The following is a 55,818-nucleotide window of genomic DNA, read 5'->3' on the forward strand; positions in this document are numbered from 1 at the left end:
GGAGCCGCGATCGCCTTCGGTGGTGCGGTCTTCGCGAGCGGACGCCTCGGGCGGTGGCAACTGGACCGACGGCGCTACGACCAGTGGGGCCGCGAGTGGGACCGGCTCGGATCGACGTGGGGCCGCAGGCGTACCTGACCCGGCACACGTTCGAGTCGAGGGCATGGGCTCACCACGCGGACCGGGACGGGGCCTGCTGGTGCGACCCACGCCGTGGCAACCGCGCATGGGCCCGTGCCAAGTCCCGTCGGGGCACGGCGGCCGGGACCGGGCGGACCCGGCCGCGGGGCCGGGTGGCCCATGGCGATCGGCCCGTCTCCGGCGCACGCTGGATCTGGGTAGGCCCCGCTCCAGGAAGAGGCGGCACGATGAATGCTTCCCCCACCACCGACACGGTGCGGGCACTGCCCGCCGAGTACTTGGAACGGCTGATGCGCATCGCCCGGGAGGTGTCGTTCCCCCAGGGCACGCGTCTGTTCAAGGAGGGCGGCCGCGCCGACCGGTTCTGGATCATCCGCTCCGGCACCGTCACTCTCGACCTCCACGTGCCGGGCCGCCGGGCGGTCGTCCTGGAGACGCTCACGCACAATCAACTCGTCGGCTGGTCCTGGCTGTTCACGCCGCATCTCTGGCATCTGGGCGGCGTGGCGACGAGTCCGGTGCGCGCCTACGAGTTCGACGCCGCAGCCGTACGCACCATGTGCCAGAAGGATCCCGCTCTCGGTGCCCCGGTGGCCCTGTGGGTGGGCTCAGTCGTCACCCACCGGCTTCAGACGATGCGTAACCGGCTGCTGGACCTGTACGGGCCTTACGGCAGCGGAGATTCTTCCCTCTGAGCGCCGGAGCCCCGACAGGAAAGGGACCAAGGAGGCGTAGCTGATGGAGCAGTGGAGCGTCAGCGCGGTTCCGGTCCTGCGGGGCGAGGACCGGGTGATCGGGGTCGTGTCCGAGGCAGACCTGCTGTACGGCGAAACACGTCGTGACGGCGGCGACCACCGGGCCGGGGCCCGGCCGGACCGGCTTCCCCGACGCGACCTGGCGAGGGGGCGGGCGGGGCGAGGGTGTGGTCGACGTGGAATTCGAGCTCACCGGACCGGACGGGAATTCCGGAGCGTGACCGTCGTCCACCCGAGCATGTTCGGTCTGCCCTGATGCGCCCGGGCTGCGGAGAGATAATGATCGTCGTCAGGGGCAGCCCGTGGTCCGTCGGGAACGAGGGGTCGTCATGGCCGAGGCACGTACCTTCACGGAGCGGAACCCGATCCGCGTCTTCCTCCTGGACGACCACGAGGTCGTCCGGCGCGGCCTGTCCGACCTCCTGGACGCGGAACCGGACATCCGCGTCGTCGGGGACGCGGAGAACGTCGAGCACGCGCTGGCCCGTGGGCCGGCCCTGCGTCCGGACGTCGCCGTCCTCGACGTCCGGCTGCCCGACGGTGACGGCATCAGCGTGTGCCGGGAACTGCGCAACCAGATGCCCGAGCTGGCGTGCCTGATGCTGACGTCGTTCGACGACGAGGAAGCTCTCCTCGACGCGATCATGGCCGGTGCGTCGGGCTATGTGCTCAAGCAGATCAAGGGCTCCGACCTGGTCTCCGCGGTGCGTACGGTCGCCTCGGGGCAGTCGATGCTCGATCCCGCGACGACCGCCCGGCTGATGCGGTCCCTGCGCGGCGGCCCCGAAGCCGCGCCGGAGCTGGCCCCGGAACTGGCTGCCCTGTCGCCGCGCGAGCGGGAGATCCTCGCGCTCATCGGGGACGGGCTGACCAACCGCGAGATCGGCAAGCGGCTCTACCTCTCGGAGAAGACGGTCAAGAACCACATCTCGCGGCTGCTGGCCAAGCTCGGTGTCCACCGCCGTGTCCAGGCCGCGGTCCTCGCCGCGCAACTGGAACAGCACGAGGGCACCGGTCACCCGACATCATGAGGCCCGCCGGGTCGGTTCACTGATGTGACGGGTACCCGCCACATCAGCCGGGTGCCCCCGCCCTGCGTCCGCTCGCCGATGCTGAAGGTGCCGCCGAGGGCGACCGCACGCTCCTCCATGTTGCGCAGGCCGCTGCGTGTGACGCCGTCCGGCACTCCGCGGCCGTCGTCACTCACCTCGAGCCTCAACTCGCCGCCACCGCAGCTCAGTCGGACGTCCACGGCCCGCGCTCCGGCGTGCCGTGCCGCGTTGCTCAGTGCTTCCCCGAGCACCGCGACGACATGGTCCGCGATGTCGCCCGGGACGTCCGTCTCGACCAGTCCCTCGACCCGCAGCGCCGGCAGGAACCCGAACGAGGCCGCCGACGCGTTCACCAGGTCCGAGACCCGGCCCCGCAGCCCCACGGCCTCCGGCCTGACCTCGCCGTGCATTCGCAGGCCGAAGATGGTGGAACGAATGATCTTGATGGTGTCGTCGAGGTCGTCGACGGTCCGTGCGAGCCGCTCGCTGCCCTCGGGGTGCTCCATGAACCGCTGGGTGCTCTGCAGCGTCATGCCGGCCGCGAAGAGCCGCTGAATGGCCAGATCATGCAGATCGCGCGCGATACGGTCGCGCTCCCTCAGGAGCACGATCTGTTCCGCGTCCCACCTCCGCTCCGCCAGCTCGAGGGCCAGCGCGGCCTGGTCGGCGAAGCCGAGCAGCGGTCCGGTGTCCACTTCGCCGAACGGCGTCCCGCCCGGCACCCGCCCCAGGATCAGCACACCGCGCGCTTTCCCGCCCGCGCCGAGCGGCACGGCGGCCACCGGGCCGAGGCCCGCCCACTGCGCCTGCCCGCCGCCCGTGCGCGCATCGTGCGCGATGTCGGCGGAGACCACGGGTTCGGCCGAGCTCAGCGTCGCGCCGACGAAGCCGTCCTCGGAGCACATCACCAGGCCGTTGCGCCGCTCGGCGTCCAGGCCCACGGCGAGGACGGGCCGCAGCGCCTCGTCGCCCGGCACGCGCTCCGCGATCATCCCGACGTCCGCGGACACGATCTTGCGTGCCTCGTCCGCGATCAGCTCGAGCACCTCGGCACTCGGCGCTCCCGTCAACAGCATGCTCGTGACCTTGCCGCTCGCGCGCTGCCAGCGCTCACGGAGCCTGGTCTCCTCGTACAGCCGCGCGTTCTCGATCGCGACACCGGCCGCCACCGCCAGCGTGGACAGCACCGCCTCGTCCTCCGCGTCGAACTCCTTGTCGCTGCGCTTCTCGGTGAGGTACAGGTTCCCGAACACCTCCTCGCGCACCCGGATCGGGACACCGAGGAAGGAACGCATCGGCGGATGGTTGGCGGGGAAGCCGTACGAATGGGGATGCTCGGAGAGTTCCGGAAGCCGCAGCGGTTCAGGGTGCCGGATCAGCTCGCCGAGGATCCCGTGGCCGCTGGGCAGCGCCCCGATCGCCGAGCGCCGCTCGTCGTCGATGCCGACCGTGAGGAACTCGGACAGCTTCCGGTCTTCACCGATCACGCCCAGCGCCCCGTACTCCGCGTCAACCAAGGTCACGGCGGCCTCGACGATGCTCCGCAGCACCTGCGCCAGATCGAGTCCCCGCCCCACCGACAGGACCGCCTCCAGGAGCCCGTGCAGCCGGTTCTGCGTGCCGCGTGCCGCGTCGATACGCACCTGCAGCTCGCCCAGCAGGTCGTCGAGCCGAAGCCTGGGCAGATACTGCTCGGCGCCCCCACGCCCTTCCCCGCTCATCGTTTCCTCCGGCCGGCTCACGCAGACGGGCAGCTAGGACCAGTCTGCCTCTTCTTCGCAGCGATGTCCGAGGGGCTCGGCGGCGCGTCCGAAGGCACGGAAGGGGAGCATCCCGGCCGAAGGGGCTCGGCGTTCACCGACGAGGGGGCAGACACGTGCGCTCCGTCACCCGACGGCACCCCGGGCACCCACGCGATTCTCAGGCCCGCCCCGCCACGGACACGGTGCGGTCGGCCAGGGCGATGCCGATCGGGTGACGGATCGCGAGGATCGCGAAGCCCTGCCGGTGGATCAGGCGGCGCCGGTGTCCGCGAGCCGCATCGTGAACCAGAGCGCGGGGTCGTCCGGCAGCGTGTACCGCTCGACCTCCACGAAACCGTGCTGCTCCGCGAACCGCACGCCCTCCGTGTTCGACGCGAGGACGACCGTCTCGACGACGGCCGCGCCGAGCTCGCGCGCCCGCTCCAGGCCGTGCCGGTAGAGCAGTTCACCCAAGCCCTGGCGGCGGTGGCCGGGAAGCACCCGGGCGATCACCGTGGCGGTGGCGGTCTCGTTCGCCGGCGGGCGGACCGTCGTGCAGCCCACCAGGGTGTCGCCGAGGTAGGCGACCTCCAGGTGGTTGCGCCCCACACGCTCCCGCACGTCGTCGAGGGACAGCGGATCGGCCGGGATGATCAGGTTGTGGACGTGCCGCCAGTCCTCGACGAGGGCCTCGCCCCGCACGTTCTCGATACGCAGATCAGTCACCGGAGCAGGAAATCGTGAGCGTCGTCGCACGTCAACTGCATATCGGCGCCCAGGTATCGGTGGTGCCGGAACTCCTCACGGACCCGCCGGCTCGACGGGAAGGTCGGTCCCCCCGGCGTGGTCCGGCCGTTCGGCGAGCGACTGCTCAGCCCAGATGATCTTCCCTTCGAGGGTGTAGCGCGCCCCCCAGCGCTCGGAGAACTGGGAGACGAGGAAGAGGCCGCGCCCGCCCTCGTCGGTGGTGCGCGGGTGGCGCAGATGCGGGGCGCTGGCGCCCGCGTCGGAGACCTCGCAGATCAGCGCCCGCTCCACGATCAGACGCAGCCGGATCGGCCCGGACGCGTACCGGATCGCGTTGGTCACGAGCTCGCTGACGACGAGTTCCGTGGTGAACGCGAGCTCGTCGAGTCCCCACTCGGCCAGTTGCCGGGTCACCATCTTGCGCGCGTCGGCGACCACCGCCGGGTCGCTCTCCACGTCCCAGGAAGCGACCTGCCCGGCACCGAGACGGCGCGTGCGGGCCATCAGCAGGGCCACGTCGTCGTACGGCCGTGCCGGGACGAGGGCGTCGACGACGGCCACGCAGCGGTTCTCCAGCGACGGGTCGGCCCGTTCCAGGGCCTCGCGCAGGCGCTCCCTGCCCTCTTCGAGGTCGGGTTCGCGGCCCGGTTCGCGCCGGCCGACGGCGAGCAGCCCGTCCGTGTGCAGCGCGAGCACACTGCCCTCGGCGAGGGGGAACTCGGTTGCCTCGAAGGGCAGGCCGCCCGTGCCGAGCGCGGGCCCGACCGGGATCTCGGGGAACGAGACCGCGCCGTCCGGGGCGACAAGCGCGGGTGCGGGATGTGCGGCGCTCGCCACCGCGCAACGGCCGCTCACCGGGTCGTACACCACGTACTGACAACTGGCGCCCACGGCCTGGACAGCGCTGCGGGCGCCCTCCTCGCGAGCGCCCCTGCTGACCAGGTCGTCGAGGTGGGCGAGGACCTCCTCCGGCGGCAGGTCCAGATCGGCGAGCGTCTGCACCGCGGTGCGCAGCCGCCCCATCGCGGCGGCGCCGTCGATGCCGTGCCCGGGGACGTCGCCCACCACGAGGGCCACCCGGGCCCCCGACAGCGGGATGACGTCGAACCAGTCCCCGCCGAGGCCGGTCAGCGCGTCCGCGGGCCGGTAGCAGGCGGTGACGTCCACCGCGTCCTGCTCCGGCAGATGGCTCGGCAGCAGACTCCGCTGGAGCACCAGGGCGGCGTCCCGTTCGCGCGTGTAGCGGCGGGCGTTGTCCACACAGATCGCGGCCCGGGACACGAACTCCTCCGCGAGCGCCAGATCGTCGGTGCCGAACGGGTCCGGGCGGTCCCGCCGGAAGAAGCTGGTGACCCCCATCGTGATGCCGCGCGAGCGGATCGGCACGATCATCATCGAGTGCACCCCGAGCTCCGCGAACGAAGGCGCAACGCGCCCCTGCCCCGCGGCCGCCCAGTCCTTCGCCCGCGGATCCATCCGCTCCTCGTGCCACGACTCGCCGCTGCACAGGACGCGGACCGGCGGCGACCCCGCCGGGTAGCGGGCCGTGTCCCCTATGCCGATGACGGTCTCGGGAACACCGTCCCGCACCGACCGGTGCCCCGCGCGCCGCAGCAGGACCGTGTCCGGACCGCCCGGCGCACCCGCCGCCGGCTCGGTCCCTTCCAGGACCGACTCCAGCAGATCCACCACCACGAAGTCCGCGAGCCCCGGAACCGCGACGTCGGCCAGCTCCTGCGCGGTCTGTACGACGTCCAGGCTGCGGCCGATGTGCTCACCGGCCCGGTCCAGCAGGGCGAGCCGCCGCCGCACCAGGTAGCGCTCGGTGATGTCCATCGCCGTGTAGTACACGCCCAGCGGGTGCCCGTTGTCGTCGCTGAGCCGCATGAACGACATGGCGTGGGCGCACTCGCGATGCGGCGCCGAGCGGACCCGGCCCACATGCTCGTAGCCCACGATCGACTCCCCCGTCTCCAGGACCTGGCGCATCTTCGCCTCGAGGCGCTCGGCGTCGAGCCCCGGCTGGATGTCCGCCAGCCTGCGCCCGACACGCTCGCGGGCGGGCCCGCCGCCGAACTGCTCAAGGGCGGCGTTCGACCACACGTACCTCAGGTCCGTGTCCACGATGGCGATGCCCAGCGGGGAGCGCGAGGCCATCTGCTCCAGGACGGAACGGCTCATGTCCCACCCCGGCGCGCCGTCCATCCCCGAGACGAGCACGATCCAGCGCGTGGGCCCCGGGCTGCGCTGCGCCTCCACGACGCGCACCATCACCGAGACCGGGTGCCCGTCGCGGTGCCTCGCGCCCAGGATCCCGGACCAGCCGCCGCTCGTCCGGCAGCGCTCGGCGAGCTCGGGGACGCGGGCCGCGTCCGCGGGCAGCAGCAGTGTGGCGGCCTCCCGGCCGACCACGTCGGCGGCCTCGTACCCGAGCAGCCGCCCGCCCTCGTCGGACCAGCCGGTCACCACCCCGTGTGCGTCGAGCAGCATCGGCGCGGCGTCCGCCACGTCGAAGCCCTGCCGGCCGGTATCGCTCTGCTCGCTCGTCCCCACGGCGACCCGCTCCGTCCTGAGGGTGGCCTCTCCCTCCCATCCATTCTTCACCTTGTGTGACGAGGACGGCGCCTGTTCGCCACTCGTGTGCCGCGTCCGGACGCGTTGTCACCCCGTGGTCCGCCCCGTCTCCCGGAGGGAAAACCCGAGGCGCCCGCCGGCGTTCCCTGCGACGATGACCGCCGCTGTGTCCGCCCCGAAGGGAACTCACATGCCCCGTGCCGTCACGCTCATCCGCTCCTCGTCGCTGTCGGACGTCGCCGAGTACGCCTACGCGGCCACCGCACCCGCCGAGGCGCGACTCGTCTTCCTCGCGGGCGCGTGCCCGCTGAACGAGGACGGCTCCACGGCCGCCGTCGGTGATTACGCCGGTCAGGCGGCGAAGGCGGTCGAGAACATGCGGACGGCGCTCGCCGAGGCCGGTGCCACGCTCGACGACGTCATCAACACCCGCGTCCTCGTCGCGTCCACCCGGCGGGAGGACCTGGTGACGGCGTGGCAGGTCGTGCGCGACGCGTTCGGCGACCACGACGTCCCCAGCACGCTGATGGGGGTCACGGTGCTCGGGTACACCGACCAGCTGGTGGAGATCGAGGCGGTCGCGGCCGTACTGGATTCCTGACGGGCCCAAGGGGCCGGTTACGGGAGCCCGGTGCCGCCCGGACCGCGGATACCACCACCCCCGGCCGCGCCACTAGAGTGCGTCCATGCCCGGTGAAAAGGTGCCCGACCGACGCGAGCTGCGGGCGTCGCACGAGGACCGCGACCAGGTCGTGGAACGGCTGACCGTGGCCGCCGGTGACGGCCGGCTGACCGCGGACGAGCTGGACGACCGGCTCGGGGCCGCGCTGACGGCCCGTACCTACGGAGACCTCGCGGCGCTGCTCGCCGACCTGCCGGAGGCCGGCCTCGCGTGGGGCGCCCCGAAGGACGTGTCGAGGATCGTCGTCGGCGGCGCGAGCGAGAGACGGGCCGGCGACCGGGTGGCCCCGGGACGCCTCGAGATCGCGTCGCGGAGCGGGTCCGTCCTGCTGGACTTCACCCAGACCGCCGTCGCGGTGCCCACGCTGGAGATCGAGGTGGCGGTGCGCAGCGGGTCGGTGACGCTGCTGATGCAGCCGCACGCCGACGACGTGCGGGTGCGCGGAGGCGGTGTGGGCGATCAGGTGGGTCCGGGGGCCGAGACGCCGGCGAGGCTGCGTATCGAGGTGACGGGCGAGGTCGACTGCGGTCGCGTCACCGTACGGCCGTCGGCGGAATCCCGGCGGGGCTTCTGGCAGTGGCTGCTGCGGCGCCCCCGGCCGGCGGCGCCGCTGCCTCGCTGACCTGCCCCTCATGACATGAGGGCAGGTCAATCCGCTTGCCGCGAGCGGCGCGTGACCATGAGGATGGCTGTCATGCCCGCCTTCACCGCCCCCGACGGAACCCGGCTCGCCCACCACGTCGTGGGGGAGGGCGAGCCGCTGATCTGTCTGCCCGGCGGGCCCATGCGGGCCGCCGCCTACCTCGGTGACCTCGGCGGGCTCGCGAAGCGGCGCCGGCTCGTGATGCTCGATCTGCGCGGCACCGGTGACTCCGACGTTCCGGCCGACCCGGCCACGTACCGCTGCGACCGGCAGGTCGACGACGTCGAGGCGCTGCGGGTCCATCTCCGCCTGGAGCAGGTCGACCTGCTCGCCCACTCGGCGGCCGGCGATCTCGCCCTGCTCTACGCGGCCCGGCATCCCCGGCGCGTGCGTACGCTCACGCTGGTCACCGGCCGAGCGCGGGCCCTGGGCGTCGACTTCACGACGCAGCAGCGCCTGGAGGCGGCCGATCTGCGCGCCGGGGAGCCGTGGTTCGCGTCCGCCCGTGAGGCGTTCGGCAGGATCTGGGACGGCTCCGCGACCGACGCCGACTTCGACGCGGCCGTCCCGTTCTTCTACGGGCGCTGGGACGCGGCGGCGCGGGCGCACGCCGCCGGGGAGGTCGAGCAGACCAACGAGGCGGCGGCGGAGGTCTATGCGTCGGCCGGCGCCTTCGATCCCGACGCGGCCCGCGCCGCACTGAGCGGCTGGGACGCGCGGGTCCTGGTCCTGGCGGGCGGGCGGGACGGCGGTCCGCTGCCGCGGGTCGCCGCCGGCATCGCGGAGCTGTTCCCGCACACCGAACTCGTCGTCCAGGAAGGGGCGGGCCACTTTCCGTGGGTGGACGATCCGCTTCGGTTCACGGAGACGGTGGACGCGTTCCTCGGCGGCCGCCGGGTGTGAACCAGGCCCTGTTCGGCGCGACTTGGGGCGTCTCCGCCGCCAGGACGAGCGGGACCCCGTCGCAGGGCAGCAGGCGCAGGCCGTCCTGGTCGGTGCCCTGTGCGGGCCCGGCAAGCACCGCCGCGAGGTCGTGGTCCTTGGTGAGGGAGCCCACGAGGTGGCGGGGGTCCGTGGAGGCGGCGACGCGCCCGCGCGCGTTCACCAGGCGGGCAGGCCCGGGAAGGCGCTGGAGCAGCGGCATGACGACCGCCTCGAAGCGCCGCAGGTAGACGTCGGCCGCGGCCACGCCCATGAAACGCCCGCCGACCGTCACCGGCGCGGACAGGGTGAGGCTGTACTCGTCGGAGCAGAGGTAGTCGACGTAGGGGCCGGCGACCGCCCGTTGCCCGGTGTCGCGGGGCAGCGTGAACCAGTCCCAGTGGGTGTAGTCGGAGTACGCCGAGCGCTGCGGGTCCAGGTCCAGGAGCAGCGGCTGCACCGCCGCGTCCGCGGTCTTCTGCCACCACTCCAGCCACGCGGGTACGTCGTCGAGCAGCCCCGGCGCCGCGACGAAGCCGATTCCCGAGACCAGGTCGTAGCCGGCGAGGCGGGCGTGCAGGCCGGGGCGGAGCGCGGCCAGGTCGCCCGACACCGGACGGCGGCCTTCGGTGAGGACGGCGGAGAGCAGTGACTCGATGTCCGCGCCGGTGGCGCCGACGGCGTCGAAGACCCCTTCGAGCGCGTCGCGTACGCGCGCGGCCGCGTCGGCTGCCGACATGTCGTCAAGCAGTGCCGACCCGGCGTTCGCGGGACGGGGGTTGCTGCCCATCGGGGGCCTCCTTCGGACGGGGACCGCGCACGCCGCCGACCGGGCCGAGGCGGAGTTCGACGAGGCGCGCCATGGAGGCCTGCACGCATTGTTCGGCCAGGTCCCTGGCACGGTCGCCGGCACCATCATGCACGGCCGAGATCACGGCGCGGTGACGGTCCGCGGCGTCCCGCAGGAACCGGTCGTCGCACAGCACGAGCCGCAGCAGCGCCCCGACTTCGGTCTGGAGGGTGACTTCTTCCCTGGTCAGACGGGCCGACTGGGCAGCGGCCGCCAGCTCGACATGGAAGCGTCCGTAGACGCGGCTGCGCGCTCCGGAGTCCTCGGCGTGCACCAACTCCGCCAGAGACCTCTGCAGTTGCCGCAGATCGGCGGGTTCCGTGCGCCGGGCGGCGAGGCGGGCGGCGGCCCCGGAGACGGCGGCCCAGTGGTCGGCGAGGTCGCGGAGCTCCTCGGTGCTCCAGTCGGCGAGACGGGCGAGGAGACGGTCCTCGGCGGGGCCGTCGGGCACGGTGACGAAGCTGCCTCCGCCGCGGCCCCTGCGCGTGGTGACCAGACCGCGCTGCCGCAGCGCCATGAGGGCTTCCCGCAGGGTCACGGTGGAGACCCCGAGCTGGGCGGCGAGGTCGCTCTCGCCGGGCAGCTGCTCGCCGTCGGTGAGCAGCCCGAGGTCGATGGCGTCGCCGAGCCGCCGCACCACGGCGTCGACACGGGCGAGCGTGTCGACGGGTGTGAAGACGACTCTTTGGACGCCGGTTTTGTCAGGGTTCACGGTCACCACCTTGCCACTTGGTACAGCCTTTACCTCAGCGGGGCCTTGAAATAAGAACTATGGCTTCATATGTTTACGGTCAACTCCCGACGCACCAGAAAGGTTCCCGCCCATGGAGGGAATGGCCGTCCGGCTGCAGAACCTGCGCAAGTCCTTCGGCAGGACGGAGGCCGTGGCCGGGGTCGACCTGGAGATCGCGGACGGCGAGTTCTTCTCGATGCTCGGGCCGTCCGGCTCCGGCAAGACCACCGTGCTCCGGATGATCGCCGGCTTCGAGGCGCCCACCGGCGGCACCATCGAGCTCGGCGGCGCCGACGTCACCCGCCGGGCGCCCTTCGAGCGCGACGTGCACACCGTCTTCCAGGACTACGCGCTGTTTCCGCACATGACCCTGGAGCAGAACGTCGCCTACAGCCTCAAGGTCCGCAAGGTGCCGAAGGCCGAACGCCTCGCCCGCGCGCGAGAGGCCCTGGCGAGCGTGCGCCTGGAGGACTTCGGCACCCGCCGCCCCGCCCAGCTGTCCGGCGGCCAGCGCCAGCGCGTGGCCCTGGCCCGCGCCCTCGTCGGCCGCCCGAAGGTGCTCCTGCTCGACGAACCGCTCGGCGCCCTCGACCTCAAGCTCCGCGAGCAGATGCAGGTCGAACTCAAGGCGATCCAGCGCGACACCGGCATCACCTTCGTCTTCGTCACGCATGACCAGGAGGAGGCCCTGACCATGAGCGACCGCATCGCGGTCTTCAACAAGGGCCGCATCGAACAGGTCGGCACCCCGGCCCAGATCTACGAGCGCCCCGCCACCCCCTTCGTCGCGGGCTTCGTCGGCACCTCCAACCTGCTCACCGGCGACGCTGCCGAGCAGGTCGTGGGGGACCGGGCGACGTACAGCGTCCGCCCGGAGAAGATCCATGTGCTCAAGGAGTCCGCCGCCGCCGAACCGGAGCACGACAGCGCCACCGGCACCGTCGCGGAGGTCGTCTACCTGGGAGGCGCGACCCGTTTCCTCGTCGACCTCGACGCCGGCGGCCGGCTCACCGCCCTCCAGCAGAACCTGGAGACCTCGTCCGAGGACGTGGCCGCCCTGCGCGGCTCACGCGTGAGGCTCCAGTGGCACCGGCGGCACAACTTCCCGGTTCCCCATGACCCGTCGACCCATGACCCGTCGACCGAGGGCCCGTTGGCCAAGGACCCGGCACACACCTGACCGGCGCGCAGCGCCCGACCCCGTACGACCGCAATCACCCGACCGCCCCCACCCCGTGGAGAACCCCGTGCGTCTGACCCGAACGTCCCGAGCAGCGGCCGCGCTCGGCGCCCTGCTCCTCGCCTCCGCCTGCGGTTCGTCGGACACCGCCGGGTCCACGCCCGGCGGCAGCGACTTCACCCCGCCCAAGCTCTCCGCGCAGAAGACCCTCGGCAAGGGCGAGGGCCAGGTCAACCTGATCGCCTGGGCCGGTTACGCCGAGGACGGCTCGAACGACCCGAAGGTCGACTGGGTCTCCGGCTTCGAGAAGCAGACGGGATGCCAGGTCAACACCAAGACCGCGGGCACCTCCGACGAGATGGTCAGCCTGATGAAGACCGGCCAGTACGACGCGGTCTCCGCCTCCGGCGACGCGTCGCTGCGGCTGATCGCCTCGGGTGACGCCGCGCCCGTGAACACGAAGCTGGTGCCCAACTACAAGGACGTCTTCGCCGGCCTCAAGAACCAGCAGTGGAACTCCGTCAAGGGTGTTCCCTACGGCATCCCGCACGGCCGCGGCGCCAACCTCCTGATGTACAACACCAAGAAGGTCTCCCCGGCCCCCGACTCCTGGTCCGCGGTCTTCGACCAGGCCGCCGCCCACCGGGGCAAGGTCACCGCGTACGACTCGCCGATCTACATCGCGGACGCCGCCCTGTACCTGATGAAGTCCAAGCCGTCCCTCGGCATCAAGGACCCGTACGCCCTGGACCAGAAGCAGTTCGACGCGGCGGTCGCCCTGCTCAAGGCGCAGAACAAGAACGTGGGCGAGTACTGGAGCGACTACCTCAAGGAGGTCTCGGCCTTCAAGAGCGGTGACTCCGTCGTCGGTACCAGCTGGCAGGTGATCCTCAACACCGCCCAGGCCGAGAAGGTTCCGGTCAAGGCCGTCCTGCCCAAGGAAGGCGCCACCGGCTGGTCCGACACCTGGATGCTCGCCGCCAAGGCCAAGCACCCCAACTGCGCCTACAAGTGGATGGACTGGATCATCTCGCCGAAGGTCAACGCCCAGGTCGCCGAGTACTTCGGTGAGGCGCCGTCCAACGCGAAGGCCTGCGACGAGACGGCCGACAAGAACCACTGCGCCACCTACCACGCGGCCGACGAGGCCTACTGGAAGAACGTCCACTTCTGGACCACGCCGATCGCCCAGTGCATCGACGGCCGCAAGGACGCCACATGCGTCCCGTACGCCAAGTGGGTCCAGGCCTGGACCGAGATCAAGGGCTAGGACCTGCCTCCGATGACCGACACCGCGCCTGCCGCCGGATCCGTCCGGCGGCTCGCCGGGGCCCTGTACCGCCGCCCCCGGCTGCAGCTGTCCCTGCTGCTCTCCGCACCGCTCGCCTGGCTCGTCCTCGCCTATCTCGGCTCCCTCACCGTCCTGTTCCTGTCCGCGTTCTGGACCACGGACTCCTTCACCTCGAACGTCGTGAAGATCTGGAACGCGGACAACTTCACCGCCCTGCTCACCACCGACGTCTACCGGCAGGTCGCCCTGCGCAGCGTCGGCGTCGCCCTCGCGGTCACCGCCCTGTGCATACTGATCGCGTTCCCGATCGCGTTCTACACAGCCCGCATCGCCAGTCCCCGCCGGCGGCCGCTCCTCGTCGTCGCGATCCTCACCCCGCTGTGGGCCAGCTACCTCGTCAAGGCCTACGCCTGGCGGCTCATCCTCGCCCAAGGCGGCCTGCTCGACTGGGTGTTGGGACCGCTCGGCATCAAGGGACCCGGCTACGGCCTCACCGCGACGATCCTCGTCCTCACCTATCTGTGGCTGCCATACATGATCCTGCCGATCCACGCGGGACTCGAACAGCTCCCGGTCAGTCTGCTCGACGCCTCCGCCGACCTCGGCGCCCGCACGGGCCGCACCTTCCGATCCGTGGTCCTGCCGATGATCCTGCCGTCCGTCGCGGCCGGCTCGGTCTTCACCTTCTCGCTCAGCCTCGGCGACTACATCGCCGTGCAGATCGTCGGCGGCAAGACCCAGCTGATCGGCAACATCATCTACTCCAACATCACCCTCGACCTGCCGCTCGCCGCCGCGCTCGGCACCGTCCCCGTGGTGATCATCGTGCTCTACCTGCTCGCGGTGCGCCGCACAGGAGCCCTCAGCAGCCTGTGACGCCCACCCGTCGGCCCACCGGATCACGCACAACGAAGGTCACTCCGATGAATCTCTCCCGCCCCGCGCGTATCGCCCTGCGCGTCGCCGCCGCGCTCGGCTTCGCGGTGATCTACGTCCCGCTGCTCCTGGTCCTCGTCAACTCCCTCAACCCGGACCGCAGTTCGGGCTGGCCGCCGCCCGGGCTCACCTTCGGCTGGTGGGCCGACGCCTGGCACAGCTCCGGCGCCCGCGCCGCGCTGTGGACCTCGGTCAAGGCGGGACTCGGCGCGACCGCCATCGCCCTGGTCCTCGGCACGCTCGTCGCCTTCGCCTGCCAGCGGTTCAGGTTCTTCGGCCGCGACGCCATCTCCTTCGTCGTCGTCCTGCCGATCGCGCTGCCCGGCATCGTCACCGGCGTCGCCCTCAACACCGCGTTCCGCACGGTCCTCGAACCCCTCGGCGTGGGCCTCGGCCTGTTCACCGTCATCGTCGGCCACGCCACGTTCTGCATCGTGGTCGTCTTCAACAACGTCATCGCCCGGCTCCGGCGCATGCCGGGCTCGTACGAGGAGGCCGCCGCCGACCTCGGCGCGCACACCTTCCGCACCTTCGTCGACATCACCTTCCCCCTCGTGCGCTCCGCCCTGGTCGCCGGCGCGCTCCTCGCCTTCGCGCTCTCCTTCGACGAGATCGTCGTGACGACCTTCACCGCCGGGCCCGGCATCCAGACCCTGCCCGTCTGGATCTTCTCCAACATGGCGCGCCCCCAGCAGGCCCCCGTCGTCAATGTCGTCGCCGCGGTCCTCGTCCTGCTGTCCGTCATCCCGATCTACCTCGCCCAGCGGCTCTCCTCGGACACCGCCTCCGGCAGCCGCATCTGAGCCGTACCCCGGTGGAGCGGTTGGGCGGGCGCCGCCGCCAGGTGTGGTGTTCGATTGCGGGGTGAGGCAGAACAAGCCGCCGGACGACCCGCTCGCCGCGCTCCTCGACCGGGTGCGCGTACGGCTGCGCGACCTCACGGACGGCGAGCCCGCCTCGTACATCCCCGAGCTGAGCCGCGCCGACCCGGACCTGTTCGGGCTCAGTCTGTGCGCGCTCGACGGGCAGGTCTACAGCTGCGGGGACTGCGACGTGCCGTTCACGGTGCAGTCGGTGTCCAAGCCCTTCGTGTTCGCGCTCGCCCTCGCCGACCGGGGCCTCGAAGACGTCCTGGCGCGCGTCGGCGCCGAGCCCAGCGGCGAGGGGTTCAGCTCGATCCGCCTCGAACCCGGTACCGGGCGCCCGCCCAACCCGATGGTCAACGCCGGTGCCATCGTGACCAGTTCACTGGTCGCGGGCGCCAGTGCGGAGGAACGTTTCACGCGGATCCTGGCCGGCCTGAGTGCCTTCGCGGGCCGGGACCTGACCGTCGACGGCGCGGTCTTCGCCTCCGAGCGCTCCACCGGTGACCGCAACCGCGCCCTCGCCTACCTCATGCACAACGCGGGATCACTCACCGGCGACGTCGAGGAACAGCTCGCCACCTACTTCCGCCAGTGCTCCGTCCTCGTGACCTGCGACGACCTCGCCGTGATGCACGCGACCCTGGCCGGCGGCGGCACCAACCCGCTTACCGGCGAACGCGTCGTCGCCCCCCGCAACGCCCAGCACGTCCTCGCCGTCATGGCCACCTGCGGCATGTACGACGCGTCGGGACAGTGGATGCTGCGCGTGGGCCTCCCTGCGAAGAGCGGCGTCTCGGGCGGGATCGGCGTGGCGCTGCCCGGCCAGTTCGGCATCGGGGTGTTCAGCCCGCCGCTGGACGAGAAGGGCAACAGCGTGCGCGCCATCGCCGCCTGCCACCTGCTGTCGGAACAGTTCGGGCTGCATCTGATGCGGGCCACCGGCAGCAGCGTCCGCCCGCTCCCGCCGCGCTCCCTCGACCCGGGCCCGCTGCGCTCACTGCGCCACCGCCCCCGAGACCAGCGCGCCGCGCTCGACGAACGCCCCGACCGTATTCGCGTACACGTCCTGCAGGGCGACCTGGACTTCGCCACCGCCGAACAGACGCTCCGCGCGGCCCGCGACCTTCCGCAGGCCGCCGGCTGGTTCGTCCTGGACCTCGCACGCGTCGGCCGTATCGAACCCGTCGCGGCGGACCTTCTCCGGGCCCTCGGCCACGACCTGCGCGAACGCGGGATCCGCATGGTGATCGCCGACCCGTCGACCCGCCCGGTGACCCACACCGACGACGAGTTCGCCGACCTCGGAAGCGCCGTCGAATCCTGCGAGGACGAACTCCTGACCAGCCTCGGACTCGACCCCGCCGCACCGGTCCCGCTCACCCGCAGCGATCTGTTCGGCAAGGCCGGCGACGCGGCCGCGAGCGCCGTGTCCGACTGCTTCGGCACCCTGTCCCTGCCGGCGGGCCGCACGGTCGAACCGCCCCGCGCAGAGCCCGTGGTCCTCTGGTACGTGGAGTCGGGGCGCCTCGCCGTGTGCGCCCACGGGTCACGCGCGGCGCCGCCGGGCCGCACCTGGTCCGCGGGCCCCGGCGCGGCGCTCACCCCGGCGGACTTCCACGCCCGCCTGGGGCAGCGCGTCCTGGCCGAGGAGGACTCGGTCTGCCGCACCCTGACCGCGGCAGGCCTGCTGCGGCTGCGTGCGGCGGTCCCGGCGGCCGCCGCGTTCCTGGAGCGCAGCCCCCTCGACGGCGCGGAGACGGTGGACCGCCCCGAGGGCGCGTGAGCGGCCCGGGACGGTCGGGATCAGGAAGGCTGGTTGCCGGACTGCTCGGCCCGCTGGGCGTTGCGCTCCTTGATGCGGACCGCTTCCTTGCGGACAGCGGCCTGGGTGGCGCGCTCCTGCTGGAGCCACTCGGGGCTCTCGGTCTTCAGCGCCTCGATCTGCTCCGTGGTGAGCGGCTCGGTGACCCCGCCGCGGGCGAGGCCGGAGATGGAGATGCCGAGCTTGGAGGCGACGACGGGACGGGGGTGCGGGCCGTTGGCGCGCAGCTCCTGCAGCCACGCGGGGGGATCGGCCTGCAGCGCGTTGAGCTCGCTGCGCGAGACGACACCCTCCTGGAACTCGGCGGGGGTGGCCTCGAGGTACACACCCAGCTTCTTCGCCGCGGTCGCGGGCTTCATGGTCTGGGTGGTCTGGTGCGACGTCATGGTGTCAAGGGTATCGACTGTGTGCGACACCTCCGACCACGACCGGTAACCTGGCGGCGTGACAGGCTCGGAAGTATCCCCTTCGTTCCGGCTCGCGTATGTCCCGGGAGTGACACCCACCAAGTGGGTGCGGATCTGGAACGAGCGGCTGCCCGACGTCCCCCTGACCCTCATCGCGACCCCCGCCGCCGAGGCGTCCGACGTATTGCGGGACAGGGGCGCCGACGCGGGTCTCGTACGGCTCCCGGTGGACCGGACCGTGCTGAGCGCGATCCCCCTGTACGCCGAGACGACCGTGGTCGTGATCCCCAAGGACCACGTCGTGGCCGCCGTCGACGAGGTGGTACTTGCCGACCTGGCCGACGAGACCGTGCTGCACCCCCTCGACGACACGCTCGGCTGGGAGCGGCCCCCGGGGCAGCCCGCGTTCGAGCGCCCCGAGACGACGGCCGACGCGGTCGAGCTGGTGGCCGCCGGGATCGGCGTGCTCGTCGTCCCGCAGTCGCTCGCCCGTCTGCACCACCGCAAGGACCTCACCTACCGTCCGGTGACCGACGCCCCCGAGTCGCAGGTGGCGCTGTCGTGGCCGGAGAACGAGACGACTCCCGATCTCGTCGAGGAGTTCATCGGCATCGTCCGAGGACGTACGGTCAACAGCTCGCGTGGCCGCACGCCGACCCCGCCGCAGCCCAAGGCACGGCGTACCGACAAGAGCGCAGCGGCGCGGCAGAAGCCGGCCGCCGGCAAGAACCCGCGCGGCGGTGCCAAGGGCGGAGCCAAACCGGGTCCCAAGGGTGCGGCGAAGGGCGGCGCCAAGGGGGGTCCCAAGGGCGGCGGCAAGCGGGGGAAGCCGGGCCGCAGGCCGTAGCGGATCGGCCTCCCGCACCCCCTCAACCCGCCTCCCGCACCCCGGCCGCCCCCACCACCTCCCCCGTTCCTTCTCCGCTCCGCCAGGGCCTGAACAGCGCGGACAGGGCCACCGCCGTCAGCGTGCCCGCGACCACCCCGCTGCCCAGGATCGTGCGGGCCCAGCCGGGGAAGCCCTCGTACAGGCCGGGGGAGAGCAGCGGGAGCAGGCCCGCCGCGAGGGCGAGCGCGGCGACCATCGCCCCCGAGCCGTCGGCGCCCCGGCCCAGGTCCGCGCGGCGCAGCATGTCGACGCCGAGCACGGCGATGACCGCGTACACGACGAGGGACGAGCCGCCGACCACCGCCGACGGGATCGCGGCCACGGCACGTGAGACGGGGGTGAGCAGGCCCGTGACGACCAGGAGCGCGCCCGCGCCCGCCGTCACGAAGCGGCTGCGGACGCCGGTGAGGCGCACGATGCCGATGTTCTCGGCGCTGGTGACCATCAGCGATGTGCCGAACAGGCCGCCGACCACGGAGACGAGGGCGTCGGCGCGGCCCACGCGGGGCACGTCCCGGGCGGCATCCGCGCCGTGGCCCACGCTCTCGCCCACCAGCACGGTCTGGCCCGTGATCTCGGCGAGGGCCGTGAGGCTGAAGATGAGCAGCGGGAGCGCGGCCAGGACGTCGAAGTGCGGGGCGCCGTACGGGAGAAGGGCCGGAAGGGAGAAACCGGATCCGGCGGCGGAACCGAAACTGCCCAGGCCGGTGACAGCCGCGAGCAGCGCGCCCACGGCCATGCCGATCAGGACGGCGGTCTGCCGCCACACCCCTCGCAGCAGCAGATACGCGCCGACGGTCGCGGCCACCGTGAGGCCCGCGAGAGCCACGGCGCGCGGCTGACCGTGCCCTTCGGGCCCGGTGATCAACTGGGCCGCCACCCGCACCATCGCGATGCCGATCAGCAGCACCGTCACCCCCATCACCAGGGGCGGGAACAGCCGCACGATCCGCGCGTACAGCGGCAGGACGGCGACCAGGAGCAGCGCCGCGAGGAATACGGAGCCGCTCGCCGTGGCCGCCCCGTGGTCCTGGGCGATCTGGAGGAACAGCGCCGCGGCGGCGCCGCCCGGCAGCATCACGAACGGCAGCCGCGCCCCGATCCGCCATACCCCCAGGGACTGGAGCAGCGTCCCCGCCCCGCACAGGATCAGGACCGCGCTCAGCAGCGACGCCGTGCGCGGCGGGGACAGATGCAGGGTGTTCGCGGTGAGGAACACGGTGGACACCGGTGCGGCGACCATCGCCAGGACGTGCTGCACGGACAGCGGGACGAGCCGCCGCAGCGGTACGCGTTCGTCGACCGGGGCGGTGGTCACGCGGCACCGCCGCTCAGCCAGGGCAGCTCCGACGCGGCGTAACGGTAGGAGCGGAAGACGGCGTTGGGCTCGGACGGGAAGAGGCCGCGCACCTCGGACTCCCGGTAGCCGGCGAAGTACGGGACGACGTACTCCCAGCACAGGTAGCCGTCCCGCGTCACCTCGAAGAGGCGGCCCGACGGGGAGTCCGTGACAAGGGTGTTGCCGTTCGACAGCCGCTGCGCGCTGCCCATGAAGGGCGCGAAGAAGAACTCGCGGGCCGGGTCGTGGTACTCCCATACCACCTTCCCGCTCGACGGCTCGATCTCGACGACGCGCGAGTACGGCACGTCGCAGTGGGGGCGGAAGACGCCGTTGTCGAAGACGAGGAAGGAGCCCGACTCCAGCTCCGTCGGGGCGTGTTGCTGGGAGACGGTGCCCGGCTCGCTGCGCCACAGGATCTCGCCGGTCGCGCGGCTGATGACGACGACGGCGGAGACGCTGCGCAGGCTCGCCAGGATGTTCCCGTCGGCCAGCGGCGTGACGCTGTTGATCAGGGGCCAGTGCTCGCGGGCGTACGCGGGGTGCAGCGCGTACTCCTGCCGGTCGAGGTGTTCGGAGGCGCGCCACGACCAGAGCACCGTGCCGTCGGCGTCGACCTCCTGGATGGTGTCGGCCCACACCACCCCGTCCGCCGCCTCGGATCCCGGCACGCCGCCGGCCACGCCGGCCGCGTCCGCGCCCCGCAGGGGTTCGAGGCCCGTGTACAGGATCCGGCCGTCGTCGAGGTGGTGCGCGTCGTGGTGCTGGAGCGGGTCGCGGTGTTCACTCAGGACGGTCCCGTCCGGGGCGGCCTTGAGCATCACGCCCCCGCGGTACTTGTGCCACATGGGGAAGAGCGCGTCCTCGCCGGGCAGGACGCCGTTGTAGGCGAGGACGCCGTCCGGCAGCAGCCGCGCATGCCGGCCGGGCCGGTACGGCAGCTTCCATTCGTGCGCGGTACGCCCGTCCATGCCGACGAGGTAGACCTCGCCGGAGCCGGTGAGCGGCGCGAAGAGGGTGTAGCCCCGGAACGCGTGGTCCGGGTCGTGGGCGATCAGTCCGGTGGCGTGGCGGCGGCGCGAGTTCTGGTCGACGGCGGGCATGTGAGTGCCTCCTCGGGTTCGCTGCAAAAGGCTGCAGGTCTTATGTCCAGGTCTCAGCTCTCGTCAAACTTTTTTTGATGAGAGCAAGCGACTTTGACCGTAGTGAGGTTTTGTTAAGTGGCTGTAACGGCCGTGCGAAACCGCTGCCGGGCCCGGAAGTAGGGTTCGGGCATGAGCAAGGGCGCTGTCGCGGACAGGAACGATGACGGAAACGGCGAGAACGACCAGCGGACGCCTCGGGTCGGCGCCGCCGTCCGCCGCCGCCGGCGGGCCCTCGACCTGACGCTCGCCGCGGTCACCGAGCGCAGCGGTCTGTCGGTGCCGTTCCTCAGTCAGATCGAGAACGACCGGGCGCGCCCCAGCATGCGTTCGCTCCAGCGCATCGCCGACGCCCTCGACACCACGGCCGTCCAGCTTCTCGCCGCCTCGGACGCGACCCGCACGGTCGACGTCGTCCGCGCCGGCGACGCGGGAGGCCTGGTCGCCGGCTCTGGTGTGCGCCCGCTGACCCGGGGCACGCACCAGGTCCACGCCCTGGAGTTCACCGGCGAGGAGAACGCGGGACGTGAATTCCGGCACCGCAACGACGAGTTGATGTACGTGGCGGACGGCGCGATCGAGGTGGAGGCGGAAGGCCGGGTCCACCGGCTCGGACGCGGCGACAGCGTCCTGCTGTCCGGCGGTGTCCGGCACCGCTGGCACGCGGTCGAGCCCGACTCGCGCGTGGTGGTCGTGGCGGTCGCGGACCACGTCGAGATCCTGGAGCCCTGACGACGCACGTGGTGCCGCGCACGTAGCGCCCGTTGAAGAGCCGTGCGGCAGCGCGGCTCCGCGGAGAGGTCCCGTATGGGATCCGTCAAGGGCGTGGGCGCCGCCGTATGGGAGGCGTCAAGGGGTGGCAAAGGCGGGCGTGAACAGAGGTTTCCTCTAACCGTCCGATCAATTCCGCACCTCATTCAGGAGCTCACGATGGCCGATGTGGCCTTCGTCGTCACCACGATCGCGGTGTTCGCGCTGGTGGCACTCGTCGCCAGGGGGGTGACGAAGCTGTGACCGCCGAAAACATCGTCGGCCTGATCGTGGCCGTCGCCCTCCTCGGCTATCTGGTCCTCGCCCTCGTCTATCCGGAGAGGTTCTGACGGTGACATCAGCTGCTGCCGCAGCGGGCGAGATGAGTCCCGTACTCGCCGGAGTGCTCCAACTGCTCGCGCTCATAGTGGCCCTGGGCCTGGCCTACCGTCCGCTCGGTGACCACATGGCCCGGGTCTACTCCTCCGACCGGCATCTGCGCGTCGAGAAGTGGATCTACAAGGGCATCGGCGCCGACCCGGACACCCAGATGCGCTGGCCGGCGTATCTGCGCGGTGTGCTGGCCTTCTCCGCGGTCGGTGTCCTCTTCCTGTACCTCCTGCAGCGTCTCCAGGGCAGCCTGCCCGGCTCGCTCGGCTTCCGGTCCATCGACCCCGACCAGGCGTTCAACACGGCCGCGTCGTTCGTCGCGAACACCAACTGGCAGTCGTACTACGGCGAGCAGGCCATGGGCCATGTCGTCCAGACGGCCGGCCTCGCCGTGCAGAACTTCGTCTCCGCGGCCGTCGGCATCGCCGTGGCCGTCGCCCTGGTCCGCGGCTTCGCCCGGTCCCGCACCGGTGAGCTCGGCAACTTCTGGTCCGACCTGGTGCGCGGCGTGATCCGCGTCCTGATCCCCATCTCCGTACTCGGCGCCCTCGTCCTCGTCGCCTGCGGCGCGATCCAGAACTTCGCCGGGATCCACGAGGTCGGCCAGTTCCTGGGTGGTTCGCAGCAGTGGAACGGAGGTGCGGTCGCCTCCCAGGAGGCCATCAAGGAGCTGGGCACCAACGGCGGCGGCTACTTCAACGCCAACAGCGCCCACCCCTTCGAGAACCCCGACGGCTTCACGAACCTCTTCGAGGTCTTCCTGATCCTCGTCATCCCGTTCGCGCTCACCCGCACCTTCGGCCGCATGGTCGGCTCCCTCAAGCAGGGCTACGCGATCCTCGCCACGATGGCCGCGATCTGGATCGGCTTCACCGCGCTGATGATGTGGACCGAGTTCCACCACGGCGGCCCCGCCTTCGACCTCGCGGGCGGCGCGATGGAGGGCAAGGAGAACCGCTTCGGGGTCGGCGGCTCGTCGATCTTCGCCGTGGCGACCACCCTGACGTCGACCGGCGCCGTCGACTCCTTCCACTCCTCCTTCACGGGCTTCGGCGGCGGCATCACGATGCTCGGCATGCAGCTCGGCGAGATCGCGCCCGGCGGCACCGGATCGGGCCTCTACGGCATGCTGATCATGGCGATCATCGCGGTGTTCATCGCCGGTCTGATGGTGGGCCGCACCCCCGAGTACCTGGGCAAGAAGATCGGCACCCGCGAGATCAAGTTCGCGGCCTGCTACATCCTCGTCACGCCCGCGCTCGTCCTGGTGTTCACGGCGGTCGCGATGGCCCTGCCCACCCCGCGGCACTCGATGCTCAACCCCGGCGCGCACGGCTTCTCCGAGATCCTCTACGCGTACACGTCGGGCGCGAACAACAACGGTTCCGCCTTCGCGGGCCTGAGCTCGGACACCGACTGGTTCAACACCACCATCGGCCTCGCGATGCTCCTCGGCCGCTTCCTGCCGATGGTGTTCGTCCTCGCCCTCGCGGGCTCGCTCGCCGAGCAGCAGCCCGTGCCCGCCACCGCAGGCACCCTGCGTACCGAGAAGCCCCTGTTCACCGGGCTGCTCGTCGGCACCGTCCTCATCGTCGCCGGCCTGACGTACTTCCCCGCCCTGGCCCTCGGCCCACTCGCGGAAGGTCTCGCGTCATGACCACCGGAACACGCAAGCACGACTCGAAGAGGTCACAGGACGCCATGTCCACAGCCACTCCCACACAGGCCCCGCACAGCGACCTGCCCTCCGGGCATACGGCGCACGCGGCTCACGCGGAGGAAGGACGCGTCGGCGCGGGCCTGTTCGACCCGAAGCAACTGCTCAGGTCGCTGCCGGACGCCTGCCGCAAGCTCGACCCGCGCGTCATGGTCAAGTCGCCCGTGATGTTCGTGGTGCTCGTCGGCTCGGTCCTGACGACGGTGTTCTCCTTCAAGGACCCGTCGGACTGGTTCGGCTGGACGATCAGCGCCTGGCTCTGGCTCACCGTGATCTTCGCGAACCTGGCGGAGGCGGTGGCCGAGGGCCGCGGCAAGGCGCAGGCGGACTCGCTGCGCAAGGCCAAGACCGACACCGTCGCGCGGCGCCTGACCGGCTCCTCGGAAGAGCACGTCCCCGGCACCGAACTGCGCGTCGACGACCTGGTGGTGTGCGAGGCGGGCGACATCGTCCCCGGTGACGGAGACGTCGTCGAAGGCGTCGCGAGCGTCGACGAGTCGGCGATCACGGGCGAGTCGGCCCCGGTCATCCGGGAGTCGGGCGGCGACCGCTCGGCCGTCACCGGCGGCACGAAGGTCCTCTCCGACCGCGTCGTCATCAAGATCACGACGAAGCCCGGCGAGACCTTCATCGACCGGATGATCAACCTGGTCGAGGGTGCGGCCCGGCAGAAGACGCCCAACGAGATCGCCCTCAACATCCTCCTGGCATCCCTCACCATCGTCTTCCTGCTGGCCGTGGTGACTCTGCCGCCGTTCGCGGACTACGCGGGCAGACACCTGAGCATGGTCGTCCTGGTGGCCCTGCTCGTCTGCCTCATCCCGACGACGATCGGCGCGCTGCTCTCCGCCATCGGCATCGCGGGCATGGACCGCCTGGTGCAGCGCAACGTACTCGCCATGTCGGGCCGGGCCGTCGAGGCGGCGGGCGACGTGTCGACCCTGCTCCTCGACAAGACGGGCACCATCACGCTCGGCAACCGGCAGGCCGCCGAGTTCGTGCCGGTCAACGGGACCACGGAGGCCGAACTCGCCGACGCCGCCCAGCTGTCGTCGCTGGCCGACGAGACCCCCGAGGGGCGGTCGATCGTGATCCTCGCGAAGGAGAAGTACGGGCTGCGCGAAATCCCACCCGTCGCCCACCACCACCCTTCTGAGGAAGCGCTTCGCGCCCCAATTTCTTCGGGCGAGCTGGCGGCCGCCGAGTGGATCGCCTTCACCGCCCAGACCCGGATGTCGGGCGTGGACGTCGACGGGCGCAGGATCCGCAAGGGCGCGGCCGGTTCGGTCATCGCCTGGGTGCGGGAGGAGGGCGGCACCGTGGCCAGGGACGCGGACGGCATCACCCACCGCATCTCGGAGGCGGGCGGTACGCCGCTGTTGGTCGCCGTCAAGGACGGAAAGGGCGCCCGCGTTCTGGGCGTCATCCACCTCAAGGACGTCGTCAAGCACGGCATGCGGGAGCGCTTCGACGAGCTGCGCCGCATGGGCATCAAGACCGTCATGATCACCGGCGACAACCCGCTCACCGCGAAGGCCATCGCCGACGAGGCGGGCGTGGACGACTTCCTCGCGGAGGCGACTCCCGAGGACAAGATGGCGCTCATCAAGCGGGAGCAGGCCGGCGGCAAACTCGTCGCTATGACCGGCGACGGCACCAACGACGCGCCGGCACTCGCCCAGGCGGACGTCGGCGTGGCGATGAACACGGGCACGTCGGCCGCCAAGGAGGCCGGCAACATGGTCGACCTCGACTCCAACCCGACCAAGCTCATCGAGATCGTCGAGATCGGCAAGCAACTCCTCATCACCCGGGGCGCGTTGACGACCTTCTCGATCGCCAACGACGTCGCCAAGTACTTCGCGATCATCCCGGCGCTGTTCGCCGCGGTCTACCCGGGCCTGGACAAGCTCAACATCATGCAGCTGTCCTCGCCCGACTCCGCGATCCTGTCCGCCGTCATCTTCAACGCGCTGATCATCGTCGCGCTCGTGCCGCTCGCCCTGAAGGGCGTCCGGTACCGCCCGATGAGCGCGGACCGGATGCTGCGCCGCAACCTCGCGGTCTACGGCCTCGGCGGCCTGGTCGCGCCCTTCGTCGGGATCAAGATCATCGACGTACTCATCTCCCTCGTCCCCGGGCTGTAACTTTTCGAAAGCGTGCTGATCACCATGAACAACTCGGTTACGAACACCGGCCGGTTGCTGTGGGCCGGCCTGCGTGCCCTGCTCGTCCTGACGCTGGCCTGCGGCGTCATCTATCCCCTCGCCGTCACCGGGGTCGCCCAGGCTCTCTTCCACGACAAGGCGAACGGATCCGAGATCAGGTCCGAGGGCAAGGTCGTGGGCTCGTCCCTCATCGGCCAGCGCTACGACCTGCCGCTGAAGAAGGGCCAGGAGACCGCGGAACCCGATCTCAAGTGGTTCCAGCCGCGTCCCTCGAACGGCCTGGGCGAGAACACGGTCAACACCCGGTACAAGCTGATCCTTTCCGGAGCCACCAATCTGTCAGGCGACAACAAGGACCTCATCGGCCAGGTGCGGGCCGCGCAGCAGGCCGTCATCAAGGACAACACGACGGCCACCTACGAGGTCGACAAGGCCGACGTGCCGGCCGACGCCGTCACGTCCTCCGGGTCAGGCCTCGACCCGGACATCTCCCCGGCGTACGCCGAGCTCCAGGTCCACCGGGTCGCCGAGCGGAACCACCTGCCGGTGAACGAGGTGCGTCAGCTCGTGAAGGCCCACACCGACGGCCGCGTCCTCGGCTTCATGGGTGAGCCGCGCGTGAACGTGCTCGAACTCAACGTCGCGCTCAGGGACCTGGCGGCGAAGGGCTGACCTCAGAGGGTGCGGGCGCCGCTGTGGAGCGCCGGGGCGGACTGGCTCGGCTGCTGCCGCGGCAGCGGCGCCGGCATCACTCGTTCCAGGTCACGCAGGGTCTGTTCGGCGGCGGCCCGGACCTGGGCGGGGATGTCGCCGCGTTCCTGGATGAGCCGGCTGTAGATCGGAGCTTCGTGCTGTGCGGCCCACACGTCGAGACTTCCCTCTTTCCTTGGCTTGCGACGCCTCCGGCACCGGAGGAATCAGCCAGCGAGTCTACCGGTGACGTATCCGGCGCAGGGCAGGTGTCCACATCCGGGGACGAGGGACCCCCGAAGACGGTAGGGGGTTGGCTATCGTAAGCCCTCGTCGATCTTGTGATCGCCCGGACAGAGAGGCCCCCTCACGTGCGTCCCGCGACTGATCTCACTGCCGCCCCTGATGAACCCGCCGGCCTCGACATGGTGTGTATCCCGGGCGGCGCGGTGGACCTCCGGGACGATCGGCGCGGGACGCGCTGGACGGCCGACGTCGCGCCGTTCCGGCTCGGCCGCTTTCCCGTCACGGCCGGGCTCCACCGATCCCTCACGGAAGCGGAAGCGGACCCTGGCTCCACCACACGCGACGCCGCGCCCCTCACGAACGTCAGCTGGCTCGACGCGGTCGACCTGTGCAACGGCCTCTCGGTCCGGTCCGGGCTCACGCCTGCCTACGCGCGCGACGCGGAGAGCGGCGACGTGACCTGGGACCCGGAGTCCGACGGATACCGGCTGCCGACGGAGGCCGAATGGCAGTACGCGTGCAAGGCGGGCACGGACGGTTACCGGTACGGCCCGATCGACGACATCGCCTGGTACGCGGACAACTCCGGCGGCGGCGTCCGGGACGTCGGCGGCAAGGCCCCCAACGCGTGGGGTCTGCACGACATGCTGGGCAACGTCTGGGAGTGGTGCTGGGACCTCTACGACGAGGAGGTCTACGGCGCGTACCGCATCTTCCGCGGGGGCGGCTGGGCCGAGTCGGAGCGGGGCTGCGGAGCGTCGGTGCGGCGCCGCAGCCATCCGACGTTCGCGATCGACGACCTCGGATTCCGGCTCGCCCGCACCGCGTGACGAGACCGGGTACGCCCGGTGTGACGACCGGGTACGCCCGGTGTGACAGGGGAGAAACCCCCGCGCAGGCAGGCGCGGGGGTTTCTTCGGGGCTCGGGTCAGGAGCCGTGGCGCTTGACGGAGTCCTGGACTCCGCGGGCGCGGTCGCGGGTCTCGCCCATGGCCTTCCTGGCCTCGCCCTTCGCCTGGTCGGCCATACCCTCGGCCTCCCTGCGACGGTCGCCGGTGACCTTCCCGGCCATCTCCTTGGCCTTGCCCTTGACCTTGCTGTTGCCGCCCTTGCCGGCCATCACGACTCCTTTGTCTTGTACGGGTCTTGCTCCTCCAACGTAGGACGGCGCAGCCGATGCCGCCCGCCGGACGACTACGCTCCGTGAGGCACGGGGGTGTCCGGTCGGTTCAGACGCGGCGGCGTCCAGTCCGCGTGGCGCAGGATCGCGCGGACCGTGACGCCTGACGGGGCGACGCGCAGCGCGGTGTTGCGCACGGCGACGGCCAGCGGGTGGGTCAACTGCTGTCCCATCCGGCCCGCTTGGCGGGCGGCGCGCGCGACCGCCTGGCTGCGGGGGCGGCGCTCGGCGTCGTACCGGACGAGCGCGGACTCGACGGTGGGTCCGTCCGCCAGGGCGGCGGCGAGGACGGCCGCGTCCTCCAGGGCCTGGCACGCGCCCTGGCCGAGGTTCGGCGTCATCGCGTGCGCCGCGTCACCGAGCAGCGCGACGCGGCCCACCGCGTACGAGGGCAGCGGGGTGGCCAACTCGTGGATGTCGTGGTGCAGTACGGCCTCCGGCCGGGTCGCGTCGAGCAGTGCCGGAATCGGGTCGTGCCACCCGGCGCACCGGCGGCGCATCGCGTCGAGAGGGCCCGGATATCGCACGCCCGCAGGGGAGTTGAGGACGGCGTGCCACTCGGCGCGGCCGTCGGCGAACGCGATGTGGCCGAACTCGGCGCCCGGTCCCCAGGTGAGTTCGAAGTCGGAGCCCGCGTCGACCGGCTGCTCGGTGACGGCGCGGAGGACGGTGGATCCGCTGTAGGCGGGGCCCGGGTGCGTGGGGAACAGCTGGGCGCGCAGGCGGCTGTTGACGCCGTCGGCGGCCACCACCAGGTCGGCGTCGAGCACGGTGTCCCCGACCGGGACGCGCACCCGGCCGGGGCCGGAGAGGTCGACGCCGGTCACCTCGGTGCCGATCTTCAGGCACGCGGACGGCAACGCGTCGCGCAGCAGACGGTGCAGGGTGGCGCGCGGGATTCCGACGATCGGCGTGCCGAGCGCGCGTTCCAGGGTGGCGCCGTCCATGCCGGCAAGCCTGGCGCCGCGGGGGGTGCGGGTGCCGCCCGTGTACTGGGGCCGGGCCGCGGCGCGCACGGCCGCGCCCACACCGAGTGCGTCCAGGGCGCGAAGTCCGTTGGCGTGCAGGGAGATGCCCGCGCCCGCGTCGTCGAGCACGGGAGCGCGCTCGACGACGGTCACCTCCCAGCCGATGCGGCGCAGCCCCAGGGCCGTGGCCAGCCCGCCGATGCCGCCGCCGACCACAACCGCCCTGCTGCCCATGTCCGCCCTCTCCCTCTCCCATACCCGTCTTCTACAGCTGTAGAAGCCACGAAAAGCCGAGCGTACTCCTCGCCGCTACAGCTGTAGAAAGGGAGGTGTAGAAAGAGTGCGTGACCAGCGACCGACGTACCGTTCTCGCCGACGCGGCCATCGACGTACTCGCCGAGGACGGGATGCGCGGCCTGACCCACCGGGCCGTGGACCGGGCGGCCGCCCTGCCCGTGGGCACGACCTCCGCGTACTACCGCACCCGGCAGGCGTTGCTCACGGCGCTCGTGCGGCGGCTCGTGGAACGGGATCAGGCCGAACTCCGGGCGGCGGGCGAGGAGTTGCCGCCGCTGCGGGACGCGGACCAACTGGCCGCGCTCATCGCCGGGTTCGTCGAGCGGCGGCTCGCGGGGGAGGGGCGCCGGCGGTCCCTGGCCCGGTACGCCTGCGCCGTCGAGAGCGTGCGGCACCCGGAGCTGCGGGACATCCTCGTCCCGCGCGAGAACGCGGCGCGCGACGCCGTGCGCGCCTTCCTGGCCGCGAACGGCGTGACCGACGCCGAGGCCCGCACCCTCACCTTGCTGGCCTGCGTCGACGGCCTGGTCTTCGACCGGCTGCTGGGAGGCGGCCAGGTCTCGGAACCGGAGATCCGCGGGCTTGTGGCGGCGGCTCTGCGTTAGGGCGTGTCCGGCGGATCATGGCCGGGGCCGCGGCTCCCCCAGCTACCGCTGGGAGGGTGCCCCCATTCGCACGGCACCTCGCCGCGTTGCCGAAACGTCCGGACAGCTCCCCTGTCAGGGCGCTCCGGCGCCTTGCGCTGTACCGCACCGGACGCCGCGGCCTGTCCGGCCCTGATCCGCCGGACACGCCCCGGACCTCCGGCGCGGAGGGCGCCCGCCCGCGCCACCCCGCTTCACCCGTACCCGGACGCTCAGCCGCCGACGTACGCCGCCAGGTGCTCGCCCGTCAGGGTCGAGCGGTCCGCGACGAGTTCGGCCGGGGTGCCCTCGAAGACGATCCGGCCGCCGTCGTGTCCGGCGCCGGGGCCGAGGTCGATGATCCGGTCGGCGTGGGCCATGACCGCCTGGTGGTGCTCGATGACGATGACCGACTTACCGGAGTCGACGAGCCGGTCGAGCAGGCCGAGCAGCTGCTCGACGTCGGCGAGGTGGAGTCCGGTGGTCGGCTCGTCGAGGACGTACACGCCGCCCTTCTCGCCCATGTGCGTCGCCAGCTTGAGGCGCTGCCGCTCGCCGCCGGACAGCGTGGGCAGCGGCTGCCCGAGCGTGAGGTAGCCGAGCCCGACGTCGGCGAGCCGGTCGAGGATCTTGTGCGCGGCCGGGGTCTTCGCCGCGCCGTCGGCGAAGAACGCCTCGGCCTCGGTCACCGACATCGCGAGCACTTCGCTGATGTCCTTCCCGCCGAACTTGTACTCGAGGACCTCGGCCTGGAACCGCTTGCCCTCGCACTCCTCACAGACCGTCGAGACCCCGGCCATCATCGCCAGGTCGGTGTAGATGACGCCGGCGCCGTTGCAGTTCTGGCAGGCGCCCTCGGAGTTGGCGCTGAAGAGGGCCGGCTTCACGCCGTTGGCCTTGGCGAACGCCTTGCGGATCGGATCGAGCAGCCCGGTGTACGTCGCCGGGTTGCTGCGCCTCGACCCCTTGATGGCCGCCTGGTCGACGGTCACCACGCCGTCGCGGCCCGACACGGAGCCGTTGATCAGAGAGCTCTTCCCCGACCCGGCCACGCCGGTCACCACGGTCAGCACGCCGAGCGGGATGTCGACGTCGACGTCCTGGAGGTTGTGCTCCGTCGCGCCCCGGACCTCCAGCGCGCCCGAGGGCTCGCGGACCGTCTCCTTGAGCGCGGCCCGGTCGTCGAAGTGGCGGCCGGTGACCGTGCCGGAGGCCCGCAGCTCCTCGACGGTGCCCTCGAAGCAGATCGTGCCGCCCGCCGTACCGGCACCGGGACCGAGGTCCACGACGTGGTCGGCGATCGCGATCGCCTCCGGCTTGTGCTCCACGACGAGCACGGTGTTGCCCTTGTCGCGCAGCTGGAGGAGCAGGTCGTTCATCCGCTGGATGTCGTGCGGGTGCAGCCCGATCGTCGGCTCGTCGAAGACGTACGTCGTGTCGGTGAGCGAGGAGCCGAGGTGGCGGATCATCTTGACGCGCTGTGCCTCACCGCCCGACAGGGTGCCCGCGGGCCGGTCGAGCGAGAGGTAGCCGAGGCCGATCTCCACGAACGAGTCCAGCGTCGCCCGCAGGTTGGCGAGCAGCGGCGCCACCGACGGCTCGTCGAGCCCGCCGACCCACTTGGCCAGATCGCTGATCTGCATCGCGCAGGCGTCCGCGATGCTGACCTTCTTGATCTTCGAGGAGCGGGCGAGCTCGCTGAGCCGCGTCCCGTCGCACTCGGGGCACGTCGCGAAGGCGACGGCGCGCTCCACGAAGGCCCGGATGTGCGGCTGCATCGCCTCGACATCCTTCGAGAGCATCGACTTCTGGATCTTCGGGATCAGGCCCTCGTACGTGAGGTTGACGCCTTCGACCTTGATCTTGGTCGGCGCCTTGTGGAGGAGGTCGTTGAGTTCCTTCTTGGTGTATTTCCTGATCGGCTTGTCCGGGTCGAAGAACCCCGAGCCCAGGTAGATCCGGCCGTACCAGCCGTCCATGCTGTAGCCGGGGATCGTGAGGGCGCCCTCGCTCAGGGACTTGCTGTCGTCGTACAGAGCGGACAGGTCGATGTCGGAGACGGAGCCGCGGCCTTCGCAGCGCGGGCACATGCCGCCGGTGACGCTGAAGCTGCGCCGCTCCTTCACGGTGGTGCCGCCGCGTTCGACGGTGACCGCGCCCGCGCCCGAGATGGAGGCCACGTTGAACGAGTACGCCTTGGGCGAGCCGATGTGCGGCTTGCCGAGGCGGCTGAAGAGGATGCGCAGCATCGCGTTGGCGTCGGTGGCGGTGCCGACCGTGGAGCGGGGGTCGGAGCCGAGGCGCTCCTGGTCGACGATGATGGCGGTCGTCAGGCCGTCCAGGACGTCGACCTCGGGCCGGGCGAGGGTCGGCATGAAGCCCTGGACGAAGGTGCTGTACGTCTCGTTGATCAGCCGCTGCGACTCCGCGGCGATCGTGCCGAAGACGAGCGAGCTCTTGCCCGAGCCGGAGACACCCGTGAACACCGTGAGCCGGCGCTTCGGGAGCGCGATGCTGACGTCCTTGAGGTTGTTCACCCGGGCGCCGTGCACGCGGATCAGGTCGTGACGGTCGGCGGGGTGCGGCACAGGCGCGTTCGCCTGCTTCCTCGCGGCCATGCTCATCGTGTCTCCATCTGTGTCCGTTACGCGGACCGCGCTCGCGGTCCCGGCCGGCGTGGCCCGGCTCGATACAACCAGCTCCGAGCCGTACGCGCGGCTCAGTTCTCCGTTCCGGCAGGAGCCCTGTGACCGGGGCCCCTGTGACCGGGGCCCCATCTGTGGCCAGGGGCTGTCGGTCACCGGTCCTGGAGCAGTCCGAGGACGTTGCCGTCGGGGTCGGTGACGGTGGCCACCAGGCGGCCCCCGCCGACGTCGTGCGCGGGCTCCTTCACGACGGCGCCCGCCGCGGTGACCTCGGCGAGCTTCGCCTCGATGTCCGGTACGTGCCAGTAGGCGACCGGCGAGGTCATGCCCTGCTGCCCGCCGCCGGGCACGAGGCCGATGTGCTGGCCCGCCGCCTCGAAGCCGACGTAGTACGCCTCGTCGACCTGCGGCTCCGTGCCGAGCAGGGCGGCGTACACCGGCTTGGCCTTCGCCACGTCGGACACGGGGTGCAGCACGGTCTTGATTCCCTGGGTGGAAGAACTGGTCATGATCACTCCTGAGGTCGTCCCGTGAGGGGGCTGTTCACGGAGTTCAGGCTAGGCGCGGCGGATGACCGGCGCTTCTCCAAAACTGCTCACTTGTGACCGCTCCACGACGGGGCCGGAGAGTCGTGCTCGCGTTCGAGTGTTCCGCGCGACGGGTGGACCGTGCCGAGGCGACGACACCCTGGGGCCGCTGAGGCGTTGGGGTTGCCGTGGCACGGGTGCAGTGACGGTTCTGCACAGAGCGGGCGCGGGTCACGGAGGGCGGCGACCGCCGACGGACGAGGGGCAGGACTGTGCGGAGAGTGGCGGACGTGTGGACACTCATGGGCGGAGACGGCGCGCCGTCGGCGGCGGGCGACCGGCTGCCCGCGCGTCTGATCGGCCGGGACCAGGAGTCGCAGGCCCTGCGCACACTCCTGGAGAACCACCGCCTCGTGACGGTCGCCGGCGGCGTCGGCGTGGGCAAGAGCCGGCTCGCCGCCGACGCGGTCGCCGGAGCCGCCGCACGCAGCCCGGCGGCGCGCCTCATGCTCGTACGGTGGCCGGAGGCCGGGCAGCCCGGGGCGCCCGCGTCGCTGACCGCGGCGGTGATGGAGGCGGCGGCCGGGATCCGCGGGCGGCGCGGCGCCACCCTTGCCGACCGGCTGTGCGCCACCGACGTGCTGCTCTTCCTCGACGACGTCGACCCCGTCCACACCGAGTGCGTGGGCATGGTGCAGACGCTGCTGGAGTTCGTGCCGTCGCTGCGCGTCCTGGTGACCGCGCGCCGGCCCCTCGGCCTCGGCGCCGAGGCGGTCCTTCGCCTGTCGCCGCTCGGCGTCGAACCCCCGGCTGGGCAGCACACCGCACCCGCCGTGGAACTGTTCCTGGAGACCGCGCGCGCCGCGCAGGACGATTTCGCCGCCGACGACACGGACCTGCGGTCGGTGGCGGACATCTGCCGGTCCGTGGGCGGGCTTCCCCTCGCCGTCGAGCTCGCCGCGCGGCAGGCCGTGCAGGGCGGCGTGCGGGAACTCTCCGGCCGGCTCCGGGAACACCAGTGCTGGCTGAGCGCACCCGACATGGCCGTTCCCCGGCACCGGTCGCTGAGGGACGCCGTCGCCGCGGCCTACGTACTGTGCGACCGCGAGGAGCGGATCGTGTGGGCCCGCGCCGCCGTCCTGCCCGGCGACTTCGACGAGTCGACGGCCGCGTTCGTCTGCGCCGGCGGCGGCCTCGAACCGGCCCGGGTCCCCGCGTGCCTCGCCCGCCTCGCCGCGGTGGGCGTCCTGACCCCGGTACGCGACCCTGGCGGCATCCGCGAACCCCGCTACCGCATGACGGCGGCCGCCCACGACTTCGGCGGTGAACGGCTGTGTGAGGCAAGGGAGTTCGAGGTCGCGGCCGAACGCCGCGCGATCCACTTCCACCGGGTGGCCGCCCTCGCGGAGAACCTCTGGAGCCTCGGCAGCCAGCCCCAGGCCGTACGCCTCGTCATGGACGAGGCCGAGGGCATCGCGGCCATGCTGGAGTACGCGCCCCGACAGCCCGAACTGGCGGCGGCCGCCCTGGAGTCCGTCCTGAACCTGTGGTTCTGGTGGGCGGTCTACGACCGGGTCGACGAAGGGCGCCGGCATCTCCTTCGGCTGCTCCCGATGTGCCGCGGCGACGGGCTCCTCACCGCGCGCGCCCTGTGCCTCACGGCCTGGCTCACGGCGTACGGGGACCCGTACGGGGCGAGCGAGCTGCTGCGGCACGCCTGGCCGGCCGCCGTTCTCGCGGGCGACGACGCGACCATCGGCAGGATCGCGCACGTCCAGGGCATGCTCGCGCTGCACCGCGGTGACCTGGAGCGGGCCACCGAGCAGTTCCAGGAGGCGGCCCGGACGATCCCGCCGCACGCTCCTGGAGGTCTGTCACCGGTGGTGAGTCTGGCGGCCCTCGCCGTGACGCAGGCGGGGCGCGCGCCGCGGGCCGCGCGGCAGAGCGCGCGCAGCGCCCTTCGGCAGCCCGGCATCCGCGGCGACGCCTGGGCCTGTCTCGTCGCCCGCTACGCCCAGGCGTTCGTCGACCGGAGCGGTGGCCGCAGCGCCCGGGCCCGGCAGCGTGCGCAGCGCGCGCTCGCCGCCCTCGACGACCGCCTCCCGGCCCCGCACGGCTCCGTGGCCCTGCGCAATCTGCTCACCGACTTCGACGGGGGGAGGCCGGGCGGAGGCCTGCCGACGACGCCGGTGCCGCGCGGGCGGACGGACGTGGCGCTGCCGGCCCTGGTGGGCAGCGGCGTCCTGGGGTGACGCGGCGCGGGGCCGCATTACAGGGAGCCGTATTGCAGGGAGCCCAGGGGTGGGCGTGGACGTGGGCGAGGACCGGAGGGCGTGGGGCACCTCCGGTCCTCGCGGATCCCGGTGTGGGGGAGTGGCGTGTGGTCAGAAAGGCTTCGTCGGAAGGTACTTGCCGTCCAGGGTGATGACGGCGCGCTCGCCGCCCTCGGGGTCGGCGACCTTCTTCACGTCGAGCTTGAAGTTGATCGCGCTGATGATGCCGTCGCCGAACTGCTCGTGGACGAGGGCCTTGAGGGTGGTGCCGTAGACCTGGAGCATCTCGTAGAAGCGGTAGATGGTCGGGTCCGTCGGGATGCCGCCGGGGATCGAGCCGCGCGTCGGGATGGTCTGCAGGAGCAGGGCCGCGTCCTCGTCCAGGCCGAGCAGCGCCGCGACGGCTTCGGCGGACGCCTTCGGCAGGGCGTGCTGGCCGAGGACGGCCGCGGTGACGAAGGCCGGCGACAGTTCCGCGGCGTCGGCGATCTGCTGCCAGGTCAGGTCCTTGCGGGTCTTGGCGTCGACGGCGGCGATGGCGACGGCCTCACGGGCGGTGGGGTCGAACTGTGCGTGCGGCATGGTGCGTTCCTTCTCTTTCGGTGCCGCCCCGGTCATGGCGCCCTGGTGGCGCCTCGTCCGGTGGCGTCGTGGATTCCGTCCGGGGTGGCCGGGCGGGGCGGGGGGTTCCGCGGGGATGTGGTTCGGGTGGTGGTGGGGCGGGGTCAGGCCGCGACCGTGACGGCGCTGACCTCGTCGACGGCGCCGGTGGCGATGTCGAAGACCCAGCCGTGCAGCGTGAGCGTCCCGTTCGCCAGGGCGCGGGCCACCGCGGGATGGGTGGCCAGGTTCTGCAGCTGCGCGGACACGTTCGCCCGTACCAGGGCGGCGACCCGGCCGGAGCCCGTCGTGGCCGGGCCGGCGGCGGCGCGGGCCTGTGCGGCGTCCGCGTGCCGGAGCCAGTCGGAGACGACGGGCGCGGCGCTGAGGTCGTGGCCTTCGGCCAGGGCCGTCATCGCTCCGCAGGACGAGTGGCCGCACACGACGATCTCGCTCACGTGCAGCACGGCCACGGCGTACTCGATGCTCGCCGCGACGCCGTCGGGGCCCGACGTGTAGGCCGGGACGAGGTTGCCCGCGGTGCGGATGACGAACAGCTCGCCCGGCTCGCTCTGGGTGATCAGCTCGGGGACCACGCGGGCGTCCGAGCAGCCGATGAAGAGCGTCGTCGGACGGTGGGTCGTGGCGAGCTGGGCGAAGAGCCCGGCCTTCGCGGGAAAGACGTCGCGGCGGAACCGCGCGAGGCCGTCCGAGATGTCGTGCACGGATCGCTCCCTTCGATGACTGCCTGCCCGGCGGGCTGACGAGATCCACCATGCATGACCATTGGGTATAGCGTCCAAGACGCAATGACCATGACTCCGATCGATGGCATCTATAGGGCCGCGTATGGTGGAGGTATGGGCCCAGAACTCCGCCACCTCCGCTATCTGACCGCGGTCGTCGAGCACGGCAACTTCACCCGTGCGGCCGAGGAGCTGCGCATCTCCCAGCCGACGCTGTCGCAGCAGATCAAGCAGATGGAACGCGTCGTCGGCGCGCAGCTCCTCGACCGCAGCGGCCGCGGCGTGCGCCCCACGGACGCCGGCGAGGCCTACGTGTACTACGCGAAGCGCGTGCTCAGGGACATGGCCGCCGCCGACCGCGCCGTGCTCGACGTGGCGGACCTCTCGCGCGGACACCTCCGCCTCGCCATGACGCCCACCTTCACCGTCTATCTCACCGGCCCCCTTGTCGACACGCTCCGCAGCCGCCATCCCGGCATCACTGTGGACGTCCGGGAGATGACGCAGGACCGTATCGAGGCGAGCCTGCTGGCCGACGAGCTCGACCTGGGGATCGCCTTCGCGGGGTCGCACCAGGCGGGCGTCTCGGCCACGGCGCTGTTCACCGAGCGCCTGAGCCTCGTGGTGAGCGTCGGCGGTGACGAGGTACGGGGCGACCGTCCGTTGCCGGTCCGCGAACTGGCGGATCGTCAACTGGCCCTGCTCAGCGGTGACTTCGCCACCCGCGGGCACATCGACGACTATCTCGCGGCGCACCGGGTCGCGCCGCCCGTCGCCGTCGAGGCCAACAGCATCCAGGCGCTCACCGAGATCGTGCGGCGCTCCTCGCTACTGGCCACCGTGCTCCCCGACGCCATCGCCGAGGACCACCCGCACCTGCGCCCCGTCCCGCTCGACCCGCCGCTGCCCGCCCGCACCGCCGTGCTCCTGCGCAGGGAGAGCGCCTACGAGAGCGCTGCCGCGCGCGCCTTCGCCCGGCTCGCCCACGACCTCGTCCAGGAGCGGGGATACGGGCGGCCCTGACGGGGTCCGGCGGGTTACCGGCGGCCTTCGCGGGTGTTACGGAGAGGTGCTTACCGGGGGGTAGGCCAACGCACCCCCCTTGTTATACGGTCCGTCTAACAAGCAGGCGGGTGGCTTGAGCCGAGCCCCCGTCCACCTGGGCTGACCTGGTGTCTTCGCAAGGAACGCACGTCTGATCCAAGGAGCCGCAGCATGGCAAACGGCACTGTTCGGCCGGCATCGCACGACCTCCCCGACGAGCGCGGCGTCTCGCGGCGGCTGCTGGAATCGGCCGCCGTGCTGGCGTACGACCCGGCCACCGAGGTGGACTGGGAGACGCCCCTGGACAAGGACTTCCACGGCGCGAGCCCGGAGTGGAGCACGCTCTACGGCACCCCGTACTGGGCGGAGCTGACCGAGGCGCAGCGCAGGGAGCTGACACGGCAGGAAGCCGCGTCGGTGGCCAGCACCGGCATCTGGTTCGAGATGATCCTGCAGCAGATGGTGCTGCGCGACGTGTACGCGAAGGACCCGACGGGGGCCGACTTCCAGTGGGCGCTCACCGAGGTCGCCGAGGAGTGCCGCCACTCGATCATGTTCGCCCGCGGCGCCGAGAAGCTGGGGGCGCCGGCCTACCGGCCGCACCGGCTCGTCATCGAACTCGGCCGCGTCTTCAAGACGCTCGCCTTCGGTGAGGCGGCCTACGCCGCGATCCTGGTCGCCGAGGAAGTCCTCGACGTCATGCAGCGCGACTGGATGCGGGACGAGCGGGTCGTGCCGTTCGTCCGCACGATCAACAACATCCATGTCGTCGAGGAGTCGCGGCACATGAAGTTCGCCCGCGAACAGACCCGCAAGCGCCTCGCCCGCGCGGGCCGGGTGCGCCGGCACATCAACGCCTTCGTGGTCGCCACCGCGTCGTACTTCATCGTGACGAGCATGGTCCGCAAGCAGGTCTACGAGAGCGCCGGACTCGACGTCGAGCGTGCGGTGGCCGAGGCCCGGGCCAACGAGCACCACAAGTCCATGATGCGCGCGAGCTGCTCGGGCCTCATGGAGTTCCTGGCGTCCGCACGGCTGCTCACCAAGCCGGCGCTGGCGTTCTACAAGCGTGCCAACCTCATCTGAGCCGACGTGAGTTGACGACATGACGTACGCCATCACCCAGACCTGCTGCAGCGACGCCACCTGTGTCGCCGTGTGCCCGGTGAACTGCATCCACCCCACCCCCGAGGAGCGGGCGTTCGGCAGCACGGAGATGCTGCACATCGACCCCGTGTCCTGCATCGACTGCGGCGCGTGCGCCGACGCCTGCCCCGTCGACGCGATCTTCCCCGTCGACCGGCTGTCCCCTTCGCAGCGGGAGTACGCCGACATCAACGCCGCGTACTACCGGGACGCGGAGCCGGCGCCGGTCGACGACAGCCCCAACTTCCACGCGTGGGGGAGCCCGTCGTTTTCGCGCGTCCTGCCCTCCGACCTCGCGCCGCTCAAGATAGCCGTGGTCGGCACGGGACCCGCGGGGATGTACGCGGTGCAGGACCTGCTGCTGCACACCAACGCGGAGGTGACCCTCATCGACCGGCTGCCGGTGGCCGGCGGCCTCGTGCGCTACGGCGTCGCACCGGACCACCCCGCCACGAAGAAGGCCGGCGAGTCCTTCGCCAGATTCCACACCCACCACCGCGTCCGGATGCACCTGGGCCTCGACGTGGGTGAGGACGTCACGCCGCAGGAGCTCGCCGAGCACCACGACGCGGTCGTCTACGCCGTCGGGGCCGCCGCCGACCGCCGCCTGTCCGTCCCGGGCGAGGACCTGACCGGCAGCATCTCGGCCCGCACCTTCGTCGCCTGGTACAACGCCCACCCGGACGTGCCGCACGACGCGATCGACCTGTCCGCAGAACGCGTCGTGGTCGTCGGCAACGGCAACGTCGCCCTCGACGTCGCCCGCATCCTGCTCGCCGACCCGGACGCCCTCGCCCGCACCGACATCGCCGACCATGCCCTGAAGGCGCTGCGCGCCGGCTCGGTGCGCGAGGTGGTCCTGCTCGGCCGCCGGGGACCCGAGGACGCCGCGTACACCACGTCGGAGCTGCTCGCGCTCAAGCACGTGCCCGGCCTGCAACTCCTCGTCGACGATCACGATCCCCGGACCGGCGCGGCCATCGACGCGGCCGGTCCGCACGACAAGGCCGCCGTCCTGAGGGGAGTGCCCCTCGGGAGCTTCGACGCGGATCGGGCACCGGCGCCCGGGCGGCGCATCGTGCTGCGCTTCCACAGCACGCCCGCGGAAGTGCTCGGTACGGAACGGGTCGACGCCGTGCGCACCGACGGGGCGTCGGGGGAGCGGGAGATCGCCGCCGGGATGGTGCTGCGCGCGATCGGCTATCGCGGTGGACCGCTCGCGGGCCTCCCCTTCGACGAGACCAGCGGCACCGTCCCGCACGAGCGCGGGCGCGTCACCGGGATGCCGGGGACCTACGTCGCGGGCTGGATCAAGCGCGGCCCCAGCGGCGGGATCGGCGCCAACCGCACCTGTGCGGCCGAGACGGTCTCCACGCTCCTGGCCGACGCCGTGGCCGGCGCCCTGCCGGAACCGCCGCACGCGCCCAAGGCCTTCCACCGCCTCGCCAGGCGCCGCAACCGGCGCGTCCTCGACGCGAAGGGACTGGCCGCGATCGAACGGGCCGAGGCCGCGCGCGGCCGCGAGGCGGGACGGCCACGGGTCAAGCTGGCCACCGTCGACGAACTCGTCGCGACGGCGCGGCGCGGGCGTCTGCTGCGCTGACTGACGGGTGAGGTGAGAAGGGTGGCCGGAGGGGGCGCGCCCCTCTCACCCCCGTAGGGCCGCGGCGGGGCGGGGTGCGCGGGTCAGGGCGAGATAGAGGCCCGTGGCCACGAGGATCCCGACCGGCAGGGAGAGATCCGTGCCGCCCGCCGCCCGGGCGATCGGCCCGGTGTACATCTGCGTGTGGATGCACGTGAAGGCGACGGCGGTGGCGGCCGACAGGGCGATCGCCCCGGCCCAGTTGACGCCGCCGCTGTACCAGAACGGGCTGCCCCGGGACTCGTCGGTCAGCTGCCTGCCGTCGTAGCGGTTACGGCGCCACAGGATGTCCGTCGCGTAGATCGCGATGCTCGGGCCGAGGAGCGCCACCATGATTTCGAGCAGGTTGCTGACCGTGTCGAGGAAGTTGGAGACCAGCAGCGCGTACAGCGTCAGCGCCACCCCGAGGGCTCCGTCGAGGGTGACGCTGCGCGATCTGCGGATCCGGACGCCGATCGACTGCAGGGCGAGGCCCGAACTGTAGGCGGTCATGGCGTTGTTGCAGACCGCGCCGAGGATGACGGCCAGGAGGAACGCCGGCTTGAACCAGCCCGGCAGGATCGTCTGCAGCGCCGTCTGGGGGTCGGACATGTCGAGGGCGGTGCCCGCGAGCGCGCCGAGCGAGGTGAACAGGACGCTGGGCACGAAGGCGCCGAGCGCGGTCCAGCCGGCGACCGCCGCCGGCGACGTGGTGCGGGGCAGGTAGCGGGCGAAGTCGGCGCTGTTGCTGTACGAGAGCGGCGCCGAGGCGACGAGTGTGGTGCCGCCTATGACCACGGTCCACAACTCAGCGCCGTGCAGGGGGTGTTCGGGACGGTAACCCCAGTCGACGTGGCCGATTACGTATCCCGCGAGGACGGCGAAGGCGGCGGTCAGGGCCAGGGTGAACGGCAGGTAGAGCCTCACGATGGTGGCGTGGCCGTAGACGCTGATGGCGAGCGTCGCGACGGCCAGCGCGACGATGACGACGACCTTGACGCCCGTGGTGACGGCGATTCCGGCCTTGTCCACGAGACTGAACGCGGCGAGCGAGGCGGCCGCCCAGCTCAGGGCCAGATAGCAGACGGAAACGAACCAGCCGGTCAGGGCGATGTTCGCTCGGTTGCCGCGGACGCCGAACATCGCGCGCATGACGACCTGGCTCGGGGCGCCGGCCGCGGGACCGCTGACCGCGACGAGCCCGACGAAGGCCCAGCACAGATTGCCGGCCACGATCACGCCGAGCGCCTGCCACAGGCCGAGGCCCATCAGGATGAGGGCGCCGCCGACCACGAGGCTGAGGTAGCTGACGTTGGGCGCCGCCCACACGGCGAAGAGTTCGTGGGCACGGCCGTGCCGCTCGCCGTCGGGGATGAAGTCGATGCCGTGCGTCTCCACATGTCCGGCCTGGTCGGCGGGGGGTGAGGGCGCCTGCTCCGGGGGGTCTGGGATCGTGGGAGCCATGCAGTCCTCCGAACAGGCGAGCACGGGAGCCGACTTGTCTATTGGCCGTAATTCCAATAGCGCTGAGGGGGTGCCGTCAAGCACCCGGCCCAAGCGCGTGCGGAAGGCCCCCGAGGCCCGCCGCGCCGAGATCGTGGGCGCCGCCGCGAGGATCGCGCTCGCGGAGGGCCTCGAATGCATCACGATGCGACGGGTCGCGGACGAGCTCGCGGTGCGCCCCGGCCTGATCAGCCACTATTTCCCGGCCGCGGAGGATCTTGTCGCCGAGGCCTTCGGTGTCGCGGCGACGGTCGAACTGGACGAGCTGATTCCCGTCGATCGGCCCAAGGGTGACGAGCTCGCGGACCTGGCGCGGTTCTTCCTCCTGGCGTCGGGTGACCGCTTCGACGGCATGAGCCGGCTGTGGCTCAACGCCCGGCACCTGAGCCGCTACCGGGACCGGCTGCGCGACCGGGTCGGCCGGCAGGAGGCCCGGTGGCGCGATCGCCTGACCGACCTCATCCGCGACGGCGTCGACGCCGGGGTCTTCCGTACGGAGGACCCGCTGATCGCGGCCATCCAGATTCTCGTCGTCATGGACGGCCTCGGCGCCCACGCCAACACGGACCGCACCAACCGGCCCCCGGAAGTCACCGGCATGGCCGTCACCACCGCGGAACGCGCACTCGACGTGCCGCGCGGCACTCTCGCCGACCTCATGGCCGCCCCGGACCTGGCCCGTGAGCCGTGCGCGCCCGAGGCGCCGGCCGAGCGCGACTGACCACCGTACGGTCCGGCCGGTTTTCGGGAGCGAGCGCGGTGCTCAGCCCTGACGGGCGGTGACGCAGCCGGCGCGCCACTGGGGGTCGGCGGCCAGGTCGAGGCCGGTCCACGCCATCGCGAGCGCCCCGTCCAGAACAGCCTCGTCGCCCGCGGAGCCGGACACCTCCTCGGCGAACTGCCGCGTGTGCGGCATGCCCTGGGCGCCGAGCACGCCGATTGCCGGGTGGATGGCGGGCATGGCGTGGGTGACATTGCCCATGTCGGTGGAGCCGCCGGTGCCCCGCGGCGACGATCCCGGCTCCGGCAGCTCACGCCCGGTCGCCCGCAGGTTGCGCGCGTAGGCCTCCATCAGGGACGGGTCGTGGCACAGGTCCAGGTAGTCGGGCTGGATGCGGCGCACCTCCATGGTGGTGCCGGTGGCCAGCGCGGCGCCGCGGAAGCAATTGAGTACGCGCTCCCGGAGCTCGCCCAGCTCCTCGCCGGTGGGGGTACGCACCTCGTACTCGAGCACCGTCCGCTCCGGGATGATGTTGGTCCGCTCGCCGCCGTGCCGAACGATGCCGGCGACCCGGTAGCCGTCCCGCAGCTGCTGGCGGAGCTGGCCCACCGCGACCTGCGCGACGACCGCGGCGTCCCCGGCGTTGAGCCCGCCCTCGGGGGCCGCGGCGGCGTGCGACGCGCGCCCGGTGAACGTCACCTCGAAGCGGGCCACGGCGTTGCTCGAGCCGCGCGGGTCCACGGCGTCGACCGGCGAGGGATGCACCATCATCGCCACCGTCACGTCGTCGAAGGCGCCGCGCTCCAGCATCAGCACCTTGCCGCCGCCCTCCTCCTCGGCCGGGGTGCCGAGCAGCTTCACGCGGAAGCCGAGCTCGTCGGCGGCGGCCGCCAGGGCTATGGCCGCGCCCGCGCCCGCCGCGCAGATGATGTTGTGCCCGCAGGCGTGGCCGATCTGCGGCAGCGCGTCGTACTCCGCGCACACCCCGACGGTCAGCTCGCCGCTGCCGTACGTCGCCGTCAGCGCGGTCGGCAGATCGCACACCCCGCGCTCCACGGTGAACCCCGCGTCCTCGAGGAGCGCCGCGAGCCGCCCGGCGGCACGGACCTCCTCGAAGGACGTCTCCGGGTCGGCGTGGAGTTCGTGACTGAGCTCCAGCAACCGGTCCTTGTACTCGTCGAGGCGGGCGGCGACGCGGTCGCGGAGAGAGCGGAGAGAAGAGTCGGCTGCGGGCATGGGGGAGGTCCTCCACTCGGGGTGAGCACGTGAGCGCGAAAGGAAACGCACCGTTTCCTTTCGTGGGGGTCATGTGTACCAGCTCACCGAGAGCCTGGCTATGAGTCCGGAGGTGGTCGAAAGGCTCCCATCGGCCCGGCGTCCCGTCGGCGTCCCGGATGGTGACATTGTTCGGGGAACTTCCCGTTTCCTATTGACGTGAGCGCTCGCATGCCCCGAAATGGGACGGCATGGCGAGCACAGCGCGGCCGGCAGGCCGACCACGCAGCGAAGAAGTCCGTGACCGCGTCATCGGCGCGGCCGAGGAACTGCTCGACGAGAGCGGCTACCTCGGAATGACCATGGACGAGATCGCGGTGCGCGCCAAGGTGTCCAAGAAGACCCTCTATCGGTGGTGGCCGCACAAAGCCGCGGTGATCGCCGACGTGCTGGTGGCCCGCGCCGACGTGCGCACGGTCCCCGACCTCGGCGACACCCGCGCCGAACTGCTCGTCGTCTGCGACTACATCGACGACTTCACCCGCGCCCGGGACGTCTTCAGCCGGCTGTGCCTGACCGAGGCCGCGGTCGAGGAGACGACGGTCCTGCGGTCGTTCCTCGACGTCGTGCTCCACCGCCGGGACCAGGCACGGGCCGCCGTACAGCGCGGCATCGCCCGCGGCGACCTGCCCCCGAACGTCGACACCGACGCACTGCTCGACCTGTGGAACGGGTTCTTCGTCTACCGGAGGTCCTTCCGCCCCGCACCCGTCCGCGAGGAGACGGTCCACCAGCTCGTCGACCTCGCCCTGGCCGGACAGGTACCCCGCCTGCCCGGCTCCGGTCCCCGCACGGACGACCCCACGGGCTGAGCCCCATCCGCCCACCCCCTCCCTCCCCTCTCCGCTCCCCTCCCTCGTACCTCCCTCCCCGCGCGCGGGCGCCCCGCCCGTACTCGAGTACGCCTTGGAGACCCCGCCATGCCCCGAAGCGCATCCCCAGGCCGCACGTCACCGTCGACCGCCTCCGTCGTCGGATTCCTCGTCTTCATCGAACTGTGCAGCGGCATCCTTCAGGGCGCCGTGCCCGTCGTCGTGCCCCTCATAGGCAATGACCTGCACGTCAGCGCCGGCGACCTGAACTGGGTGAACAGCGTCTTCCTGCTGGTCGCCGGCATCTCCGTACCCCTGCTGTCCCGGCTCGGCGACATCTACGGCCACCGGCGGATGATCCGGGTCACCATGCTCACCGTCGCCGTGGGCTCGGTGATCGTCGCCACGGCCGACAGCTTCACGGTCCTCCTCGTCGGCCGGGCCCTGCAGGGCGTCTTCGCCTGCTGGCTGCCGCTCGACTTCGCCATCGTCCGCGACCGCGTCGAGAAGGAGCGCGTGGGCGCCGCCATCGGCATGCTCGTCGGCGCGCTCACGCTCGGCGCCACCCTCGGCACGCTCGGCATGGGTCTGCTCTCCCGCGAGGTCCACGACGTGCACGGGCTGCTGCTGCTCCCGGTCGCCGCCATCGTGCTCTGCCTGCCCGTCGCCTTCCGGCTGATCCCCGAGTCGGTCACCCGCGCCGTCTGCCGCATCGACTGGACCGGCGCGGCGCTCCTCAGCGCCGGTCTCGCCGTCGTCATGTTCGGCATGGCGATGGCCAAGAACGCGGACCTCGGCACCACGGCCGCCGCCCTCGCCCTCGGCGCCGTCCTCCTCGCCCTGTTCGTCCGCGCCGAACTGCGGGCCCCGCAGCCCCTGGTGGACATCCGCCTGATGGCCCGCCCCTCGATGGCGCTGCTCTACGTGCTCAGCTTCCTCACCGGCTGCGTCCTGTACGGGGCCCAGACCGCCAACCCGTCATTCTTCGCCACCCCGCGCAGCCTCGGTTTCGGGTTCGGCATGAGCGCCTTCGGCATCTCCCTGCTCGCCGCCGTGCCCCTCGTGGCGATGGCGGGTGCCGGTGCCAACGCCGACCGCGCCGTTCGCCGCTTCGGCCCGCAGCGCACGCTCGTCGGCGGCTTCGCCCTGGTGGCGGTCGGCTACCTGGGCATGGTCCTCGCCCACAGCGCGCCCTGGCAGCTCGCCGTCCTGGGCGGCATCAGCGGCGTGGGCATCGGCACCGCCATCGCCACGCTGCCCACGCTGCTCATCCGGCACCTGCCGGCCGACCAGACCGGCATCGGCACGGGCATGTACAACACGCTCAAGACGCTGGCCGGCTCGGTGGCGGGCGCGGCCTTCGCGGCGGTCATGAACCGCCTCCTCGTGAACGTGCCCGGCGCCCACGTGGCCTCCGAGTCCGCGTACGTCACGGTCTGGGCGTCGTGCGGAGCGCTGGCGCTCCTCGGCGTCGTCATCGCCCGCCGCGTGGGCCGGGCGCGGAGCCGGGCCGGGGAGCAGTCCGCCCCGGAGGCGGCGGCGGTCGTCGCCACGGACTGAGCCCCGCACGGGCGGGGCTCAACGGACCGGGGACCTCGTCAGGGGTTGCTGAGACGGATCTGGACCTCTACCTCCTGGTCGCCCGAGACGCTGCCGACCTTCTCCAGTGCGAAGGCCGCGTCCAAGGTCTCGCAGAGGCGTCTCACCGCCACCGGGCAGCCCTGGAGTTCGGCCGTCACCGTCCCGGCCAGCACGACGCCGGTGACGTCGGCGGGGGAGCGGGCCACATCGAAGTGCCCCGTCCACGCGGGCGGGCGCGGACCCTCGGGGCGGTGCGGTACGGCCTCGCCGCGGTCGGAGTCGAAGTGGTCGCCCAGGAAGCGGAAGACCGCGTCGGCGTCCGGCGCGGAACAGTCGCCGAGCACGACCTCCACCAGATCCCGGGACGAGGCCGCTCCTTCCGGGAAGGCCGTCGAAGCTGATGCGCTGTTCACGTCGTTCTCCGTTTCTCTCAAGGGCTCAAGGGCTCAAGGGCTCCGGGGCGAAGGTCCTCGCAGGGGCGAAAGGTCCCGCTGTCACGGCCCGTTCGCGTCGTCCGGTGGGGGAGGCGGGTCGGATCCCGTGGTGTCCGCCAGGTGCAGGCGCAGGTCCATGGGCGCCAGGGGCCGGAGCGCCGGGCCCTGCAGGACCGACCCGTCGGTGGCGAAGCGCGAACCGTGGCACGGACATTCCCACGTCGACTCCGCCGCGTTGAACGCGACGAGGCACCCCAGATGCGTACAGCGCGCCGAGACGGCGTGCACCGTGCCGTCCTCGGCGCGGTGCACGGCACACCGGTGTCCGTCGATCCGCACCACCGCGCCCGACCCTGGCGGGATGTCGGTGACCGAGTCGACGTGCGCGGTGTGCAGCCGGTCGGCGACGAAGTGCCGTGCGACATCGGCCTGTTGCCTCAGCAGCGCGGGCGCCTCCCGCACCGTGCTCCACACGCGGCGCGGGTCGTACAGGTCGGCCCACGGCGCGTGTTCGCCGGTGATCAGGCCGCTGAGCAGCTGCCCGGCAAGCACGCCACTGCTCATGCCCCACCCGCCGAAGCCCGTCGCCACCCAGGCGTGCCGGGCCCCCGGATGCAGGGGGCCGATCATCGGGATGCCGTCGCCGGAGTCGTTGTCCTGGGCGGCCCAGTGGTAGGCCGTGTCGTCGACGGTGAAGTGCTCACGCATCCACGAGTCGAGGGCCGCGAAGGACGCCGCCGCGTCCCCCGTACCCGGCGTGAAACTCTCGCCGGTCACGATGAGCAGCCGACGCCCGTCCGGTCCGTACGGCGCGGTGCGCACCGACCGCCTGCCCTCGTCCTCGGTGATGAACATGCCGGGCGGGCCGGGGTCGGCGGCGAGCGGGGCGGCGACGACGAGTTCCCGGCGCGGCTGGAGGCGCGCGAACAGCAGCGCGCGGTCGAAGATCGGGTAGTGGGTGGCGACGACGACGTCGTGCGCGGTCACCGTGTGCTCCGCCTCGGTCGTCACCGTGCACGGCCGGCCGCCCATCATCTCGGTCACCCGGGACCGCTCGAAGATGACACCGCCCCGGGCGATCAGATCCTCGGCGAGGGCCAGCAGATACGCGCGGGGGTGGAACTGCGCCTGGTCGTCCACCCGCACCGCCCCCGCCACGGCGAACGGCAGCCCCGTGTCCTCGGTGTACCAGGCCGGGAGCCCGGCCTCGCGGGCCGCCTCGGCTTCGACGCGCAGCGCCAGGGTGCCCTCCTGCCGCAGCGTGTAGGTGTAGGCGGGGGCGCGTTCCAGGTCGCAGTCGATCCCCACCTCGGCACAGATCTCGGCGACGTGTTCCACCGCGCCCTGCTGGGACGTCGCGTACTGGCGGGCGGCCTCCTCGCCGTGCACGCGGCGCAGCCGCTCGTAGACGAGGGTGTGCAGCGCGGACACCTTGGCCGTGGTGTAGCCGGTGACTCCCGCGGCGATGCGGTCGGCCTCCAGGACGGCGACGGTCCGCCCCGCGCGCGCCAGTTCCCAGGCGGTGCTGAGCCCGGCGATCCCGCCACCGATCACCGCGACATCGACCTCGGTGTCCTCGGTGAGCGGCGGATAGGCGGTCGTGGCACTGGTGTGCATCCAGTACGACTCGCCCCGTCCCGGCAGATCCAGTCTCGGCGCCACCGTCAAGGCCTCCTTCTGGTCGCCTCGTCACCTCGTCGCCCGCGGTCGGGTTCCCGCGCCGTGTTCCGTAAACGCCGTGCTCCGTAAACATGGTGACCGCGATGCCGGCCGGGCGCGCGGCGAGTGGGCGGTGGCGGGCGCGAGGACACTCGCGGAGGGGAGACGCTGCGTCCCCGCACCCTGCGACCCCCGCCCGATACATCCCGGCGGCGGCCGCTCCCCGCCGGCTGCCGCCCCTTGCTCCCGCAGGGGGCCGGGGCAGCGGACGGAGCTCGGCTCACCGGGCGGGCCACCGTGTCCAGGCTGCGGAAACCCGACCGGCTCCCGATTCCAGTGTCCTCCCGCGCGCCGTCCGCGGCGCCCCCGGCGTCAGGCCGCCGGCACCCCGTCGGCCGCCCCGTACTCCTGGTCGGCCTCCTCCCGCACCCGCTCACAGCTGTGGTGGATGAGCCGGGAGACGTGCATCTGCGAGATGCCGAACTGCTCGGCGATGCGGGCCTGCGTCATGCCCTCGAAGAAGCGGAGATAGAGGATCGTCCGCTCCCGCTCCGGAAGATGCCGCAGCCCCGGCTTGGCCGCCTCGCGGTCGGTGATGAGGTCGTACGCGGTGTCGGGTGCGCCGAGCGCGTCGAAGAGGCTGTGCCCGTCCACACCGGGCGGCGAGAGCTCGGCGTCGAGGGACAGCGCGCTGTAGCTCTCGATCGCCTTGAGGCCGTCGAGAACCTCTTCCTCGGTCAGCCCGGTGCGGGCGGCGATGGCGCCGATTCCCGGCTCGGGGCTGCCGGGCCGCTCCATGAGCTCGCGGCGGGCCGAGCGGACCTTGTTGCGCAGGTCCTGCACCCGGCGCGGCACGTGCACGTCCCACATGCGGTCGCGGAAGTGCCGGCGCAGTTCACCGGTGATGGTGGGCACGGCGTAGCACTCGAAGGGGCCGCGCTCGGGCCGGTAGTGGTTGATCGCCTTGACGAGACCCATGGCCGCGACCTGCTCCAGGTCCTCGGTGCTCTCGCCCTTGTTCCGGTAGCGGCGGGCGATGCGGTGCGCCATGGGCAGCCAGGCCTCGACGAGCAGTTCGCACAGGACGTCGCGCTCGGGACCCTCGCCCAGGTCGGCCATGCGCGCGAACGCGGCCGACGTGTCGGGGGCGTCGTCGTGGGGGTGACGTGAGGTCCGTCGGTGCCGGGTGGTGCCCGCAGTGATGTCAGTGAGCATCGGGATAGCTCCTCAGCGGTGTGCCGCGCGTGGCCGCGGGAACGGGCGCCGGCATCCATCAGGAGCGGCACGCCGCTCGCGGGTAGGTGCCTCCGGTCCGAAGCATCGACATGCGACTGCACTTCGATTCTGCGACCGCGGATGCCGGCGTGCTACTCGGCGGGCCGCTGCGTCACACCACGTCGCAGGCGGTCTGCGGACGGTTGTCGGCGGTGGAGGGGGTGAGGTGCGCGGTGGGGTGGGTACTCGGTCGTGGGTAGTGCTGACCGGGTCCCCAGGCGGTGAAAGCGGGCGTCTTTCATGAGCGGCAAGTTGATCTCCAGGACCGGATCGGACGGCGACACGTCTCATCACGCCGTGCTGGGCTCTCCGTGCTGGGTGAGCCTCGCGGCCCGCGACCTGTCCGCCGCGGAGGCGTTCTACCGGGCGGTCCTGGGCTGGACGTTCCGCGCCGCGACGCTCGGTGAGCGGTTCCGGGTGGCGCTCGCGCACGGGCGGGCCGTGGCGGGCATCGGGGCGGTCGCTCCCGCGTTGCAGGTCCCTGTCGCGTGGACGCCGTACTTCGCCGTGGCCGACGCGGACGAGACGGTCGGCCGGGTGCAGGAGCGTGGCGGCACCGTGGGCGTCGGTCCGATCGGCTTCCCGACGGGCAGGGCGGCACTGGTGTCCGACCGGGCCGGCGCCGTGTTCGGCATCTGGGCGGGCCGGCTCATCCGTGACTTCGGCGCGTGGCGCCGCTCGGCCCCGCTGTGGCTGCGCCTGGTCACGCGCGACGCGTTCGACGCCGCGATCTTCTACGGCGAAGTCCTCGAGTGGACGAGCCCGGGCCGCTGCGACGTGCGGTACGAGGACGGAGCGGTCGTCCTGGTCTGCGCGGGGGAGCCGGTGGCCTCGCTCTGCGGCGGCGGTCCTGAATCGGCCCCCGACCCGGAGCTGCGGCCGCGCTGGCAGGTCCGTTTCATCGTCCCCGACGCGGCCGCGTGCGCGCGTGCCGCCGAGGAGTACGGCGGCACGATCACGGGTGAGGACACGGACGCGGGAGGCGAGTGCGTCACCCTGCGCGACCCCGAGGGTGCCGAACTCGCGGTCTTCGCGCCCCGGGAGGCGTAGGGCCGTTCCCTCAGGGCGCCCGACGACCGCGGGCGGGCATCACTGCGTCCGGCGCCGCAGGAGGTTCATCGCGGACAGCGTGAGGACGGTCTCGCCGTGCTGGTTGAGGACCTCGACGTCGGTGTGTACGAGCCCCCGGTCCGGCTTGGACCGTGAGGGGCGCGCCGAGCGCACCGTCGTACGGATCGACAGGCTGTCCCCGGGCCGCACGGGGCGTGTCCAGCGCAGCTCGTCGACGCCGGGGGAGGCGAGGCTCGCGACGTTGCTCACGTAATGGTCGGCGTAGAGGCGCATCATCACGGACGCGGTGTGCCAGCCGCTCGCGATCAGGCCCTTGAAGGGGCCACGCTCCGCGGCCTCGGGATCCGTGTGGATGCTCTGCGGATCGAACTCCCCGGCGAACCGGAGGATCTCCTCCTCGGTCAGGGTGATGCTTCCGTAGGCATAGGACGCCCCGGGCACGTAGTCCTCGAAGTAGCGCTCCCCGACAGGGGTGTTGAAGTCCGGGCCGATCGCTGAGGTGTTCATCCCCGGCACGGTAGCCGACCTCGCCGACGCGTGGCCACGCACGGTGTTTCCGCAGGTTGCGGGTAAAATCGCTCATGTGAGATTCCCGCGATGGTCGGTGGATCGCCTCCTGGAGCGGCCACCGGGCCGCGGCCTGGTGGCGGTGCCGCTGGGTCTGATCGTGGTGATCACCTTGGTGGACATCCGCACACCGGCCGATGTCCATCTGGGCCCGCTGCTCGTCATCGCGCCGGCCCTCACCGCCTCGGTGGCGGGCCCGCGCCTCACCGGTCTGGTCGGCGTCCTGGCCGTGGCCGCCCAGGTCCTGATCGCGGCGCTGCACGGCGGTCTCGGCACGGCCAACCACGTCTCGCAGATCACCGCGCTCTCCATGCTCTCCGTACTGATCGTGCTGTTCTGCCGGGCGCGGGAACGGCGCAGCCAGGTGCTGAACCGTGTGCGGTCGGTGTCCGAGGCGGCGCAGCGGGTGCTGCTGAGACCGCCGCCCCGCAAGGTCGGCCCGCTGCGGGTGGCCTGGCTGTACCTGGCGGCCGAGGACGAGACGCATATCGGCGGAGACCTGTTCGCGGTCGCCCGGGCCGCCCGCGACGGCACGAGAGCCGTCATCGGAGACGTACGGGGCAAGGGCCTCGCCGCCATCGGGGAGGCGTCGGTCGTGCTCGGCGCGTTCCGCGAGGGCGCCCACCGTCATGACGTGCTGCCCGATCTGGTGGTGGCCATGGAGGACAGCGTGTGCCGGAACCTGGAAGAGGTCGCCGACACCGCACTCGACGCCGGGGAGCACTTCGTCACCGCCCTCGTGCTCGACATCCCGGACGAAGGCCATCAGGCGGAGATGGTGAGCTGCGGCCACCCGCCGCCGTTGCTGGTGCGCGGACGGCGGGTCGAGGAGCTCCTGTCCCGTCACCCCGTGCCACCCCTGGGCATGGGCGAACTGCCCGTCCCGCTGCCCGGCACCGACCGTTTCGCCTTCGCCGCCGGCGACATGCTCGTCCTGTACACCGACGGGGTCGTCGAGGCCCGCTCACCGGGAGGCGACTTCTACCCCCTGGCCGAGCGGGTCGCCTCCTTCCCCGCCGCCGGACCGGACTCCCTGCTGCGCCGCGTCCACCGCGACCTGCTCGCCCACACCGGCGGCCAGCTCAACGACGACATCGCACTCCTCGTCATCGAGCGCGCCCCGGTGCCGGGCCGCGCGTGGGGCAGCCCGCGTACGGCAGCGCAGGTCAGGGGCAGCAGCATGGCGGCGGCCGAGACGACCCCGGCGCCCAGACACACCCGGAACGCGCCGAACGCCTGAGCCAGCGGACCCACACAGAGCTGGCCCACCGGAATCGCGGCGTACGACAGCAGGTCGTCGTAGGACGCGACCCGCGACAGTACGTGCGCGGGCACGTGCTCCTGGAGCGAGGTGTCCCACGCGACCCCCGTGACGGAGGAACCGAGCCCCGCGACGAACGCCCCGACGAGCAGCCACGCCGTCGCGGACCGCGCCCCCAGCGCGAGCAGCGGCAGCGCGCCCAGCACACCGGCCGAAAGTCCGAACCGCAGCAGATGCCGCACCGTCAGCCGGTACATCAGCAGGCTCGACACCAGCATGCCCACACCTCGCACACTGAGCACGACCCCCCAGGTCGTCGCTCCGCTGAGCTGCCGGGTGAGCTGCGGGCCGAGGATCTGCCACGTACCGGTCTGTGCGAGGTTCAGCAGGCAGAAGGACAGGGCGCCGACCCACACCCACCGGATCGCGCGGAACGCGCTCCAGCCGGTGCGGATGCCGGCCCACACCGTGGCCCCCTGTGACACATCGGCGGTGCCGGTGAGGGAGAGCCGTGCGAGGAAACCGGCCGCGACGAGAAAGGTGAACGCGTCGAACGCGATGGCGGGGCCGCTCCCCACCGTCACCACCAGCACACCCGACAGGCTCGGCCCGAGGATCTTCGTCGCGTTGCCGGCCGAACCGAGCAGTGAATTCGCCTGTTGCAGAAGGGACTTGGTGACGAGCTGGGGGACGACGCCGCGCAGCGCCGGTGTGGTGAAGGCGGCGAGCACACCGTTGAGGAACTCGAGGGCGGCCACCGGCGGCAGCGAGTAGTGCCCGGTCATCAGGAGCGCGGCGACGGCGCCCTGCGTGCCCGCCGCCCCCAGATGTGCGGCCACCAGGACGGTCCGCCGCGGGAACCGGTCGGCGACCGCGCCGCCCACCAGCAGGAACGCGAGCAGCGGCAGCATGTGGGCGGCGAGTACGACGCCGAGGTCGTGGCCGCTGCCCGAGGCGTCGAGGACGGCGAACGCCAGGGCGACCGGCGCCATCGAGCTGCCGAGAAGGGACACCAGACGTCCGGCGAAGAACCGGCGGAACGCGGCCTGTCGGAGAAGGGAGGTACGCATCGGCCCGAGTGTGGGGAGCCGCGGACGCGCACGCTAACGTTTCGGCAGGAGGCGAAAGATGGTGCTGCTGCGGTTGAGTCCGATGGCCCTGTCACAGTCGCGGTTCGCGCTGTCGCCGGGCGCCGAGACCCTGGGCTCGATGAGCGTCCTGACGAAGCCGTGCTCCGACCCGTGGCTCACCCCGTGGCACACCCGCCACCACGACGCCTTCCACGCCATCCTCGACGCCGACCCGTTCGCCCGGGGCCTCGTCGAGCTGCTCTGCTCGACCAAGTACCTCCCCGGCTATGTGAGCCGCCCGCCCACCGGCGGCATGCGCACCAAGCTCGCCGACGAACTGAAGGCGGTCGCCGAGGCCCGTGACGACGACATACGCGCGGACCTCGACGCGGCGGTGGCCCGCAGCTGGAAGCGCCACGACCTGGCGTGGCTGACCGGGCGCGGATGGGGCGCCCGAACCGCCGGCCTCTTCCGGCACGTGTGGACCACGCACGTGCGGCCCGACTGGCCCCGCAGACGCGCCCTGCTGGAACGCGACGTCACCTACCGGGCGGGACTGCTCGCCGCGTACGGCTGGCCCAGAGCCCTCCAGCACATGAACCGCCGCAGCGCCTGGGTCGGCGCCGACGCGATCCGCTTCAGCGACCAGCCAGGACCCGACCACATCGTCGGCGAGGGCGGCATGCTGTTCGTCCCGGTCTGCGTGACGAGCGGCACCTGGCTCGCCGAGGCGCCGCCCGACCGCTACGCCCTCGTCTACCCGGCCCGCGGCTCCGGCGACCCGACCGCGCGGCCACCGGTGGCCCCGGCCCTGGAACGGCTGATCGGCAGCGGCCGGGCCGCCCTGCTCCACGAGCTCGAACGCCCGGCGACCAGCAGCGAACTCGCCGCACACCTCGGCCTCTCCCTCGGCACCGTCGGCGGCCACCTGTCCGTCCTGCGCGACGCGAACATGGTCACGGGGACGCGGGTGGGCCGGCGCGTGGTGTACCGGCGTACGGCGACGGGCGACCTCCTCGCACAGACCTAGGCACTCCCGGGCCCCGGTCCAGAGCATCGACCGGCGCGTCCCGGCGCCGCGCGCCGCCCGGACGGTGGAGCGGACGGCACAGTGGACGTGTGGATGTCGATGAAGTCGTCGAGGAGCTCTACCGGCTGCCGCCCGCACAGTTCACGGCCACGCGTGCCACACGGGCGGCCGAGGCGAGACAGGCCGGGGACGCGCCCGCCGCCCGCCGGATCGCGGGCCTTCGCAAGCCGACGCTCGCCGCCTGGGTGTCGAACCTCCTGGCGCGCCGGACGGAGGAGGCGGGGCAGCTCCTCCAACTCGCCCAGGCGCTGCGGGAAGCGCACCGCACGCTCGACCCCGACCAGTTCCGCACGCTCAGCCACCAGCGGCACGTGGTGGTCGCCGGTCTGGCGCGGGAGGCGGGCCGGCTCGCCCGGCAGGCCGGACAACCGGTGAGCGGGAGCGTCCTGCACGAGGTCGAGCAGATCCTCCACGCGGCCCTCGCCGACCCGGAGATCGCCGACCAGTGGGCGACGGGCACCCTCACGAAGGCCCCCGCCGTGCCCACCGACTTCCCCGGCACCGCGCCTGTGGCCCAGGTGAAACAGAAGCCCGGCGGCCCGGCCGCTCCCGCGCGCGGTGGCAAGACGCGTGACACCGCCGCCGACAGACGACGGGCCCGCCTCAAGGACGCGATGAAGGCCGCGACGGAGGCGGCGGCCGAGGTGAACCGGCGCGACGAAGCGGTGCGCCGGGCCGAGAAGGAGCACGAGCGGGCCACCGCCCGGCGGTCCGCGGCGTACGAACGCGTCGAGCAGCTGACGGCCCGGCTCGGCGAGGCCCAGGAGGAGCAACGGGCCGCCGCCGAGGAGACAGACGCCGCGGCCCGCCGTGTCAAGGAAGCGACCCGCGAACGGAAGGCCGCACAGCGCACGGCGGACACGACGTCCCGTGCCGTACGGCGGCTTTCCGAGGGCGATCCGGGACATTGACCGGCTCGCCGCGGAGGAGGTGGATGCGGCGGCTCGCCGTGTCGGGGAAGCGACGCGTGAACGGAGGGCCGCGCAGCGGATGGCGGACGCGGCGTCCTGTGCCGTACGGCGGCTTTCCGAGGGCGATCCGGGACATTGACCGGCTCGCCGCGGAGGAGGTGGATGTGGCGGCTCGCCGTGTCGGGGAAGCGACGCGTGAACGGAGGGCCGCGCAGCGGACGGTGGACGCGGCGTCCCGTGCCGTA

Annotated in this window: 51 protein-coding genes and 2 pseudogenes; 31 read left to right on the forward strand and 22 right to left on the reverse strand. The window is 72.1% G+C overall.

The annotated features are described in order from the left end of the window. The first annotated feature begins 368 nt into the window (after positions 1-368). The 3 genes and pseudogenes from EOT10_RS27970 (at position 369) to EOT10_RS27975 (ending at position 1,927) form a co-directional block, all read left to right on the forward strand. A complete protein-coding gene (locus EOT10_RS27970) occupies positions 369-836 on the forward strand; it encodes a Crp/Fnr family transcriptional regulator (RefSeq protein WP_127831121.1) in 468 nt (155 codons plus the stop codon). A 40-nt stretch (positions 837-876) separates the two neighbouring features. Continuing rightward, a pseudogene (locus EOT10_RS43205) lies at positions 877-999 on the forward strand (CBS domain-containing protein); the annotation flags it as partial. 226 nt (positions 1,000-1,225) lie between these two features. Beyond that, positions 1,226-1,927 (forward strand): response regulator, encoded by a 702-nt coding sequence (locus EOT10_RS27975; RefSeq protein ID WP_127831122.1) that lies wholly within the window; start codon positions 1,226-1,228, stop codon positions 1,925-1,927. On the opposite strand, the gene EOT10_RS27980 is transcribed toward EOT10_RS27975, so the two are convergent. From EOT10_RS27980 to EOT10_RS27990, 3 genes are all read right to left on the reverse strand, one after another. Next, complete coding sequence (locus EOT10_RS27980; protein ID WP_189492168.1) at positions 1,912-3,669, reverse strand: sensor histidine kinase; 1,758 nt, start codon at positions 3,667-3,669, stop codon at positions 1,912-1,914. The genes EOT10_RS27975 and EOT10_RS27980 overlap by 16 nt on opposite strands. Positions 3,670-3,960: 291 nt before the next feature. Then, positions 3,961-4,416 (reverse strand): GNAT family N-acetyltransferase, encoded by a 456-nt coding sequence (locus EOT10_RS27985; protein ID WP_127831123.1) that lies wholly within the window; start codon positions 4,414-4,416, stop codon positions 3,961-3,963. 75 nt (positions 4,417-4,491) lie between these two features. Further along, entirely contained in the window at positions 4,492-6,990 is a 2,499-nt protein-coding gene (locus EOT10_RS27990; protein ID WP_127831124.1) for a SpoIIE family protein phosphatase, read from the reverse strand. A gap of 211 nt (positions 6,991-7,201) precedes the next feature. Here EOT10_RS27990 and EOT10_RS27995 point away from each other — a divergent pair, with 211 nt between their 5' ends. The 3 genes from EOT10_RS27995 to EOT10_RS28005 all read left to right on the forward strand — a co-directional run bounded on the left by EOT10_RS27995 (position 7,202) and on the right by EOT10_RS28005 (position 9,239). Further along, a complete protein-coding gene (locus tag EOT10_RS27995; protein ID WP_127831125.1) occupies positions 7,202-7,612 on the forward strand; it encodes a RidA family protein in 411 nt (136 codons plus the stop codon). Positions 7,613-7,697: 85 nt separating this feature from the next. Further along, positions 7,698-8,315: a DUF1707 SHOCT-like domain-containing protein gene (locus EOT10_RS28000; protein WP_127831126.1), complete on the forward strand. Its 618-nt coding sequence runs from the start codon at positions 7,698-7,700 to the stop codon at positions 8,313-8,315. A 72-nt stretch (positions 8,316-8,387) separates the two neighbouring features. Next, complete coding sequence (locus EOT10_RS28005) at positions 8,388-9,239, forward strand: alpha/beta fold hydrolase (protein WP_127831127.1); 852 nt, start codon at positions 8,388-8,390, stop codon at positions 9,237-9,239. Here the strand turns inward: EOT10_RS28005 and EOT10_RS28010 are convergent. Together EOT10_RS28010 and EOT10_RS28015 are read right to left on the reverse strand one after the other, a co-directional pair. Beyond that, a complete protein-coding gene (locus EOT10_RS28010) occupies positions 9,196-10,047 on the reverse strand; it encodes a cache domain-containing protein (RefSeq protein ID WP_431313329.1) in 852 nt (283 codons plus the stop codon). The two genes, EOT10_RS28005 and EOT10_RS28010, sit on opposite strands and share 44 nt — an antisense overlap. Then, positions 10,001-10,819, reverse strand: coding sequence for a FadR/GntR family transcriptional regulator (locus EOT10_RS28015; protein ID WP_223281253.1), 819 nt, complete (start codon positions 10,817-10,819; stop codon positions 10,001-10,003). The genes EOT10_RS28010 and EOT10_RS28015 overlap by 47 nt, the downstream gene beginning before the upstream one ends. A 112-nt stretch (positions 10,820-10,931) precedes the next feature. Here EOT10_RS28015 and EOT10_RS28020 point away from each other — a divergent pair, with 112 nt between their 5' ends. The 5 genes from EOT10_RS28020 to glsA all read left to right on the forward strand — a co-directional run bounded on the left by EOT10_RS28020 (position 10,932) and on the right by glsA (position 16,896). Then, positions 10,932-12,020, forward strand: a complete 1,089-nt coding sequence (locus EOT10_RS28020) for an ABC transporter ATP-binding protein (RefSeq protein ID WP_127831129.1) — start codon at positions 10,932-10,934, stop codon at positions 12,018-12,020. 67 nt (positions 12,021-12,087) lie between these two features. Beyond that, the gene (locus EOT10_RS28025) at positions 12,088-13,290 is read left to right on the forward strand and encodes an ABC transporter substrate-binding protein (RefSeq protein WP_127831130.1); all 1,203 of its coding nucleotides are present in this window, start codon (positions 12,088-12,090) and stop codon (positions 13,288-13,290) included. A gap of 12 nt (positions 13,291-13,302) precedes the next feature. Continuing rightward, entirely contained in the window at positions 13,303-14,187 is an 885-nt protein-coding gene (locus tag EOT10_RS28030) for an ABC transporter permease (RefSeq protein ID WP_127831131.1), read from the forward strand. Between the two features lie 47 nt (positions 14,188-14,234). Further along, positions 14,235-15,050 (forward strand): ABC transporter permease, encoded by an 816-nt coding sequence (locus tag EOT10_RS28035; protein ID WP_127831132.1) that lies wholly within the window; start codon positions 14,235-14,237, stop codon positions 15,048-15,050. A 61-nt stretch (positions 15,051-15,111) separates the two neighbouring features. Continuing rightward, positions 15,112-16,896: a glutaminase A gene (gene glsA, locus EOT10_RS28040; RefSeq protein WP_189492173.1), complete on the forward strand. Its 1,785-nt coding sequence runs from the start codon at positions 15,112-15,114 to the stop codon at positions 16,894-16,896. Between the two features lie 20 nt (positions 16,897-16,916). Here glsA and EOT10_RS28045 read toward each other — a convergent pair whose 3' ends face one another. Next, positions 16,917-17,321 carry a DUF5997 family protein gene (locus tag EOT10_RS28045; protein WP_127831134.1) on the reverse strand — a complete coding sequence of 135 codons (405 nt, stop codon included), beginning with the start codon at positions 17,319-17,321 and terminating at the stop codon, positions 16,917-16,919. A 58-nt stretch (positions 17,322-17,379) separates the two neighbouring features. On the opposite strand from EOT10_RS28045, the gene EOT10_RS28050 reads away from it, so the two are divergent. After that, positions 17,380-18,189: a LysR family transcriptional regulator substrate-binding protein gene (locus EOT10_RS28050; RefSeq protein WP_127831135.1), complete on the forward strand. Its 810-nt coding sequence runs from the start codon at positions 17,380-17,382 to the stop codon at positions 18,187-18,189. A 22-nt stretch (positions 18,190-18,211) separates the two neighbouring features. On the opposite strand, the gene EOT10_RS28055 is transcribed toward EOT10_RS28050, so the two are convergent. Next, entirely contained in the window at positions 18,212-19,549 is a 1,338-nt protein-coding gene (locus tag EOT10_RS28055) for a uracil-xanthine permease family protein (RefSeq protein ID WP_223281254.1), read from the reverse strand. Then, positions 19,546-20,673: an aryl-sulfate sulfotransferase gene (locus EOT10_RS28060; protein WP_127831136.1), complete on the reverse strand. Its 1,128-nt coding sequence runs from the start codon at positions 20,671-20,673 to the stop codon at positions 19,546-19,548. Before EOT10_RS28060 ends, EOT10_RS28055 begins: the two co-directional genes overlap by 4 nt. A gap of 171 nt (positions 20,674-20,844) precedes the next feature. Here EOT10_RS28060 and EOT10_RS28065 point away from each other — a divergent pair, with 171 nt between their 5' ends. The 6 genes from EOT10_RS28065 (at position 20,845) to EOT10_RS28090 (ending at position 26,409) form a co-directional block, all read left to right on the forward strand. Further along, the gene (locus tag EOT10_RS28065; protein WP_127831137.1) at positions 20,845-21,444 is read left to right on the forward strand and encodes a helix-turn-helix domain-containing protein; all 600 of its coding nucleotides are present in this window, start codon (positions 20,845-20,847) and stop codon (positions 21,442-21,444) included. Between the two features lie 75 nt (positions 21,445-21,519). Then, a complete protein-coding gene (locus EOT10_RS28070) occupies positions 21,520-21,726 on the forward strand; it encodes a hypothetical protein (RefSeq protein WP_127831138.1) in 207 nt (68 codons plus the stop codon). After that, the gene (gene kdpF / locus EOT10_RS28075) at positions 21,723-21,812 is read left to right on the forward strand and encodes a K(+)-transporting ATPase subunit F (protein ID WP_063801986.1); all 90 of its coding nucleotides are present in this window, start codon (positions 21,723-21,725) and stop codon (positions 21,810-21,812) included. Before EOT10_RS28070 ends, kdpF begins: the two co-directional genes overlap by 4 nt. 32 nt (positions 21,813-21,844) lie before the next feature. Next, on the forward strand, positions 21,845-23,509 hold the full coding sequence (kdpA, locus tag EOT10_RS28080; protein ID WP_127831275.1) for a potassium-transporting ATPase subunit KdpA: 1,665 nt from the start codon (positions 21,845-21,847) through the stop codon (positions 23,507-23,509). Positions 23,510-23,553: 44 nt separating this feature from the next. Next, positions 23,554-25,716 (forward strand): potassium-transporting ATPase subunit KdpB, encoded by a 2,163-nt coding sequence (gene kdpB, locus EOT10_RS28085; RefSeq protein WP_127831276.1) that lies wholly within the window; start codon positions 23,554-23,556, stop codon positions 25,714-25,716. A 24-nt stretch (positions 25,717-25,740) separates the two neighbouring features. After that, positions 25,741-26,409, forward strand: a complete 669-nt coding sequence (locus tag EOT10_RS28090; protein WP_189492176.1) for a potassium-transporting ATPase subunit C — start codon at positions 25,741-25,743, stop codon at positions 26,407-26,409. A 2-nt stretch (positions 26,410-26,411) separates the two neighbouring features. Here the strand turns inward: EOT10_RS28090 and EOT10_RS28095 are convergent, their stop codons facing one another. Then, entirely contained in the window at positions 26,412-26,603 is a 192-nt protein-coding gene (locus EOT10_RS28095) for a hypothetical protein (RefSeq protein ID WP_127831140.1), read from the reverse strand. Between the two features lie 249 nt (positions 26,604-26,852). On the opposite strand from EOT10_RS28095, the gene EOT10_RS28100 reads away from it, so the two are divergent. Beyond that, positions 26,853-27,503 carry a formylglycine-generating enzyme family protein gene (locus EOT10_RS28100; RefSeq protein WP_127831277.1) on the forward strand — a complete coding sequence of 217 codons (651 nt, stop codon included), beginning with the start codon at positions 26,853-26,855 and terminating at the stop codon, positions 27,501-27,503. A 98-nt stretch (positions 27,504-27,601) separates the two neighbouring features. On the opposite strand, the gene EOT10_RS28105 is transcribed toward EOT10_RS28100, so the two are convergent. Next, positions 27,602-27,793, reverse strand: a complete 192-nt coding sequence (locus EOT10_RS28105) for a CsbD family protein (protein ID WP_127831141.1) — start codon at positions 27,791-27,793, stop codon at positions 27,602-27,604. 74 nt (positions 27,794-27,867) lie between these two features. Then, positions 27,868-29,055 (reverse strand): FAD-dependent monooxygenase, encoded by a 1,188-nt coding sequence (locus EOT10_RS28110; protein WP_127831142.1) that lies wholly within the window; start codon positions 29,053-29,055, stop codon positions 27,868-27,870. Between the two features lie 110 nt (positions 29,056-29,165). On the opposite strand from EOT10_RS28110, the gene EOT10_RS28115 reads away from it, so the two are divergent. Beyond that, positions 29,166-29,723 carry a TetR/AcrR family transcriptional regulator gene (locus EOT10_RS28115; RefSeq protein WP_127831143.1) on the forward strand — a complete coding sequence of 186 codons (558 nt, stop codon included), beginning with the start codon at positions 29,166-29,168 and terminating at the stop codon, positions 29,721-29,723. Between the two features lie 251 nt (positions 29,724-29,974). Here the strand turns inward: EOT10_RS28115 and EOT10_RS28125 are convergent, their stop codons facing one another. Further along, positions 29,975-32,365 carry an ATP-binding cassette domain-containing protein gene (locus EOT10_RS28125; protein WP_127831144.1) on the reverse strand — a complete coding sequence of 797 codons (2,391 nt, stop codon included), beginning with the start codon at positions 32,363-32,365 and terminating at the stop codon, positions 29,975-29,977. Positions 32,366-32,538: 173 nt separating this feature from the next. Then, entirely contained in the window at positions 32,539-32,895 is a 357-nt protein-coding gene (locus tag EOT10_RS28130; protein WP_127831145.1) for a VOC family protein, read from the reverse strand. 299 nt (positions 32,896-33,194) lie between these two features. Between EOT10_RS28130 and EOT10_RS28135 the strand changes: the two genes are divergently transcribed. Further along, on the forward strand, positions 33,195-35,165 hold the full coding sequence (locus EOT10_RS28135; protein ID WP_127831146.1) for an ATP-binding protein: 1,971 nt from the start codon (positions 33,195-33,197) through the stop codon (positions 35,163-35,165). 132 nt (positions 35,166-35,297) lie between these two features. On the opposite strand, the gene cynS is transcribed toward EOT10_RS28135, so the two are convergent. After that, on the reverse strand, positions 35,298-35,768 hold the full coding sequence (gene cynS / locus EOT10_RS28140; RefSeq protein ID WP_127831147.1) for a cyanase: 471 nt from the start codon (positions 35,766-35,768) through the stop codon (positions 35,298-35,300). Positions 35,769-35,911: 143 nt separating this feature from the next. Continuing rightward, positions 35,912-36,511 carry a carbonic anhydrase gene (locus EOT10_RS28145; RefSeq protein ID WP_127831148.1) on the reverse strand — a complete coding sequence of 200 codons (600 nt, stop codon included), beginning with the start codon at positions 36,509-36,511 and terminating at the stop codon, positions 35,912-35,914. Between the two features lie 135 nt (positions 36,512-36,646). Here EOT10_RS28145 and cynR point away from each other — a divergent pair, with 135 nt between their 5' ends. The 3 genes from cynR (at position 36,647) to EOT10_RS28160 (ending at position 40,325) form a co-directional block, all read left to right on the forward strand. Further along, positions 36,647-37,555, forward strand: a complete 909-nt coding sequence (cynR, locus tag EOT10_RS28150) for a transcriptional regulator CynR (RefSeq protein WP_127831149.1) — start codon at positions 36,647-36,649, stop codon at positions 37,553-37,555. A 192-nt stretch (positions 37,556-37,747) separates the two neighbouring features. Continuing rightward, positions 37,748-38,662, forward strand: coding sequence for an AurF N-oxygenase family protein (locus EOT10_RS28155; protein WP_127831150.1), 915 nt, complete (start codon positions 37,748-37,750; stop codon positions 38,660-38,662). Between the two features lie 19 nt (positions 38,663-38,681). Further along, positions 38,682-40,325 carry an FAD-dependent oxidoreductase gene (locus EOT10_RS28160; protein ID WP_127831151.1) on the forward strand — a complete coding sequence of 548 codons (1,644 nt, stop codon included), beginning with the start codon at positions 38,682-38,684 and terminating at the stop codon, positions 40,323-40,325. 45 nt (positions 40,326-40,370) lie between these two features. Here EOT10_RS28160 and EOT10_RS28165 read toward each other — a convergent pair whose 3' ends face one another. Beyond that, positions 40,371-41,807 carry a purine-cytosine permease family protein gene (locus tag EOT10_RS28165; RefSeq protein WP_127831152.1) on the reverse strand — a complete coding sequence of 479 codons (1,437 nt, stop codon included), beginning with the start codon at positions 41,805-41,807 and terminating at the stop codon, positions 40,371-40,373. A gap of 70 nt (positions 41,808-41,877) precedes the next feature. On the opposite strand from EOT10_RS28165, the gene EOT10_RS28170 reads away from it, so the two are divergent. Then, complete coding sequence (locus EOT10_RS28170; RefSeq protein WP_127831153.1) at positions 41,878-42,567, forward strand: TetR/AcrR family transcriptional regulator; 690 nt, start codon at positions 41,878-41,880, stop codon at positions 42,565-42,567. A gap of 42 nt (positions 42,568-42,609) precedes the next feature. Here the strand turns inward: EOT10_RS28170 and EOT10_RS28175 are convergent, their stop codons facing one another. Then, positions 42,610-43,803, reverse strand: a complete 1,194-nt coding sequence (locus tag EOT10_RS28175) for a M20 family metallopeptidase (protein ID WP_127831154.1) — start codon at positions 43,801-43,803, stop codon at positions 42,610-42,612. A gap of 230 nt (positions 43,804-44,033) precedes the next feature. Between EOT10_RS28175 and EOT10_RS28180 the strand changes: the two genes are divergently transcribed. Both EOT10_RS28180 and EOT10_RS28185 read left to right on the forward strand, forming a co-directional pair. Next, a complete protein-coding gene (locus EOT10_RS28180) occupies positions 44,034-44,654 on the forward strand; it encodes a TetR/AcrR family transcriptional regulator (RefSeq protein WP_127831155.1) in 621 nt (206 codons plus the stop codon). A 108-nt stretch (positions 44,655-44,762) separates the two neighbouring features. Beyond that, positions 44,763-46,214 (forward strand): MFS transporter, encoded by a 1,452-nt coding sequence (locus EOT10_RS28185; RefSeq protein WP_127831156.1) that lies wholly within the window; start codon positions 44,763-44,765, stop codon positions 46,212-46,214. Positions 46,215-46,252: 38 nt separating this feature from the next. On the opposite strand, the gene EOT10_RS28190 is transcribed toward EOT10_RS28185, so the two are convergent. The 3 genes from EOT10_RS28190 to EOT10_RS28200 all read right to left on the reverse strand — a co-directional run bounded on the left by EOT10_RS28190 (position 46,253) and on the right by EOT10_RS28200 (position 49,543). Continuing rightward, the gene (locus tag EOT10_RS28190) at positions 46,253-46,648 is read right to left on the reverse strand and encodes a hypothetical protein (RefSeq protein WP_223281256.1); all 396 of its coding nucleotides are present in this window, start codon (positions 46,646-46,648) and stop codon (positions 46,253-46,255) included. A gap of 81 nt (positions 46,649-46,729) precedes the next feature. Then, positions 46,730-48,286: an FAD-dependent oxidoreductase gene (locus EOT10_RS28195; RefSeq protein WP_127831279.1), complete on the reverse strand. Its 1,557-nt coding sequence runs from the start codon at positions 48,284-48,286 to the stop codon at positions 46,730-46,732. A 414-nt stretch (positions 48,287-48,700) separates the two neighbouring features. Beyond that, a complete protein-coding gene (locus EOT10_RS28200; RefSeq protein WP_127831157.1) occupies positions 48,701-49,543 on the reverse strand; it encodes a SigB/SigF/SigG family RNA polymerase sigma factor in 843 nt (280 codons plus the stop codon). 300 nt (positions 49,544-49,843) lie between these two features. Here EOT10_RS28200 and EOT10_RS28205 point away from each other — a divergent pair, with 300 nt between their 5' ends. Next, on the forward strand, positions 49,844-50,653 hold the full coding sequence (locus tag EOT10_RS28205) for a VOC family protein (RefSeq protein ID WP_127831158.1): 810 nt from the start codon (positions 49,844-49,846) through the stop codon (positions 50,651-50,653). Between the two features lie 39 nt (positions 50,654-50,692). On the opposite strand, the gene EOT10_RS28210 is transcribed toward EOT10_RS28205, so the two are convergent. Then, complete coding sequence (locus EOT10_RS28210; protein WP_127831159.1) at positions 50,693-51,181, reverse strand: MaoC family dehydratase; 489 nt, start codon at positions 51,179-51,181, stop codon at positions 50,693-50,695. 76 nt (positions 51,182-51,257) lie between these two features. On the opposite strand from EOT10_RS28210, the gene EOT10_RS28215 reads away from it, so the two are divergent. Then, complete coding sequence (locus tag EOT10_RS28215) at positions 51,258-52,481, forward strand: PP2C family protein-serine/threonine phosphatase (RefSeq protein ID WP_223281257.1); 1,224 nt, start codon at positions 51,258-51,260, stop codon at positions 52,479-52,481. Here the strand turns inward: EOT10_RS28215 and EOT10_RS28220 are convergent. Beyond that, positions 52,463-53,572, reverse strand: a pseudogene (locus EOT10_RS28220) (MFS transporter); the annotation flags it as partial. The gene EOT10_RS28215 and the pseudogene EOT10_RS28220 overlap by 19 nt on opposite strands. 58 nt (positions 53,573-53,630) lie before the next feature. Between EOT10_RS28220 and EOT10_RS28225 the strand changes: the two are divergent. Beyond that, positions 53,631-54,602 carry a helix-turn-helix domain-containing protein gene (locus tag EOT10_RS28225; protein WP_127831160.1) on the forward strand — a complete coding sequence of 324 codons (972 nt, stop codon included), beginning with the start codon at positions 53,631-53,633 and terminating at the stop codon, positions 54,600-54,602. Between the two features lie 89 nt (positions 54,603-54,691). Next, complete coding sequence (locus tag EOT10_RS28230; RefSeq protein WP_127831161.1) at positions 54,692-55,573, forward strand: hypothetical protein; 882 nt, start codon at positions 54,692-54,694, stop codon at positions 55,571-55,573. The last annotated feature ends 245 nt before the right edge of the window (positions 55,574-55,818 follow it).

The organism is Streptomyces antnestii, assembly GCF_004005495.1.
Classification (GTDB): Bacteria; Actinomycetota; Actinomycetes; order Streptomycetales; family Streptomycetaceae; genus Streptomyces; species Streptomyces antnestii.

What these genes read in the sequence shown, in the direction of transcription:
- EOT10_RS28100 (WP_127831277.1), top strand. Translation starts at nt 26,853, where the DNA reads ATGGTGTGTATCCCGGGCGGCGCGGTGGACCTCCGGGACGATCGGCGC.
- EOT10_RS28180 (WP_127831155.1), top strand. Translation starts at nt 44,034, where the DNA reads ATGGCGAGCACAGCGCGGCCGGCAGGCCGACCACGCAGCGAAGAAGTC.
- EOT10_RS28195 (WP_127831279.1), bottom strand. Translation starts at nt 48,286, where the DNA reads ATGCACACCAGTGCCACGACCGCCTATCCGCCGCTCACCGAGGACACC.
- EOT10_RS28160 (WP_127831151.1), top strand. Translation starts at nt 38,682, where the DNA reads ATGACGTACGCCATCACCCAGACCTGCTGCAGCGACGCCACCTGTGTC.
- EOT10_RS28045 (WP_127831134.1), bottom strand. Translation starts at nt 17,321, where the DNA reads ATGACGTCGCACCAGACCACCCAGACCATGAAGCCCGCGACCGCGGCG.
- EOT10_RS28035 (WP_127831132.1), top strand. Translation starts at nt 14,235, where the DNA reads ATGAATCTCTCCCGCCCCGCGCGTATCGCCCTGCGCGTCGCCGCCGCG.
- EOT10_RS27970 (WP_127831121.1), top strand. Translation starts at nt 369, where the DNA reads ATGAATGCTTCCCCCACCACCGACACGGTGCGGGCACTGCCCGCCGAG.
- cynS (WP_127831147.1), bottom strand. Translation starts at nt 35,768, where the DNA reads ATGCCGCACGCACAGTTCGACCCCACCGCCCGTGAGGCCGTCGCCATC.
- EOT10_RS28225 (WP_127831160.1), top strand. Translation starts at nt 53,631, where the DNA reads ATGGTGCTGCTGCGGTTGAGTCCGATGGCCCTGTCACAGTCGCGGTTC.
- EOT10_RS28105 (WP_127831141.1), bottom strand. Translation starts at nt 27,793, where the DNA reads ATGGCCGGCAAGGGCGGCAACAGCAAGGTCAAGGGCAAGGCCAAGGAG.
- EOT10_RS28000 (WP_127831126.1), top strand. Translation starts at nt 7,698, where the DNA reads ATGCCCGGTGAAAAGGTGCCCGACCGACGCGAGCTGCGGGCGTCGCAC.
- EOT10_RS28005 (WP_127831127.1), top strand. Translation starts at nt 8,388, where the DNA reads ATGCCCGCCTTCACCGCCCCCGACGGAACCCGGCTCGCCCACCACGTC.
- EOT10_RS28125 (WP_127831144.1), bottom strand. Translation starts at nt 32,365, where the DNA reads ATGAGCATGGCCGCGAGGAAGCAGGCGAACGCGCCTGTGCCGCACCCC.
- EOT10_RS28020 (WP_127831129.1), top strand. Translation starts at nt 10,932, where the DNA reads ATGGAGGGAATGGCCGTCCGGCTGCAGAACCTGCGCAAGTCCTTCGGC.
- EOT10_RS27975 (WP_127831122.1), top strand. Translation starts at nt 1,226, where the DNA reads ATGGCCGAGGCACGTACCTTCACGGAGCGGAACCCGATCCGCGTCTTC.
- kdpA (WP_127831275.1), top strand. Translation starts at nt 21,845, where the DNA reads ATGAGTCCCGTACTCGCCGGAGTGCTCCAACTGCTCGCGCTCATAGTG.
- EOT10_RS28070 (WP_127831138.1), top strand. Translation starts at nt 21,520, where the DNA reads ATGGGATCCGTCAAGGGCGTGGGCGCCGCCGTATGGGAGGCGTCAAGG.
- EOT10_RS28185 (WP_127831156.1), top strand. Translation starts at nt 44,763, where the DNA reads ATGCCCCGAAGCGCATCCCCAGGCCGCACGTCACCGTCGACCGCCTCC.
- EOT10_RS28205 (WP_127831158.1), top strand. Translation starts at nt 49,844, where the DNA reads ATGAGCGGCAAGTTGATCTCCAGGACCGGATCGGACGGCGACACGTCT.
- EOT10_RS27980 (WP_189492168.1), bottom strand. Translation starts at nt 3,669, where the DNA reads ATGAGCGGGGAAGGGCGTGGGGGCGCCGAGCAGTATCTGCCCAGGCTT.
- kdpB (WP_127831276.1), top strand. Translation starts at nt 23,554, where the DNA reads ATGTCCACAGCCACTCCCACACAGGCCCCGCACAGCGACCTGCCCTCC.
- EOT10_RS28130 (WP_127831145.1), bottom strand. Translation starts at nt 32,895, where the DNA reads ATGACCAGTTCTTCCACCCAGGGAATCAAGACCGTGCTGCACCCCGTG.
- EOT10_RS28065 (WP_127831137.1), top strand. Translation starts at nt 20,845, where the DNA reads ATGAGCAAGGGCGCTGTCGCGGACAGGAACGATGACGGAAACGGCGAG.
- EOT10_RS28090 (WP_189492176.1), top strand. Translation starts at nt 25,741, where the DNA reads ATGAACAACTCGGTTACGAACACCGGCCGGTTGCTGTGGGCCGGCCTG.
- EOT10_RS28155 (WP_127831150.1), top strand. Translation starts at nt 37,748, where the DNA reads ATGGCAAACGGCACTGTTCGGCCGGCATCGCACGACCTCCCCGACGAG.
- EOT10_RS28030 (WP_127831131.1), top strand. Translation starts at nt 13,303, where the DNA reads ATGACCGACACCGCGCCTGCCGCCGGATCCGTCCGGCGGCTCGCCGGG.
- EOT10_RS28200 (WP_127831157.1), bottom strand. Translation starts at nt 49,543, where the DNA reads ATGCTCACTGACATCACTGCGGGCACCACCCGGCACCGACGGACCTCA.
- EOT10_RS28110 (WP_127831142.1), bottom strand. Translation starts at nt 29,055, where the DNA reads ATGGGCAGCAGGGCGGTTGTGGTCGGCGGCGGCATCGGCGGGCTGGCC.
- EOT10_RS28210 (WP_127831159.1), bottom strand. Translation starts at nt 51,181, where the DNA reads ATGAACACCTCAGCGATCGGCCCGGACTTCAACACCCCTGTCGGGGAG.
- EOT10_RS28175 (WP_127831154.1), bottom strand. Translation starts at nt 43,803, where the DNA reads ATGCCCGCAGCCGACTCTTCTCTCCGCTCTCTCCGCGACCGCGTCGCC.
- EOT10_RS28165 (WP_127831152.1), bottom strand. Translation starts at nt 41,807, where the DNA reads ATGGCTCCCACGATCCCAGACCCCCCGGAGCAGGCGCCCTCACCCCCC.
- EOT10_RS27995 (WP_127831125.1), top strand. Translation starts at nt 7,202, where the DNA reads ATGCCCCGTGCCGTCACGCTCATCCGCTCCTCGTCGCTGTCGGACGTC.
- cynR (WP_127831149.1), top strand. Translation starts at nt 36,647, where the DNA reads ATGGGCCCAGAACTCCGCCACCTCCGCTATCTGACCGCGGTCGTCGAG.
- EOT10_RS28060 (WP_127831136.1), bottom strand. Translation starts at nt 20,673, where the DNA reads ATGCCCGCCGTCGACCAGAACTCGCGCCGCCGCCACGCCACCGGACTG.
- EOT10_RS28010 (WP_431313329.1), bottom strand. Translation starts at nt 10,047, where the DNA reads ATGGGCAGCAACCCCCGTCCCGCGAACGCCGGGTCGGCACTGCTTGAC.